This window comes from Candidatus Tisiphia endosymbiont of Melanophora roralis, assembly GCF_964026575.1.
Taxonomy (GTDB): Bacteria; Pseudomonadota; Alphaproteobacteria; order Rickettsiales; family Rickettsiaceae; genus Tisiphia.
On the sequence record NZ_OZ032161.1, the window covers coordinates 749,727 to 807,397 of the forward strand.

Annotated in this window: 52 protein-coding genes, 1 tRNA gene, 1 other RNA gene and 1 pseudogene (1 of these 55 only partly in view); 31 read left to right on the forward strand and 24 right to left on the reverse strand. The window is 33.9% G+C overall.

All coding sequences use genetic code 11. From position 1 onward, the window contains the following. Positions 1-11: 11 nt before the first annotated feature. From pth to AAGD53_RS03715, 5 genes are all read left to right on the forward strand, one after another. Positions 12-593, forward strand: a complete 582-nt coding sequence (gene pth, locus AAGD53_RS03695; protein WP_341763332.1) for an aminoacyl-tRNA hydrolase — start codon at positions 12-14, stop codon at positions 591-593. A 2-nt stretch (positions 594-595) separates the two neighbouring features. Further along, entirely contained in the window at positions 596-1,021 is a 426-nt protein-coding gene (locus AAGD53_RS03700) for a GNAT family N-acetyltransferase (RefSeq protein ID WP_341763333.1), read from the forward strand. Next, positions 1,018-2,115, forward strand: coding sequence for a redox-regulated ATPase YchF (gene ychF / locus AAGD53_RS03705; RefSeq protein ID WP_341763334.1), 1,098 nt, complete (start codon positions 1,018-1,020; stop codon positions 2,113-2,115). Before AAGD53_RS03700 ends, ychF begins: the two co-directional genes overlap by 4 nt. A gap of 9 nt (positions 2,116-2,124) precedes the next feature. After that, positions 2,125-2,793, forward strand: a complete 669-nt coding sequence (locus AAGD53_RS03710) for a glutathione S-transferase family protein (RefSeq protein WP_341763335.1) — start codon at positions 2,125-2,127, stop codon at positions 2,791-2,793. Between the two features lie 219 nt (positions 2,794-3,012). Further along, positions 3,013-3,654, forward strand: coding sequence for a hypothetical protein (locus AAGD53_RS03715; RefSeq protein WP_341763336.1), 642 nt, complete (start codon positions 3,013-3,015; stop codon positions 3,652-3,654). A gap of 274 nt (positions 3,655-3,928) precedes the next feature. Here AAGD53_RS03715 and AAGD53_RS03720 read toward each other — a convergent pair whose 3' ends face one another. Further along, complete coding sequence (locus AAGD53_RS03720) at positions 3,929-4,858, reverse strand: uracil-DNA glycosylase family protein (protein WP_341763337.1); 930 nt, start codon at positions 4,856-4,858, stop codon at positions 3,929-3,931. A 30-nt stretch (positions 4,859-4,888) separates the two neighbouring features. Here AAGD53_RS03720 and AAGD53_RS03725 point away from each other — a divergent pair, with 30 nt between their 5' ends. The 12 genes from AAGD53_RS03725 to fdxA all read left to right on the forward strand — a co-directional run bounded on the left by AAGD53_RS03725 (position 4,889) and on the right by fdxA (position 17,273). Continuing rightward, positions 4,889-5,863 carry an RluA family pseudouridine synthase gene (locus tag AAGD53_RS03725; protein ID WP_341763338.1) on the forward strand — a complete coding sequence of 325 codons (975 nt, stop codon included), beginning with the start codon at positions 4,889-4,891 and terminating at the stop codon, positions 5,861-5,863. Further along, on the forward strand, positions 5,829-6,686 hold the full coding sequence (gene prmC, locus AAGD53_RS03730) for a peptide chain release factor N(5)-glutamine methyltransferase (protein ID WP_341763339.1): 858 nt from the start codon (positions 5,829-5,831) through the stop codon (positions 6,684-6,686). Before AAGD53_RS03725 ends, prmC begins: the two co-directional genes overlap by 35 nt. A gap of 168 nt (positions 6,687-6,854) precedes the next feature. Then, complete coding sequence (locus tag AAGD53_RS03735) at positions 6,855-7,316, forward strand: DNA polymerase III subunit chi (protein WP_341763340.1); 462 nt, start codon at positions 6,855-6,857, stop codon at positions 7,314-7,316. 307 nt (positions 7,317-7,623) lie between these two features. Continuing rightward, the gene (locus AAGD53_RS03740) at positions 7,624-8,505 is read left to right on the forward strand and encodes a glycine--tRNA ligase subunit alpha (protein WP_341763341.1); all 882 of its coding nucleotides are present in this window, start codon (positions 7,624-7,626) and stop codon (positions 8,503-8,505) included. A 260-nt stretch (positions 8,506-8,765) separates the two neighbouring features. Continuing rightward, entirely contained in the window at positions 8,766-10,931 is a 2,166-nt protein-coding gene (glyS, locus tag AAGD53_RS03745; protein ID WP_341763342.1) for a glycine--tRNA ligase subunit beta, read from the forward strand. A gap of 210 nt (positions 10,932-11,141) precedes the next feature. Beyond that, entirely contained in the window at positions 11,142-12,092 is a 951-nt protein-coding gene (locus AAGD53_RS03750) for an L-threonylcarbamoyladenylate synthase (protein WP_341763343.1), read from the forward strand. Further along, entirely contained in the window at positions 12,089-13,000 is a 912-nt protein-coding gene (ftsY, locus tag AAGD53_RS03755; protein ID WP_341763344.1) for a signal recognition particle-docking protein FtsY, read from the forward strand. Before AAGD53_RS03750 ends, ftsY begins: the two co-directional genes overlap by 4 nt. Positions 13,001-13,221: 221 nt before the next feature. Then, complete coding sequence (locus AAGD53_RS03760) at positions 13,222-14,214, forward strand: Fic family protein (protein WP_341763345.1); 993 nt, start codon at positions 13,222-13,224, stop codon at positions 14,212-14,214. Between the two features lie 18 nt (positions 14,215-14,232). Further along, on the forward strand, positions 14,233-15,441 hold the full coding sequence (locus AAGD53_RS03765) for a CCA tRNA nucleotidyltransferase (protein WP_341763346.1): 1,209 nt from the start codon (positions 14,233-14,235) through the stop codon (positions 15,439-15,441). Then, positions 15,425-16,270 carry a metal ABC transporter substrate-binding protein gene (locus AAGD53_RS03770; RefSeq protein WP_341763347.1) on the forward strand — a complete coding sequence of 282 codons (846 nt, stop codon included), beginning with the start codon at positions 15,425-15,427 and terminating at the stop codon, positions 16,268-16,270. The genes AAGD53_RS03765 and AAGD53_RS03770 overlap by 17 nt, the downstream gene beginning before the upstream one ends. Beyond that, positions 16,255-16,956 (forward strand): heme ABC transporter permease, encoded by a 702-nt coding sequence (locus AAGD53_RS03775; RefSeq protein ID WP_341763348.1) that lies wholly within the window; start codon positions 16,255-16,257, stop codon positions 16,954-16,956. Before AAGD53_RS03770 ends, AAGD53_RS03775 begins: the two co-directional genes overlap by 16 nt. Then, positions 16,953-17,273 (forward strand): ferredoxin FdxA, encoded by a 321-nt coding sequence (gene fdxA, locus AAGD53_RS03780; protein ID WP_341763349.1) that lies wholly within the window; start codon positions 16,953-16,955, stop codon positions 17,271-17,273. Before AAGD53_RS03775 ends, fdxA begins: the two co-directional genes overlap by 4 nt. Positions 17,274-17,307: 34 nt before the next feature. Here fdxA and obgE read toward each other — a convergent pair whose 3' ends face one another. The 4 genes and pseudogenes from obgE to AAGD53_RS03800 form a co-directional block, all read right to left on the reverse strand. Then, complete coding sequence (obgE, locus tag AAGD53_RS03785; protein ID WP_341763350.1) at positions 17,308-18,315, reverse strand: GTPase ObgE; 1,008 nt, start codon at positions 18,313-18,315, stop codon at positions 17,308-17,310. A gap of 247 nt (positions 18,316-18,562) precedes the next feature. After that, positions 18,563-18,850 carry a hypothetical protein gene (locus AAGD53_RS03790; RefSeq protein WP_341763351.1) on the reverse strand — a complete coding sequence of 96 codons (288 nt, stop codon included), beginning with the start codon at positions 18,848-18,850 and terminating at the stop codon, positions 18,563-18,565. A 191-nt stretch (positions 18,851-19,041) separates the two neighbouring features. Beyond that, positions 19,042-19,257 (reverse strand): annotated as a pseudogene (locus AAGD53_RS07745) (transposase); the annotation flags it as partial. A gap of 182 nt (positions 19,258-19,439) precedes the next feature. Next, a tRNA-Pro gene (locus AAGD53_RS03800) sits at positions 19,440-19,516 on the reverse strand. Positions 19,517-19,634: 118 nt separating this feature from the next. On the opposite strand from AAGD53_RS03800, the gene trmD reads away from it, so the two are divergent. After that, complete coding sequence (gene trmD, locus AAGD53_RS03805) at positions 19,635-20,351, forward strand: tRNA (guanosine(37)-N1)-methyltransferase TrmD (protein ID WP_341763408.1); 717 nt, start codon at positions 19,635-19,637, stop codon at positions 20,349-20,351. Continuing rightward, entirely contained in the window at positions 20,351-20,776 is a 426-nt protein-coding gene (gene rplS / locus AAGD53_RS03810; protein WP_341747533.1) for a 50S ribosomal protein L19, read from the forward strand. Before trmD ends, rplS begins: the two co-directional genes overlap by 1 nt. An 11-nt stretch (positions 20,777-20,787) precedes the next feature. Here rplS and recN read toward each other — a convergent pair whose 3' ends face one another. From recN to rseP, 5 genes are all read right to left on the reverse strand, one after another. Continuing rightward, positions 20,788-22,482 (reverse strand): DNA repair protein RecN, encoded by a 1,695-nt coding sequence (recN, locus tag AAGD53_RS03815; protein WP_341763352.1) that lies wholly within the window; start codon positions 22,480-22,482, stop codon positions 20,788-20,790. 98 nt (positions 22,483-22,580) lie between these two features. Further along, positions 22,581-23,642: a hypothetical protein gene (locus AAGD53_RS03820; protein WP_341763353.1), complete on the reverse strand. Its 1,062-nt coding sequence runs from the start codon at positions 23,640-23,642 to the stop codon at positions 22,581-22,583. Between the two features lie 233 nt (positions 23,643-23,875). Continuing rightward, on the reverse strand, positions 23,876-24,655 hold the full coding sequence (locus AAGD53_RS03825) for an outer membrane protein assembly factor BamD (RefSeq protein ID WP_341763354.1): 780 nt from the start codon (positions 24,653-24,655) through the stop codon (positions 23,876-23,878). A 203-nt stretch (positions 24,656-24,858) separates the two neighbouring features. Further along, complete coding sequence (gene bamA / locus AAGD53_RS03830; RefSeq protein WP_410521119.1) at positions 24,859-27,174, reverse strand: outer membrane protein assembly factor BamA; 2,316 nt, start codon at positions 27,172-27,174, stop codon at positions 24,859-24,861. A gap of 41 nt (positions 27,175-27,215) precedes the next feature. Then, complete coding sequence (gene rseP / locus AAGD53_RS03835) at positions 27,216-28,283, reverse strand: RIP metalloprotease RseP (RefSeq protein ID WP_341763410.1); 1,068 nt, start codon at positions 28,281-28,283, stop codon at positions 27,216-27,218. Positions 28,284-28,562: 279 nt separating this feature from the next. On the opposite strand from rseP, the gene nusB reads away from it, so the two are divergent. Continuing rightward, the gene (gene nusB / locus AAGD53_RS03840) at positions 28,563-29,060 is read left to right on the forward strand and encodes a transcription antitermination factor NusB (RefSeq protein WP_341763355.1); all 498 of its coding nucleotides are present in this window, start codon (positions 28,563-28,565) and stop codon (positions 29,058-29,060) included. Further along, on the forward strand, positions 29,050-29,889 hold the full coding sequence (locus AAGD53_RS07750; RefSeq protein WP_410521120.1) for an SAM-dependent methyltransferase: 840 nt from the start codon (positions 29,050-29,052) through the stop codon (positions 29,887-29,889). The genes nusB and AAGD53_RS07750 overlap by 11 nt, the downstream gene beginning before the upstream one ends. 35 nt (positions 29,890-29,924) lie before the next feature. Here the strand turns inward: AAGD53_RS07750 and dnaJ are convergent, their stop codons facing one another. The 3 genes from dnaJ to AAGD53_RS03865 form a co-directional block, all read right to left on the reverse strand. After that, on the reverse strand, positions 29,925-31,052 hold the full coding sequence (gene dnaJ, locus AAGD53_RS03855; protein ID WP_341760983.1) for a molecular chaperone DnaJ: 1,128 nt from the start codon (positions 31,050-31,052) through the stop codon (positions 29,925-29,927). A 372-nt stretch (positions 31,053-31,424) separates the two neighbouring features. Further along, the gene (gene dnaK / locus AAGD53_RS03860) at positions 31,425-33,311 is read right to left on the reverse strand and encodes a molecular chaperone DnaK (protein WP_341763357.1); all 1,887 of its coding nucleotides are present in this window, start codon (positions 33,309-33,311) and stop codon (positions 31,425-31,427) included. A gap of 247 nt (positions 33,312-33,558) precedes the next feature. Next, positions 33,559-34,182, reverse strand: coding sequence for a hypothetical protein (locus AAGD53_RS03865; RefSeq protein ID WP_341763358.1), 624 nt, complete (start codon positions 34,180-34,182; stop codon positions 33,559-33,561). A gap of 119 nt (positions 34,183-34,301) precedes the next feature. Here AAGD53_RS03865 and rnpB point away from each other — a divergent pair. The 3 genes from rnpB (at position 34,302) to gyrA (ending at position 39,117) form a co-directional block, all read left to right on the forward strand. Further along, positions 34,302-34,703, forward strand: an RNA gene (rnpB, locus tag AAGD53_RS03870) — RNase P RNA component class A. A 132-nt stretch (positions 34,704-34,835) separates the two neighbouring features. Continuing rightward, positions 34,836-36,098, forward strand: coding sequence for a hypothetical protein (locus AAGD53_RS03875; protein WP_341763359.1), 1,263 nt, complete (start codon positions 34,836-34,838; stop codon positions 36,096-36,098). 379 nt (positions 36,099-36,477) lie between these two features. After that, positions 36,478-39,117: a DNA topoisomerase (ATP-hydrolyzing) subunit A gene (gene gyrA, locus AAGD53_RS03880; protein WP_410521126.1), complete on the forward strand. Its 2,640-nt coding sequence runs from the start codon at positions 36,478-36,480 to the stop codon at positions 39,115-39,117. A gap of 35 nt (positions 39,118-39,152) precedes the next feature. Here the strand turns inward: gyrA and AAGD53_RS03885 are convergent, their stop codons facing one another. Continuing rightward, positions 39,153-40,601 (reverse strand): autotransporter domain-containing protein, encoded by a 1,449-nt coding sequence (locus tag AAGD53_RS03885; RefSeq protein WP_341763361.1) that lies wholly within the window; start codon positions 40,599-40,601, stop codon positions 39,153-39,155. Beyond that, on the reverse strand, positions 40,588-41,007 hold the full coding sequence (locus AAGD53_RS03890) for a hypothetical protein (protein ID WP_341763362.1): 420 nt from the start codon (positions 41,005-41,007) through the stop codon (positions 40,588-40,590). The genes AAGD53_RS03885 and AAGD53_RS03890 overlap by 14 nt, the downstream gene beginning before the upstream one ends. Before the next feature lie 167 nt (positions 41,008-41,174). Here AAGD53_RS03890 and queA point away from each other — a divergent pair, with 167 nt between their 5' ends. Continuing rightward, positions 41,175-42,209 (forward strand): tRNA preQ1(34) S-adenosylmethionine ribosyltransferase-isomerase QueA, encoded by a 1,035-nt coding sequence (gene queA, locus AAGD53_RS03895; RefSeq protein ID WP_341763363.1) that lies wholly within the window; start codon positions 41,175-41,177, stop codon positions 42,207-42,209. A 55-nt stretch (positions 42,210-42,264) separates the two neighbouring features. Here queA and rsmD read toward each other — a convergent pair whose 3' ends face one another. The 5 genes from rsmD to AAGD53_RS03920 all read right to left on the reverse strand — a co-directional run bounded on the left by rsmD (position 42,265) and on the right by AAGD53_RS03920 (position 45,541). Further along, a complete protein-coding gene (gene rsmD, locus AAGD53_RS03900; protein WP_341763364.1) occupies positions 42,265-42,828 on the reverse strand; it encodes a 16S rRNA (guanine(966)-N(2))-methyltransferase RsmD in 564 nt (187 codons plus the stop codon). Continuing rightward, positions 42,825-43,523 (reverse strand): pseudouridine synthase, encoded by a 699-nt coding sequence (locus AAGD53_RS03905; RefSeq protein WP_341763411.1) that lies wholly within the window; start codon positions 43,521-43,523, stop codon positions 42,825-42,827. The genes rsmD and AAGD53_RS03905 overlap by 4 nt, the downstream gene beginning before the upstream one ends. 307 nt (positions 43,524-43,830) lie before the next feature. Then, positions 43,831-44,160 (reverse strand): type II toxin-antitoxin system PemK/MazF family toxin, encoded by a 330-nt coding sequence (locus AAGD53_RS03910; protein WP_341762260.1) that lies wholly within the window; start codon positions 44,158-44,160, stop codon positions 43,831-43,833. Beyond that, positions 44,154-44,390 (reverse strand): AbrB/MazE/SpoVT family DNA-binding domain-containing protein, encoded by a 237-nt coding sequence (locus tag AAGD53_RS03915; RefSeq protein WP_341762261.1) that lies wholly within the window; start codon positions 44,388-44,390, stop codon positions 44,154-44,156. The genes AAGD53_RS03910 and AAGD53_RS03915 overlap by 7 nt, the downstream gene beginning before the upstream one ends. Positions 44,391-44,680: 290 nt before the next feature. Further along, positions 44,681-45,541, reverse strand: a complete 861-nt coding sequence (locus AAGD53_RS03920; protein WP_341762262.1) for a DUF1189 family protein — start codon at positions 45,539-45,541, stop codon at positions 44,681-44,683. Positions 45,542-45,646: 105 nt separating this feature from the next. Between AAGD53_RS03920 and tkt the strand changes: the two genes are divergently transcribed. Beyond that, positions 45,647-47,683 carry a transketolase gene (gene tkt, locus AAGD53_RS03925; RefSeq protein ID WP_341762263.1) on the forward strand — a complete coding sequence of 679 codons (2,037 nt, stop codon included), beginning with the start codon at positions 45,647-45,649 and terminating at the stop codon, positions 47,681-47,683. 132 nt (positions 47,684-47,815) lie between these two features. Here the strand turns inward: tkt and glyA are convergent, their stop codons facing one another. Continuing rightward, positions 47,816-49,078, reverse strand: a complete 1,263-nt coding sequence (glyA, locus tag AAGD53_RS03930) for a serine hydroxymethyltransferase (RefSeq protein WP_341762264.1) — start codon at positions 49,076-49,078, stop codon at positions 47,816-47,818. A gap of 221 nt (positions 49,079-49,299) precedes the next feature. Next, positions 49,300-49,839, reverse strand: coding sequence for an invasion associated locus B family protein (locus AAGD53_RS03935; RefSeq protein ID WP_341762265.1), 540 nt, complete (start codon positions 49,837-49,839; stop codon positions 49,300-49,302). A gap of 584 nt (positions 49,840-50,423) precedes the next feature. Here AAGD53_RS03935 and clpB point away from each other — a divergent pair. The 5 genes from clpB to AAGD53_RS03960 all read left to right on the forward strand — a co-directional run bounded on the left by clpB (position 50,424) and on the right by AAGD53_RS03960 (position 56,213). Further along, on the forward strand, positions 50,424-52,997 hold the full coding sequence (gene clpB, locus AAGD53_RS03940; RefSeq protein WP_341762266.1) for an ATP-dependent chaperone ClpB: 2,574 nt from the start codon (positions 50,424-50,426) through the stop codon (positions 52,995-52,997). A gap of 32 nt (positions 52,998-53,029) precedes the next feature. Further along, positions 53,030-54,058, forward strand: a complete 1,029-nt coding sequence (locus tag AAGD53_RS03945; protein WP_341762267.1) for a mitochondrial fission ELM1 family protein — start codon at positions 53,030-53,032, stop codon at positions 54,056-54,058. Positions 54,059-54,069: 11 nt separating this feature from the next. Continuing rightward, positions 54,070-54,852 carry a TatD family hydrolase gene (locus AAGD53_RS03950; protein WP_341763412.1) on the forward strand — a complete coding sequence of 261 codons (783 nt, stop codon included), beginning with the start codon at positions 54,070-54,072 and terminating at the stop codon, positions 54,850-54,852. 123 nt (positions 54,853-54,975) lie between these two features. Continuing rightward, the gene (locus AAGD53_RS03955) at positions 54,976-55,527 is read left to right on the forward strand and encodes an FAD-dependent oxidoreductase (protein WP_341762268.1); all 552 of its coding nucleotides are present in this window, start codon (positions 54,976-54,978) and stop codon (positions 55,525-55,527) included. Next, a complete protein-coding gene (locus AAGD53_RS03960) occupies positions 55,524-56,213 on the forward strand; it encodes a hypothetical protein (protein WP_341762269.1) in 690 nt (229 codons plus the stop codon). The genes AAGD53_RS03955 and AAGD53_RS03960 overlap by 4 nt, the downstream gene beginning before the upstream one ends. 92 nt (positions 56,214-56,305) lie before the next feature. Here the strand turns inward: AAGD53_RS03960 and AAGD53_RS03965 are convergent, their stop codons facing one another. Then, the gene (locus tag AAGD53_RS03965) at positions 56,306-56,770 is read right to left on the reverse strand and encodes a helix-turn-helix domain-containing protein (protein WP_341761007.1); all 465 of its coding nucleotides are present in this window, start codon (positions 56,768-56,770) and stop codon (positions 56,306-56,308) included. Between the two features lie 60 nt (positions 56,771-56,830). Then, positions 56,831-57,671: the 3' portion of an apolipoprotein N-acyltransferase gene (gene lnt, locus AAGD53_RS03970; protein ID WP_341762270.1), read on the reverse strand. The gene runs 668 nt beyond the window's last position; the window shows 841 of its 1,509 coding nt (coding positions 669-1,509); its start codon lies off the right edge, out of view; the stop codon is at positions 56,831-56,833.

A 57,671-nucleotide genomic window follows, 5' to 3' on the forward strand; every position in this document is an offset into this window, starting at 1 on the left:
GATATTATAATATGCTTAAATCTGAAGACAAAGGGTATATAGTTGTTGTAGGTTTGGGCAATATAGGCAAAGAGTACCAAAATACTCGCCATAATGTTGGCTTTACAGCTGTGGAACGTTTATCAGAATACTGTAAATTTTCTTGGAATACCAAAGCTAAATTTCATGCAGAACTTGCACAAGGGATAATAGGCGGACATAAATTACTATTAGCAAAGCCTATGACTTATATGAATCTGTCTGGAAAAGCAGTACAAGCAATATGTTCTTACTATAATGTCAAATTACAAAATATTTTTGTAGTGCATGATGATATAGATTTAGAAACTGGTAGAATAAAATATAAATTGGCTGGTGGTAGTGGTGGGCATAATGGTTTAAAATCATTGGATCAGTGTATAGGAAATGATTATCATCGTATAAGAATAGGGGTAGGAAGACCAGCGGCGTATGATGATGTGTCGGATTACGTTTTAGCTTCTTTTTCTAAAGAGGAATATAAAATTATTGTTAATTCCATTGAGGTAATAATTAATAATTTCCGTTTATTGCTTTCAGGTGAAATGGAAGAGTTTAAAAGGAGCATCGTTTAAATATGAAACAACAATTAACTTGTGTTTATGCAGATGACATGGATGCACAATATTCGAAGATAATGCAGGATGGATTAGATGAACTTGCCAAAAATAAGAAGGGTCTTGAGGCTGTCCAATCATTTTCCTTCTCGTGTTTTGATAATGATAAAAACTTTGTTGCTGGTATAAAAGGTGTACTTATTTATGGTTGTTTATACGTTGATACGTTATGGGTTTCTGGAGATTTTCGAGGTCAGAATTACGGTACTTTACTAATGTCCAAGGCAGAAAATCTAGCACGAGAGCGTAATTGTAGATTTATGAGTTTGTGTACTACCGATTGGCAAGCTAGACCATTTTATGAAAAATTAGGGTTTAAATTAGAGTTTACAAGAAGGGGATATGATAAAGATTCAGAATTATATTTTTTAAAGAAAGATTTATGACATTAAAATGTGGTATTGTTGGCTTGCCAAATGTAGGAAAATCAACCCTATTTAATGCCTTAACTTCAAGTATTGTAGCAGAAGCGGCTAATTATCCTTTCTGCACTATAGAACCAAATTCTGCTATAGTATCAGTACCAGATGTTAGGCTAAATGAGCTATCCATTATTGCTGGTTCTAGTAAAATTATTCCTACTTACATAGAAGTTGTCGATATTGCAGGTTTGGTAAAAGGTGCTAGTAAAGGGGAGGGGCTGGGTAATAAATTCTTATCTCACATACGAGAAGTTGATGCTATTTTGCACGTACTACGTTGTTTTGAGGATATAGATGTTACTCACGTACATAATAAAATTGATCCAATATATGATGCTGAAATAATAGAGACAGAATTAATTTTAGCAGATATTGAGTCGGTGGAGAAACGCTTAATAAATGTTGAGAAACGTTTAAAAACAGGTGATAAAACTTTAAAAGACCAAATAGAGTTATTAAAAGAAATTCAAGCAACTCTAGCGGTAGGTAAACCGGTGCGTAGCATGATTGGAACTTATAGTAAAGAGGCTTTAGATCAATTACAATTATTAACTTCTAAGCCGGTTTTGTATGCTTGCAATGTACTGGAAGAAGATGCGGTTACTGGTAATAAATTTACGGAACTTGTAGCCAAAAAAGCTGGGGAAGAAGGTGCAAAACATGTTATTATTTCATCAAAAATTGAAGCGGATATTGCAATTTTAGAAAATGACGAAGAGAAATCTGAATTCTTAAATAGTATGGGTCTTGTGGAAACGGGTCTAAGTAAAATTATCAAAGAAATGTATAACTTATTAGACCTAAGAAGCTTTTTTACTGTAGGTCCAAAAGAAACACATGGCTGGACTTTTCGTAATGGTACGCTAGCCCCTCAAGCAGCCGGTATTATTCATACTGATTTTGAGAAAGGTTTTATCCGGGCTGAGGTTATTAGTTATGAGGATTATATAAATTTTAATGGTGAAGTGAAAGCTAAAGAAATGGGTAAAATGCGTTTAGAGGGCAAGGAGTATAAAATGCAGGATGGAGATGTAGTGCATTTTAGATTTAATGTTTAAATAAGGGATATGAGAAAATTATACCATTATCCTATTTGTCCGTTATCACGTCAAGTTCGGGTGTATTTAAAAGAGCTAGATGTGCAGTTTACTATGGTTAAGGAGGATTATTGGCTTCGGGATAAGGAATTTTTGTCTTTAAATCAGGCGGGGGCGACACCTGTCTTACAAGAGGCGTCCACTCTAATTATAGCAGGAATTTATCCCATCACTGAGTATTTACATGAAAAATATCCAAATTTTAATTTTATCGATGAAGATATTGATATTAGATGTGAAATTCGTAGGTTGCTCAGTTGGTTTAATGAAAAATTTTACCGCGAAGTAACAAAAATTATTATCGATGAAAAAATAGTAAGGTCCTTCTGCCAATTAGGTGGTCCTAGAACCGATTTTCTTAGGGCAGCAAAAAATAATCTATCACATCATTTAAGCTATATGTCAAATTTATTTGAAAAGCGTAGCTTTATTGCATCAAATTCTTTAAGTTGTGCAGATATAGCTGCTGCCTGTCATATATCAGTTCTAGATTATTTTGGCGAAATTAATTGGGACAAATGGCTGTCTATTCGTCATTGGTATGCAATCATAAAATCTAGACCTAGCTTCCGCTTCCTATTACACGACCAAATACCAGGTTTTACTCCACCCACCTGTTATGCTGATTTAGATTTTTAGTGGTTGCGATATAGTTATTTTTATGATAGCTTCTAGGTGAATAGTATACTCGATGAAAATCAAGAATTGCGTTGTTGTCTTCAGGGATCGTAGGTAGCCACGTACTAATATGTACGCCTAGCACCTCGACCTTTTGACTCCTGCTACTATCATGATTTTGATTCTATCGTCTATCAACTCTTCATTTACGAGCAGTATATAATTAAAATAGAGGATATTATGAGTAAAGATGACGATAATAATCCAAAAGTGGATTCTCTACCGTCTTATCAGGAAGCTGTAGCTCAAAAACCAAAAGAAGCCCAAGAACGTTTGTCTGCAGAAGAGCTAAAGAGTCATATAGGAGAAATGCCTAACACTTTTCTAGCTTTGCAACAACTAGAGGATGTACAAAAGAATCTTGAAAAAGCCCGTGGGCTTTTTGCTGGTACTACTAGTAAGGCTCTTTCTGGGGTAGAGAAATTAGAATTTGAAAAAGCTGGAGAGGTTTTTGAGAAATTTATGAGTTCATTTGAGAAACTTAGGACATTTGCTGATAGTGTAGATCATAAAAAACCCCTAGACAGCTTGGGAGATTCATTAACTTTTACCGGTCGCTTAAAAGATTTCGCCAAAGAGCAATTAAAGAAAGTTGAAAAAATATTTGAAAGACCAACTAATGCAGTTAAAAACAATCCAATTTTAAATGCGGTAGGGAATGTGATAAAATCTGCATGTCATGCGGTTGGTACTATAGCTAAAGGTACTTTAAACAATGCGATAGCTACTGGAGAACTTGCCAAAAGTGTTGTTAATCTAGGTGTAGCAATAAAAGATAGCATTGTAGGAAAAGGAGTGAAACAAGCAACTAGGAGCGTTTAGCACAACTGTTGAAAGTTAAAAAATCGTCTATTAGCGAAGTGCTGTTGTAAGGCTTAAACCGTCATTGTGATGAGCTTTGCAAGCCCTAAACCGTCATTGCGAGAAGCCGCTTATAGCGGCTTCGTGGCAATCTTGTGAAGGAGAGCTTGCCTCATGAGATCGCCACGGCGTCTGTCGACGCCTCGCGATGACGATTTTAACTTTCAACAGTTGTGCTATGGTCTCCTCGCTAATAGACGTTTGTGAATTGAGAGTAATGCTAGTTTGGTTAGCTCTATATCCCGATATTTGTATTGATATATTCATGGATTTTTAGTAAATCATACCAAGTGGTTTTTTTCTGCATTGGTTGTCTAAGCAAATAGGCAGGATGGAAGATAGAAGTGGTTTGAATTGGTTTGCTAAGATACTGATTTGTGTATAAATAATATTCTTGTCTGATTTTACTTATACCAGCATTTTTGCCAAGTAAGCTAGTTGCTGCAACATTTCCCACTAAAACAATTAGTTTTGGGTTTATTAAAGCAATATGTTTCTCAACAAAAGGTCTACAAATATCTATTTCTTCTTGCGTCGGTTGGCGGTTAGCTGGTGGCCGCCAAAATACAGTGTTAGTAATATAAGCGTTATGTTCTCTTGAAATATTGATAGAGGCTAATACATTATCGAGTAACTTACCACTTTCCCCGCAAAATGGTATCCCTTGTGCATCTTCGTTACTACCCGGTGCTTCCCCAATAAACATTATAGAACTTTGTGGATTCCCATCAGCAAATACGGTTTTATTGGCTAATTTCTTTAAACCACAACCGTTAAAATTCATTAGTAGTTTTTTTAGTTCTTCTAAGCTGTTAGCTGAGTCAGCCAAAGTTCTAGACAAGGAAATACTGTCATCCTGTTTCTGTGCAGGATATGGATTCCCGCCTGTGCGGGAATGACATGAAGGATTGCGGGAATGATTAGAAATGGATTGCTTCGTCGCCACTAAAGTGCCTTTTCGCAATGACGTGTGGGTAAAAGTACTGTCGTCATTGCGAGGAGGCGTAGCCGACGAAGCAATCCATATATGACATGAAGAATTGCGGGAATGACGAGGAGTGCAGGGTATTTCTTGCTGATTAATAGTTGATTGTGAAAAATAATAATCTATACCAATTGCTTGCAACCATTTTAGTTGGTTGATTTTTTTTGTAAAATGCGTCATTTTATTCATTTAAAAAATATTTTGTAGTAGATGGAAGAATATAACGTACCAAAAAATTTAGATGGGTTTAGACTTGATAAGGCTTTGGTAGGTCTTATCAGTAAAACATCTAGAAGCCAAATTCAGAAGCTCATAAATGGCTTGCAAGTACAAGTTAATGGTTTGATTATTTCTGATTCCGACTTTAAGGTCAAGGAGAATGATCTTATTTCAGTAGTTTTTAAAGATACTGAGCCTTTAACAATGCAGGAAGCTGATATTAAACTTGATATTTTCTATGAAGATGAAGATTTAATGGTGATCAATAAAGCAGCTGGTATGACAGTACATCCTGGTAGTGGAAACCATCATGATACTTTGGTAAATGCTTTGTTACACCATGCAAAATCCTTATCTAGCATAGGAGGGTTAGAAAGACCTGGTATAGTTCATCGTTTAGATAAAGATACATCAGGTCTGATGGTTGTTGCCAAAAATAATTTTGCCCATCAACATCTTGCCAGTCAGATAGAAAGTCGTAATCTTATACGCAAATATAAAGCATTAGTTTGGGGTATTATCAATCCACAAGAAGGAGTTATAAGAAATAATATTGGAAGAAGCCGTGTCTTACGGCAAAAGATGACTATTTTGAAATTTGGTGGTAAAGAGGCGATTACTCATTATAAAACAGAAGAAATATTTTTTAATGGTCTAATCAGTATGTTAGAATGTAAACTTACTACTGGTCGAACTCATCAAATCAGAGTGCAGCTGAGTCATTTAAAACATTCTGTGGTAGGAGACCAAACTTATGGTAAGAATAGCAGGAAAGTTAGCCATAATTATAGCATAGTACCACAAAAACTAGTAAATTTCAAGAGGCAAGCATTACATTCTTGGTATATAAGTTTTTCCCACCCAGTGAGTGGTAAATTGTTGGAATTTCAATCACCTTTGCCGCAGGATATTATGGAGATAATTATACAAGATGAATATAAAAGAATTATTAATTTATGCTACTAGCAAATTACAAACAGTAGGTATTAAATCAGCAAACCTAGAGTCACGCATATTGATGCAGCATATAACTGGTAAATCTATTGAATATTTATTAGCAAGATCAGAAGAAAGATTGACCGAGGCAAAACAAATTATTTTTAAAAATTTAGTTAATAGACGTATATTATTAGAACCAATAGCCTACATTATAGGGTATAAAGAGTTTTATGGTTACCAATTTATCATAGATAATAAAGTGCTTATTCCTAGGCAAGATACTGAGGTACTTGTAGATGCAATTTTAAGCGATATAAAAACAAATGCAGAGCTAGCAATATTGGAACTTGGCACAGGTAGTGGTTGTATAGCTTTGAGCTTGTTACTAGAAATGCCAAATAGCAATGTAACTGCGACTGATATAAGTAACGAAGCGATTGCTATAGCTCGTCAAAATGCTATAAAACATAAAGTTTCTGATAGATTTAAAATAATTAATAGTAACTGGTTTGAAAATTTGGAAAAGCAAAAATTTGATATTATCGTAAGTAATCCACCATATATTTCTTTTGATGATACTATTTATATGTCTCCTGAGACCCTGCAATATGAACCCCACTTAGCCTTATTTGCCGAAGATAATGGATTGGCCTCATATTACATAATCGCTAAAGAAGCCAAGGGATTTTTAAAACAAAATGGTAAATTATTCGTAGAGATTGGTTTTAATCAATTGGCAGCTGTTACAGAAATTTTTGTTAGTTATGGTTATACGGTTAAGCAAGTTTATAAGGATTTGGAAGGTAGAGATAGAGGGCTTCTAATACTCGATAATCAAGTTTTTTTCTAAGGCATACAATTCATGGTAGGTTATGTTATCCCCACGTAGGCAGGGGTCTAAAAAAGTCTAACAAACCCTCTTGGTTTATTTTTTTAGATTCCTGCCTACGCAGGAATGACATCGAGAGTAATTAAATCGAATTGAGATTAGATAAGTTTTAAATTTAAGAGAATTATCATGCAACAATTTAGTCTTTACCATACTGCTGAAGGATTACTTCATAAGACAACCTGCCTTTTAGTAGAAAAATCTTATCATAGTAATTTAAGGATTGTAGTTTTAACTCCGGATACTGAGGTACAAGAATCACTAAACAAGATGATATGGACATATTCTAGGAAACAATTTATTCCGCATGGCAGTAAACTTGATCCATTACCAGAAAAACAACCAGTTTATATTACTCATCAGTTAGAAAATCCTAACCAAGCTAGCATTCTAATAATCATTGCTCCCTTTGATATTGAAGAAATTCTTAATAACAAACAGTATGTTGCACATTTTCAAAGAATAATTATAATATACGATGGTTTGGATAATTTAAGTCTAATAGTTAAAGCAATAAATGAACTAACTATTGCGACACCGGTGATTGACTGTTATAAACAGAGTCCAGTAGGAACATGGAGTAAGATTTAGGTATACTCAGGTAGAATTTCAAGAATTGGTGTCGTCGTCTTCAGGACACAACCGTTGAAAGTTAAAAAATTGTCTATTAGCGAGGAGACCGTAGGTCGACGAAGCAATCTATATGACAAGTTTCATGGATTGCTACGCTCACGTACGTTCGCTCGCTAATAGACGGTTTAAGCCTTAAAACGGCACTTCACTAATAGACGATTTTTTAACTTTCAACAGTTGTGGAGTGACATCAAAGGTGTAGGAAGTTCTCTAATTGTAAAATAGGGAGTGTTCGTCTAAAAAATAAACAAGCAAATTTATAAATATGCAAAAATTATCATTTCAGCAAATTATATTAACCTTGCAGAATTATTGGGCATCATATGGTTGTGCGATTTTACAACCATATGATTCGCATGTTGGAGCTGGTACTTTTCATCCTGCCACTGTACTACGAAGTCTTGGCAAAAAGCCTTGGTTTGTAGCTTATGTTCAGCCATCTAGGCGACCTAATGATAGTAGATACGCTCAGCATCCCAATAGAATGCAGCATTATTATCAATTGCAAGTTATACTAAAACCATCTCCTGATGATATACAAGAGCTATATTTAAAGAGCCTTGAATGTCTTGGTATAGATTTAAAAAAACATGATATTAGGTTTGTTAAAGATGATTGGGAATCTCCTACTCTTGGGGCGACTGGACTTGGTTGGGAAGTATGGTGTGATGGTATGGAAGTATCGCAATTTACTTATATGCAACAAATTGGTGGTATCGAGTGTCGCCCGGTTGCTGGTGAAATTACCTATGGTTTAGAACGTCTAGCACTCTATATACAAGGGGTCGATGAGGTCAAAAATCTTGACTGGAATGGTCAAACTGGAGAGAAGGCTTTAACGTATGGTGAAGTAGATTTTGAAGCTGAAAAACAATTTTCAAAGTTTAATTTAGAATTGGCTGACATAGCAATATTATCTCAACATTTTATTGATAGTGAAAAACAATGTAATGATTTAATTGCTGCAGATTTGCCGTTGCCAGCTTATGATTATTGTATTCAAGCTAGCCATCTTTTTAACCTGTTAAATGCTCGGGGGGTAATTAGCGTAACAGAGAGAGCATCTTACATACTCAGGGTACGAAATTTGGCGAAGCTATGCTGTAATAAGTGGTTAGAATTAACCTCAATTAGGGATAAGAATTAGTTAATTCTTATCCCTAATTGGCTTTAATATAAGGAAAAATGCATTCTTAAAGCGGCTAACGCGAATGCATTTTAAACCTTTCTAAAGCTAAAAACATGATTTTAAAATATTAAAATCATGTTTTTAGCAAAATATTAATTTAACAATCAGATGCAGAGCCGTCTCAAATCTGATTGTTTCGATAATTTTACCGAATTTGGGATAAGAATTGACTAATTCTTATCCCGAGTGCGTGTAATTAGAAGAGAAGAAGAATTAATATGAGTGAGTTATTGTTAGAACTGTTTAGTGAAGAAATACCAGCTTTGATGCAGAAAAATGCAGCGGAAAGCTATAAAACCATATTTACTACAATCTTGCAAGATAGTAGGCTAGTAGGGGATGTTCAGGTATTTATTGGACCTAGGCGAATTGCCGTGTATATTACCAATTTACCGAAATCTATACCGCCAAAAGAAATTACCATAAGAGGACCAAAAGTTTCGAGTACATCACAGGTTATAGAAGGGTTTTGTCGCTCAAATAATATTGAACAAGAAAATTTGTCTACACTATTAGTGCAAGGGCAATCATATTATATAATAGTAAAAAATACTAAAGAAACCGATATACGAGTGCTATTGGAAGATATGATTCCTAAAGCAATTAGTAAGTATATTTGGTCAAAATCTATGTATTGGGGGAATTATGATATAAGTTGGATTAGACCTCTTAGGAATATTTTATGTATATTTGATGGAGAAATACTAGCAATTAAATATGGCCATTTGACGGCTAATAATATTACCTTTGGGCATAGATTTATCAGTCCTGAATCGATTACTATAGACAGTTTTTCTGAATACCAGGTTAAGCTGCGGGAAAGTAATGTCATTATTGACCAAGAAGAACGTAAGGAGATAATTAAAAGCCAATTATTAATAATAGCAAAGTCACTTAATTTAGTGATAAAAGAGGATGAAAAATTATTAGAAGAAGTAACAGGATTAGTAGAATTGCCAGTTGTTATGGTGGGTAAAATACCATCTCACTTTTTGAAGTTACCTAGTGAGGTGCTGGTTAGCTCAATGCGTAACCATCAAAGATATTTTAGTACTTTTGATGAGACTGGTAATTTTGCCCCTTATTTTCTTTTCGTCAGTAATATGCCTAATGATCAAAATATCATAGTAAGTGGCAACGAGAAAGTATTATCTGCTAGACTCTCTGATGCCTTGTATTTTTATCAGCAGGATTTATCTAATAGTTTACAATCAAAATTGCCAAAACTTGAAAGGATAACATTTCATACCAAGCTTGGTAGTGTAAAACAAAAAACTGAAAGGATTGCTGATATTTGTAATTATATCATATACTCAAATGATTTGGAGAATTGGAACGTAAAACAAGGGGTGAGCGAACGGAGCGTACATGAAGTACGTGAGTACGCGAATACCCCGCAGTTTTGCGAAACCAATTCTTCAAAGCAGAAGAGTATACCAGGAAATAAGGATTTGCAACTAGCAGCTAGACTTTGTAAAAGTGATCTCACTAGTGAAATGGTTGGAGAATTTCCTGAGTTGCAAGGAATTATGGGATATTATTATGCTAAAGAAGATCGGCTAGGGGAAGAAATCGCAGCAGCAATCAGGGATCATTATAAACCCCAAGGTCCATCGGATAGTTTACCAGTAGGAGATGCAGCAATATTGGCTATTGCTGATAAATTGGATAGTTTAGTAGGTTTGATATTAATAGGAGAAGAGCCAAGTGGTTCAAGAGACCCCTACTCACTCAGGCGGCAAGCATTAGGTATTATTAGGATAATTTTAGGTAATAAACTGAGTATAAATATTAAGCAATTAGTTGCTTATGTAGTTCACTTATATCAAACTATGTTTGAAGACGTAAAGGGAGGAGGGGATGATAGTGGGCTAAATAAAACTAGGCAGATAATTCTAGATTTTTTAGAAGAAAGAGCCAAATATTATTTTAAAAATCACTATGATCTATCGTTAATTAATGCTGTGCTTGATTTTGATATTGAAGAAGACCTAGTTGTTAGTGAAATAAAGCTTGCCTCCTTACAGGAGTTTCTGACTAAGGCTGATGGTGAGAATTTATTAACTATTTACAAAAGAGCAAACAATATACTAGAAGGTAGTAATATAGAAGGAGAGGTTAACCAAGATGCTTTTATTTCCAAATATGAACAAGAATTATTTTTATCATTAGGAGTTATTTCTAAGCAAATTGATAGTTATATTGTAGAAAAAGATTTTACTAAGACTCTTAGTCTATTACTAGAAATATTAAACCCTGTCAATGAGTTCTTTGATAATGTTATGGTCAAAGATCAAGATCATAACATTGCCAATAATCGTTTATTGTTGCTCAGAATGGTTACGCAATTATTTGATAAATTAGCAAAATTTAGTGCTTTATGATTAGTACAAATGAATTAGGTTGGTGTCCTAAACATCATTGTAAGGAGTCGTTTTTCGGTTCAACCGTCATTGCGAGGAGTCACTTCAGTGGCGACGAAGCAATCCAAAAAAGTGATCAGGAATGGATTGCTTCGTCGGCTTCACGCCTCCTCGCAATGACGTTTTGGATTTCTTTGATAATTTTTAAATTGTCATGGGGGTATGCGTAAGGTGAGCGATACATTAAAGCAGGCTGCCAAATTCATACAACTTGGTAATGTAGTAGCTTTTCCAACAGAAACAGTATATGGACTTGGTGCAGATGCTAGTAACGAACAAGCTTGTCAAAAGATTTTTAAGATAAAAAAGCGTCCAAGTATAAATCCTCTGATTGTCCACGTGGCAACTATGAGGCAAGCTAAAACTATAGGGGAATTTAATGCGGATGCTCTTAAGTTAAGTAATATCTTTTGGCCAGGACCTTTATCTATTGTTGTACCATTAAAAAGCGGTGCAAATATAACGAGGTCAGTATTAGCTGGACTGACCTCGGTTGCACTCCGTATACCATCACATAATATTGCTTTGGAGCTAATAAGAAAATCTGGTACGGCTATAGCAGCACCTAGTGCTAACCCATCAGGTTATATTAGTAGCACGGCTTTAGAACATGTAAAAGAACATTTTTCAGATGAGAAAGATGTTTTTATTTTAGGCGATAATTTGAATGATTGTAAGTGTCAGTATGGTATAGAGTCCACCATAGTGGACACTACTACTAATAACTTAACTATTTTGCGAGATGGCTTTATAACGAAGGAAGCATTAGAGGAAGTTCTAGGTAAGAAATTAGATAAAACACCTAGCTTGATGCAAATTAAAGCTCCAGGTATGATGAATAAACACTACTCTCCAAAAGTTAGAGTAAGGTTGAATGCAGAGAGTTTAGAAGCTAATGAGGTAGGGCTGAATTTTGCTAATAGTAAGCTTGAGGGCAAATTTTCGCTTAACTTAAGTTTAACTGGTGATTTAATTGAAGCAGCTAGTAACCTATTTGCCAACCTTAGAATATTGGACAATTATGCGGAATTAAATGGATTAGCAATTGCCGTTGCCTCCATCCCAGAAATTGGTATCGGCGTTGCAATTAATGATAGGCTTAAAAGGGCGGCTATAAAATGACTTCTATATTTACTAAATTAAAACAGGCATTAATCAATAGCTCGGATAAAATATCTTCGGGCATTGATCAAATATTTTATAAACAAAAGCTAGATGAGCAAACTTTAAATGAGCTAGAAGAGTTGTTAATATCTTCAGATATAACTCCATCTGTTGCGATAGAACTTGTCAGTAAACTAAGATCTATCAAATTTGACAAAGAAGTGAGTAGTTTGGTAATCAAAGAACAACTTGCCAATATTATCGGACAATTATTGATAAAAACTAGCAAGCCTTTTGAATTGTACGATAAAAAGCTTAATGTAATCCTAGTTTGTGGGGTTAATGGTTCAGGTAAAACTACTACGATAGGAAAGCTTGCCGCCATTTATAGTGGGCAAGGTAAAAAAGTGGCTATTGCAGCTTGTGATACATTTAGAGCTGGTGCTGTTAGCCAATTATCTAGTTGGGCTGATAGAAGTGGTTCTATGTTTATTACAGGAAAAGAATCAGCTGATCCTGCTAGTGTTGCTTACACTTCTATGCAGTACTCAATAAACAACGATGTGGATATATTATTTATTGATACAGCTGGCAGATTACATAACCAAAAAAATCTGATGGAAGAGCTTGGAAAAATTGTTCGAGTGATCAAGAAGATTGATGATACAGCACCTCACCATAGTATATTGGTAATTGATGCTACCACTGGGCAAAATGTATATAACCAAGTCGAACAATTTTCGGCTGTTGCTAACATAAAAGGTCTTATAGTTACTAAATTAGACGGTACAGCAAAAGCTGGCGTAATAGTTGGTGTTGTACAGCAATTCACCTTACCGGTATATTTTATAGGGATAGGAGAAAAAATAGATGATTTAAAATCGTTTAATCCGGTTTTATTTGCCAGTAGTTTAGTAGGAAATTAACTAGGGGAAGTGTCATTGCGAGGAGACCATAGGTCGACGAAGCAATTATATGACAAGATTCATGGATTGCCACGCTCACGTACGTTCGCTAATAGACGGTTTTTTGTGAGTGTTCACAGTTTTTTAACTTTCAACAGTTGTGGCATCTAAAGAGCCTTGCAATGACGATTATAGAAAAATAATTGTTGAAAAGCATTAAGTGATACTTTATATTTTGCTATATGAAATATGACCTACTAAACAACAAAAAAAAACAACTGGATAGAATCAGACCATTAACTCCAGAATTGGTTAAAAACTTGGAGCAGTGGTTTAAGGTAGAGTTGACTTATACCAGTAATGCTATTGAGGGGAATACTCTCTCGCGTTTGGAAACTGCTGTGGTAATTGAAAAAGGCTTAACAGTTGGTGGAAAATCGTTAGTAGAACATCTTGAGGCAAAAAATCATGCACAAGCTTTGGACTTAATCCATGAAATACAGCAAAAGAAAACTTGTGAAATTACTGAAAACGATATTTTATCAATTCATGCTCTTATCCTAAAGGGTATCGATGATTATAATGCTGGATGTTATAGACGAGTAGCAGTACGTATTTCAGGTTCAAGGGTAATAATGCCAAATCCAGTAAAAGTACCAAACTTGATGGCAGATTTTATTGCATGGCTAAACTCATCTAAAGATATGCATCCTGTACAGTTTGCAGGAGAAGCACATTATCGACTAGTAACTATTCATCCTTTCTCAGACGGGAATGGTCGAACTGCACGATTATTGATGAATTTAATTCTAATAATGGCAGGTTATCCACCGGCTATTATTAGACTACAAGAGAGGTTACCTTATATAACATCTCTAGAAACTGCACAACTTGGTGGTTCAAAAGAAGCCTATGAAAAGATTATCTTTAATGCAGTCAATCGTTCTCTTGATATTTATCTTAAAGCAGCAAACTCTGTAAACTCTTCAGATGTAGTATTATCAGAAAAATTATTAAGAATTGGTAAGCTTGCAAAAGCTGTCAATGAGACTGTGTCAACAATTCGTTTTTGGACTAAGGAAGGTTTGCTTGAAATTGCTGATGTTACTAAATCACGCTATCAGCTTTACTCACCTGAAATGATTGAACAATGTATAGAAATTCAACGATTAAAGACACAAAAGCTAACACTGAATGAAATCAAGGATATGCTTGTAAATAATGACACAAAATAAAAATAAGGTGTTTCTATAATGCACGTTGTAACAAAAGAATTATCTATCCAATCACGCTATTACAAAGAATCTTACAAAGAGATTCTGTCAATACTAAAACTAAATGGAGGAGTGGCTAGAATTGTTGGGGGAGCTGTTCGGGATGCTATTCTTGGTGTAGTTAACTATGACGTTGATATAGCAACAAATTTATTACCAAAACAAGTAACAGATATTTTATCAAAAGCCAACATTAAGGTCATACCAACTGGCATAAAACATGGTACAGTTACAGCTTTATTCAAGAATGAAAAACTTGAGATTACTACACTTAGAAAAGATATAAAATGTGATGGTAGGAGGGCAGAAGTTATCTTTACTGATGATTTTATGGAGGATGCTGCTAGAAGAGATTTTACTATTAATGCCCTTAGTTATTGCCCATTTGAACATAAAATTTATGATTATTTTGGTGGAATAGATGATTTGCGACAATCGAAAGTAATATTTATAGGACAGGCATTTGAACGAATCCAAGAAGATTTTTTGCGTATTTTACGGTTTTTTCGGTTTTCCTGCTATTATGCTGCACAGCTGGATCTAGATGGGCTAAATGCTTGTATTAAATTGAAGGAAAATCTAAAATTACTATCAAAAGAACGGATAAAATGGGAAATGGACAAATTGATTATCTCAGATAATAGTCCTGATATTTTGCAGCAAATGTTTGATAATGGCATATTGCAAATAATATTGCCAGTTAGCCAGTTTGATAAAAGATTTTTGTCAGAAGCAATTAATTTTGGTTCTTTAGAGCCTTACACTAGGTATTCACTCTTATTTTATCACATAAAGAACTTATCACTAAGTGATTTACTAAATTTAAAATTTTCCCGACAAATCGCCGTAAAAATCACTACGATACTTAAAGTTATTAATAGAGAAATAAACGAATTTGTATTAAGAGAAATTTGGTGGAAAAATGATGATTATTTACAGTATATAAGTGTTCTAGTATCATTAGGCAAACTAGATAGAACGGTAGCCAAAAAATTTCTAGATAGATACAGCTCTAAACCCCGTCCAATATTTCCTATAAAGGGTCATGACTTGCAGAAATTAAATATTCATGGTAAAGCTATTGGCATATTGCTAGACAAATTAGAAAAAGCTTGGATAGAAAGTGATTTTACACTTAATAAGAATCAATTACTTAAATTATTGGAAAATAATGAAAATTACTATTAGTGCTAGCATTTTTATTGCTATGATTATAACATTATTTAATTATGCAGCTTTTGCCAGTGGTAAAGTGAAAATTGTTACTAGTATAACTCCGCTAGCAGCTATTATAGCTATGCTAGTTAAAGATCAAGCAGAGATTGTAGCTATTGCCAATAATGATGATTGCCCGAACCATTATAATTTAAAACCTAGTGACCTTAAAAAAGTCAAAGATGCAGATATTGTATTTTATATAGATGAGCAATTTGATGGTTTTGTTGGGAAGTTAATGAATGGTCATAGTAAAAATGTTATTAAAATTAGTAATTTTACGGGGCTAAAAATTATTAGTAATGACTCATATAGTAATTGGCATATTTGGCTTGATTTAGATAATGTAAAAGTAGTATTAGAACAATTATCTAAGATATTAGTGGGACGATTTCCTGATATTAGTTCAGATATTTACCAAAATCTTGATAAGGCAAAAAAACAAATAGAGAGACTTACGAAAATCAAAAATGAAAAATTAGGACCTTTGACAGATGTTATTTTACTTAGTGATAGTCTAGAATATTTTTTTGATAATAGCCGAAAAAGCGTTGCAAAATTATATAATTCTGATCAAAAAAGCCTTAAATATATTAGTAATCTTGAGCATTTATTAGCTATGTCCAACAGTAAATGTTTATTATTAAGTCTCGATCAAGATGTTCGAATTTATAAAAATTTTAAAGCAGAGATAGTAGAAGTTGAAAGCGAGAATTGGAGAATAACTGACATTAACGATGATTTATACTATAATCAATATTTAAAAATAATTAACCAAGTAGCTAAATGTTTAAATTACTAAACCCTTATTTTTTTAGTAAGTTAATACAAACCATTATACCATTATTGCTAGTTTCCATGTTGATACTAATGGGACTGGGATTATACCAAGCTTTGATAGTCTCACCACAAGATTACCAGCAGGGTGAGATGGTCAGGATTATGTATGTTCATGTGCCAGCTTCTTGGATGGCACTAGGGATTTATACATTTATGGCTATTTGTAGCTTGTGTAATCTAGTGTGGAAGACTAAAATGTCCTTTTTAATGGCAGTGGCCAGTAGCCCTATTGGTGCAGTTTTTTGCCTGATTAGCATGGTTACAGGTTCGTTATGGGGAAAGCCTATTTGGGGAACTTGGTGGGTTTGGGATGCTAGACTTACCTCAATGTTAGTATTATTCTTACTATATTTAAGTTATATAGTAGTTGTTAATAGTGGTGATAATATAAGGCGTGCTGAAAAACCAGCTTCGGTGATTGCATTGATTGGTTTTATCAATATCCCCATAGTAAAATTTTCGGTAAATATTTGGTATAGTTTACACCAGCCAGCAAGTGTTTTACGGCTAGGTAGTCCGACAATTCATAATTCTATGTTATTGCCCTTAGTGCTAATGTTTATAACTAGTATACTATATTTTCTATTAGTTTTAGGTTTGAGATCTTGTATTTTAATAGCCAAATTCAAGGAATATGATAATTCATGACTTATGTTGTTACCGATGAGTGCATAAAATGTAAATATACCGATTGTGTAGAAGTATGTCCTGTTGATTGTTTCTATGAAGGGGAGTTAATGTTGGTGATTAATCCCGATGAATGTATTGATTGTGGAGTGTGCGAGCTTGAGTGTCCGGTTAAAGCTATTAAGCCAGAGTCAGAACAGCTGATTGATTGGATAGAGAGAGCTAAATTTTTCTCAAGCATGTGGCCTAATATTACTATTAAAAAACCAGCTCTAGCGGATGCAGATAAATATCAAGACGAGGAAAATAAGTTTGAAAAATATATGGGAGGGATTTAATTTACCTCAATTTGGGATAAGAATTAGTTAATTCTTATCCTAAATTGGGGTGATTTGTGTTTTTTACGTTTTCAAGAGCTTTTTTAATTACCCTATTTAATCCAGTTCTTGTATAGCTAGACACTACAAAAATTTCCTCTCTAGTAATTTTTTGCAATTCTGTAATTTTGTCTTTAATTTCTTCTTCTAACAAAACATCGCACTTATTCAAACAAATTATTTCAAACTTATTTTTTAATAAGTTCGAATATGATTCAAGCTCGTTCCTAATAGTTCTATAATCAGCAATCAAATTATCACTTGTTGCTGATATCAAATGAATCAATAAATTACATCTCTCAATATGTTTTAGGAACTTATCACCTAGTCCATGTCCTAAGTGAGCCCCTTCTATTAAACCTGGGATATCAGCTATCACAAATTCTTCATCATCTACATAAACCACACCAAGATTAGGGCTTAGTGTGGTAAATGGATAATCAGCAATTTTAGGTTTTGCTGATGTCGTGGCTGCAAGGAAAGTTGATTTCCCTGCATTAGGTAGACCTATAAGACCAACATCTGAAAGTAGTTTGAGTTGTAAATTTACCCACATCTCTTCTCCAACAACACCTTCAGTCCTACGTCGCGGAGCTTGATTGGTAGATGACTTAAAATGGCTATTACCAAGCCCGCCTTTGCCTCCCTTAAGAATTTCAAAAGTTTGTTCATCGGAAGTGAAATCATATAGTAGAACATCGCCATGTTCTGAGAATATTTGTGTTCCTACTGGTATTTCTAAGAGTAAAGCAGGTTTAGACTTCCCACTACGGTTTGAGCCTTTACCATTCTCACCATTTTCTGCTTTAAAATGCAGTTTATGCCTAAAATTTACTAAAGTATTAAGATGAGAATTGCACTTAAAAATAATGCTACCACCACGACCACCATCGCCACCATCAGGTCCACCCATATCAATATATTTTTCTCGATGAAAACTAATTGCCCCATCACCACCATTACCGGCTTTTAAGTATATTTTAGCTTCATCGATAAAATTCATAATATATTATTGTAAGTTATAAACTTGATATTTATAGTCAATTGATGAAAATTTGGTGACTAATACCATTTCTCAAAACTAAATTGCTACTCGGAGTACGAGTGTCGGCTACCTTCGCGTACAACTAGTACGTGAGGAGCGGAGATCATGAAGTACGACGACGTGATGATTAGTTTTCGGAAATGGTATTAGTACACTTTGGCATCAGTATACCATAATATTGTTATCATGTAAAACACTCCTTTGTCTATATCCAATCAGGGCAGTTTAAAAATTCCAACTTTAAGTTATGTCTATAATTGTTAAAGTTTTCTCTAGTTTCAGTAATTTTGTTTGAAAATAGAGCTATTATAGAAAGAGTTATTGTCCTCAATAATGACATTATTAACGGAGCTTCTCCAGTGCTAATAGTTGACTTGTTTTCTTCAAAAACCTTATCTTTTATCCAGTTTAAATTATTTTCGCATGACCAATGACTTCTATTAAATTTTAACAATTCTTCTATACTAAACTTTTTCTCTAAACTAGTAATCATTAATACATTCTCTGTCTCACAGCTATTAGCCTTGTGCTTCTTTTCTCTTTTTCGGGTAATTTTGCATATTTAATTGATATGCCATTTAAATATCCAAATGGCATATCAATTATCTCGATTTTTCTTCTTTCTATTCTCCCATGCTGTAAATCTATATTCTCTGCAAAACTCTTAATTTCCTGACCTTCTGCCTATATTTTATCAAATGTTTGTGTACTATGGTAATGTGAATTAGTAAATATCCTACGAAGAAGTAATCGACTCATAGCCAAAAAAATTATATTTTCACTAGAATCAGTAAGAAAATCATATTCCTTGGAGAGCCTTCTATTTCTATTTATCCAGGCAAAGCTTCTCTCAACAACCCATCGCCTTGGCTGTACTTTAAACCCAACTTCTCTTGTTGGCAATAGTTCTAATGGTGTACTTTCTGGTATCCAAAATCTGCACGCTGGTCGTTTAACAATTTCTAAATCTATGTTATACTTTTCCTAATGAGACCCTTTAAATCTTTAGACTGATACCCCATATCAGCCCACATTTGTTTAATAGTAAAGGAGGTATTAAATGTTAAATACAATGAAATTTGTGGTCGGAGCAGAGAGATTTGAACTCCCGACCCTCTGGTCCCAAACCAGATGCGCTACCAGGCTGCGCCATGCTCCGAAAAATAAATGATGAAGATTAACAATAAAGTGTTAGTGGATTCATATTGCCTAATTATATAAACTATAATATAAGTCAAATCAATTTTTTTATTTTAAAATTTCATCATATTTATTACATGTCTTCATTACATGCATCAATATTAACCATATTTCCAGAAATGTTCCCTGGATTTTTGCAATATTCCCTTGCAGGGCAAGCCTTAGAAAAGGGTATTTGGTCTTATAATGTGGTTAATATAAAAGATTTTGGATTAACTAGGCATAAAAATGTTGATGATGAGCCTTATGGTGGTGGTAACGGACTGATAATGCGTCCAGATGTGGTGGGTAGTTGTATAGATCATGTTTTGTCTTCAAATCCTAATGCCAAAATATATTATCCCTCACCAAGAGGAAAGCTATTTAACCAAAATATTGCTCGTGAAATTATACAAGAAAAGCAAATAATAATTTTATGTGGTCGCTTTGAAGGGGTTGACGAACGTATAATTGAAGAGTATAATGTAACGGAAATTAGTATAGGGGATTATATTTTATCTGGTGGTGAGGTGGCAGCTCTTGCTATTCTTGATTGCTTGATTAGATTACTTCCGAATGTATTACTGAATCAAGACACATTGCAATCAGAATCTTTTGAGGAAAATGGAGAGTTTGCTGGATTGCTTGAATGTCCTCTGTATACGAGACCGGCAAAATGGAAAAGTAGAGAAGTTCCGAGTATTTTGTTGTCTGGTAATCATCAATTAATTAAAGATTGGAAAAGCAAGCAATCTTTAGAGATTACTAAAAAACGTAGGCCGGATTTATTAAATATTTATAGGAGTTTAAGGTAATGAATATTATTGAAGAGTTTGAACAACAGCAAATTCTGAAACTAACGGAAAATAAAAAGATTCCTGACTTTAAAGCAGGAGATACTGTAAAGGTTACTGTAAAGATAATTGACCGAACAGTTGAGAAAGATGGTAAGGAAAAATTACTAGAAAGATTTCAAATGTATGAAGGCGTAGTAATTGCTAGAAGGAATAGTGGTGTTGCATCTTCTTTTGTAGTTCGTAAGGTCAGTCATGGTGAAGGTGTGGAAAGACGATTTATGATTTTCTCACCAATTGTACATTCGATTGAAGTTGTTAAATATGGTGTAGTACGTCGTGCTAAACTATATTACTTAAGAAATCTAAGTGGTAAAGCAGCTAGAATTAAAGAAAAACTTCAAGTAAATCCTAATAAAGTAATTAAGAAAAAGGTGGTTGCTTAAGGGGAAGGGGGCTAAGGATGTAGAAGCTCTTTAGCTGCCTTCAAGCTCGCATCGGTAATAGATTTGCCTGAGATCATGCGAGCAAGTTCAGCTTGCCTCTCTTGAAGATTTAGATTTTTTACAGTAATTTTAGTGCTTTCATTCAATTGTAGCTTGTTAACGACAATATGCTGATCTGCCTTACCTGCCACTTGCGGTTGGTGAGTAATTGTGATAACTTGGGCAATAGAGCTAAGCTTTTTTAGTTTTTCTCCTACTTTATCGGCTACGATACCACCAATTCCTGTATCTATTTCATCAAAAATAATAGTTTCCTTAAGTAGTTTATCAAAAAGACAAATTTTTAGTGCTAACATAAATCTTGATAATTCACCACCAGAAGCAATTTTATCAATAGGAGCAAGTTGCATACCAGGGTTAGTTGAGGCAACGAAACGCACATTATCGATACCATTATCTGATACCTTAGATAACATTACTTGAGAAGTATCCCTGTCTTCCAAAAAATGTTTATTGTCAGTTTGGCTTGCAATATTATCCTTAGAGACTATTTCTACTTTAAAAATTGCCTTTTCCATTTTAAGTTGTTCAAGCTCTTTTTGCATAGCTAACTCTAGGTTTTTGGCTATTTTAGAACGCTGATGCGATAAATTTTCAGCTAGTTCAAAATATTTTTTATGACCAGCTAGCTTGTTCATATCTAGGATTTTAACGTTATTAATTTTATCCTTCAGAGCATTTAATTGTTGGTTAGAATTGTCAACAAATTCAGGTATTTTATCGCAAGAGATATTATATTTTCGTGCTATGTCACGGATTTTAAACAGTCTTTCTTCCACTTCATCTAAGTTAAATTCATTTGTATCAAAGTTATTAATAATGTTTTGTAATTTTATACGTGCTTCTTCTAGACTATTATAACAATCGTCCAAATTTAATGAAATAGAGGCAAATTCTTCATTTCCCTGTAAGTTACGGGCTATTAAACGTTGAACATTAGCAATGGACTTATTAATTTCAGGAGTTTCAAGATGTGATAATATATCTTGAGTTGCTTGTATTTCTTTATCACGATTTTGTAAACTGTGTCTTATAGTGGTAAGTTTTTCTTCTTCTCCCACTTGATAGTCAAGAGTTTTTAATTCCTTGGTTACAAAATTTAAATAATCTATCTCTCGTTCTATAGTATCTTTATCTTTTGTGACTTTATTGATTTCTTTAGTAGTTGCTTGTAAAATATTGAAATGCTTGGATAATTCAGCTCTTAAACCTAGAAGGTTTCCATAATCGTCTAGAATATTAATATGGGAGGAGGGGGTAAGAAGGGTAGTAGGGCTATTTTGTCCATGAAGTTCAAATAAATAATCTGCTACTTGTTGCAAGGTATTTACTGTCACCGCTTGATCATTTATAAGAAATTTTTTGCGGTTACCAGATTTTTGGATACGTTTTATCAGTAATTCTTGGTCACACTCAATATTAAATTGTTCCAAAAGCTTTTTTAAATCATTATTGAGAGTAAATGTTGTAGCAACCGTACAATAATCGCATCCATGTTTTATTACATTATCAGAGAATTTGTTACCTAAAGAGAACAAAATTGCATCTAGCAAAATAGACTTACCAGCTCCAGTTTCACCGGTAATCACACATAGTCCTTTCTCAAACTCTATCTCCAGTTCGTCTATCAAAATAAAATTCTTCACCGAAAGACTTTATAACATTAGAACCTCTTGCATAACTCTAGTTCTGTTGGTGCTTTAGGCATCTAGGCTAGATTCAATGCCGTCTAATAAATTTAATCCTATGAATTAGGAAGGTTAATTCCATAACCATTTTTACACCAATTTTGCACTTCTTTAAATTTTTTTGAAAAATCTCCATCTAATTGAGATAATTTTTTATATTGGTTGTTATCAAGAATTAAAGGATCAATACCTCTGAATTTTGGTTTTATATTTATTTGACCCTTACCATATTTAGCTAGTCTAAAAGATTTTGCATCTTCTTTGCATTTATTTAATAAATTTTTTATAATTTTATCATTACTATTTTCTATTTTTTGCATTACATTTTGATCTACGCTAAAATGTAACTCATCTTTAGAAACTAGTTTTATTTTTATAGCACGTTTTAAGATTTTATGAAAATAATCATAAACTACAGCATTAAATGGGGCTCCCCATAATTCTTTAATTAAATATAAAGGAATCATTGCAAATTTCTTGGCAGTATTTTTATTAGTAAAAAACCAAACTCCATTATGGAATTTCAGATCATCTACTATTTCCTTTGCTTCTAATTTAGATATTTTATTAAGTATTACTGCTGTATGAATATTATATTGTATTCTATCAGCACAAAGATCAGGTAGTGGTCTTTCAAGAGCCGTATATTTTGGATCATCTGGATCAAGATCTTTTATCGTAATATTATATCTACTTATAATTTCATCTATTTTCATAGAACGTAAAAACCATAAATGAATAGTATCTTGATAGGACTTTTCTTGCTGCTCATGATAAAATAAATTGTCTCCTAAATGAGAAAAAACAGTGTGGGAAGTATCATGTAATAGCCCAGCTATTTGCTCAATTTTTGATACTTGTGCTTTTTGAAGTAATACAAACACCCCTATACTATGATCATATCTACTAAAATATGGAAGTAACCCTATATAAGGTGCGGGTCCAGATTGATCAATTAATTTTAATCTTTGCATTGCTTTACTGTCAATTAGTTCCTCTATCAGTGGATCGTCAACTACTACAGTATCCTGCCATATAGTATATAATTCTTTCTTAGCATAAGCAGAGAAACAAAATGAAATATAGAAAAAAAATAAAAAGTAAGCTTTTTTCTTCATAAAAATACCTAGATTGTTAAATAATAAATGATAAAGGCTTTATTCTATATAATGAAACTGTTGCAACAATCCCATAAGATATATAGAGCCTAAATAAGGTACTTATGCTAGAGAATTTGTAGAAGAGGCAAGAAAAGCAAAAAACCGTAAGTGGCATGAAATATGCATTACGGACTTGAGTCCAAGAGCGACGTAAAATTTACCAGCAAAAGTAGAATTGTAAAAAAATTCTATTATTGAGATGGCGTTTTATTTGGTCCCTTTGGAAAGTTGTTAATAAACGGTTGACAATATTTATACCAGTTACTGTTTGGGTAGTTGTGACCAAGTACTGCAGCATATTTCTTCGCTTCAACGCTAAGTCCCAGCATTAAATAACTTTCCACTAAACGATAAAGTGCTTCTGGTATATGTGATGTAGTTTGGTAATTATCCACAATAAGCTGAAATCTATTGATAGCAGCTATCGGGTTATTTCTACTGAGATAATAACGACCTACGTCCATTTCCTTACCGGCTAAATGATCATTTACTAAATCAATTTTTAAAGATGCATCAATTGAATATTTTGTTTTAGGGAAAAGTTTTATAACATCTTCAAAACTTTCTTTAGCTAAAAAGGTTCTTGATTGATCAAGCTGTACATTTGAGATTTGCATATAATACGATAATGCCTTTAGGTAATACGCATATGCAATATCTTCATGCATTGGATGAAGCTTAATAAAAGTATCAAGTACATCTACCGTTTCCTCATACTGACATGCTAAAAATAAAGAATAGGCTTGCATTAACTCAGCTTGAGGAGTCATTTTATTACCAGGGTCTTGATAAAAAATTCTAGAAAATTCCTCGGCAGCTTTCAAATATTTTTGTTTTTCCAATAACACAAGACCATCATTGTATAATTCAGGAGCTGGAACAATTAAATCTTCATCTATCTTCTTAGTTTTACAGCCAGATAAAGCTAAGCAGGTAGTGATGGTATAAAATAATAATTTTGCTAATTTCATATAGAGCTTACAAATTTTTAGAACTTATTTTAAAACTTAATTTATACACGAAACACCGAGGATTATACAAGATTATTTTGAAAATTATTGTTTTTGACCTTGTGTTGTTGTCGTATAAAATTTTTTGCAATTCTTACTAATGTCTAGGTTGCTGTGAACATTTCAACTTCTTTTTCATTAATTTTAGAACTCAGGTTATAATATTAAAAATGGGTAGAAAACTTTAGATGAAAAATTTGCTTTTCATCATAAGGTCTCTTTTTAATTGGCCAAGCCCAATCCATTCTGATAGGGGCAAAGCGAGTGACCCATATAAAACCTACCCCAACAGAAGCACGAAGTGACTTATCATTATAAAAACTATCAGATTTATAAATACTTTTAGAATTTAATCCTACACCCCAAAGACTACCAGCATCCATAAAAACAGCTCCAGTTAAATTAAAATCTTCTGGCAAACCAGTCGGAAAGTTGAGTTCTGTTGAAAATGTATAATATTTTTCTCCGCCAAGACCTTCATTTGTTGTTTTTTCTCTAGGACCTATTCCACTAGCAGCAAATCCTCTAAGGCTATAATCACCCAAATTAAACCGATCAGAAATTCTTACAGTTTTACCTCCTACACCCATAATACCACCGACACTACTTGAAAGTTTTAAAGTGAATTTATTATTGATAAAAGATTTAAAATATTTACCGTCTAGTTCATGTTTTAAATATTTATTATTACCCCCAACACCAGCAAATTCCTGAGTGCCACTAATAACATAACCATTTTTAGGAATAATCCTACTATCAAGCTGATCATAAGTGATAGTATGTCCGATGGCTGATGTGATGAATTTTCCCATCTGTTCAGTTAAGAATATAGAACTTGAATTGCCTAGAGAGCTTAATACATCTCTCTTAAGAGTATAGTCAATTTCATGACTTAAGTCTTCCGCAATATCATAACCAAGAGAAGGTTTGAGTCCTATAGATTTTAACGTATAATTTTGATCTCCTTGTGAAAGAAATGAAGTTCCACGACCGCTATAATTATTGAAAACATTAAAACCTAGCGATACATCTTTATCAAGAAAATGAGGTTCGGTTATGCCACCATAGTAACTAATACTCTTTTTTCCTACTTGTACTCCAGCATTTAACACTTTTCCAGTACCAATTAAATTACGTTCCAAAAATGATATACGTCCAAATGGTCCTCCTGCTGTGTTATAGCCAGCATCAAAACTAATTGAAGATGTTGATTTTTCCTCAACGTCAATATTAATATCATATTTGTCTTTTCGTGTTGTTGGTGTAACGCTAATAAGTACTTTTTCAAAATAATCCAAATTGCGTAGATTCTGATGACCTTTTTCTATATAAGAACGGTTAAATATATCTCCTTCAGAAATTTTAAATTCTCGTCTAATAACTTTATCTTCAGTTTTTAGATTATTCGTAATATTAATTTGATTAATAAATACTTTTTCTGCCTTATCTATCACGAATTTAATATCGAAAGTATGATCAGGGTTTTTACTACTTATATCAGGGTAAACATTAATTCCTGGATAACCTTTACTTGCAAAATGTGAAGAGATTTTATTTGCTATTTTATTCAAACTATTAATATTAAATGTATCACCTGACTTAACATTAATATATTTTTTAATTTCATTTATATCAATATTAGGTAATTTATTGTCAATAGTAATGTTGCCAAAATTATATTTTGCCCCTTCTTCAATAGAGTAAGTGATGGTAAAATATTCTTTGGTTGGATTGAGTTCTGCTGTAACAGAAATAACACGAAAATCGGCAAATCCTACTGACTGATAGAATTCCTTTAACAATTCTTTATCATACTCTAAGCGGTCTGGATCGTAAGTATCATTTGTTTCTAAAAAGTTAAACCATCTTGACTGTTTTGTTAGGATAACAGATTGTAGTTCTGTACTACGGTAATTATTATTTCCACTGAAATAGATTTTTTTAACAGTTGTTTTAGGTCCTTCTGCAATATCAAAAGTAACTTTTACTCTGTCATTCTCAAGCCTTTCAATTTTTGGCGTTACGGTTGTAGAGAAACGACCTGAACGTTTGTATATCTCTTTAATTTTTTCCACATCTAGTTGGATTTTAGCTGGACTCATTGATTCACCAGACATAGTAAGCAATTCTTTCGATAATGAAGATGTTTTGATTTTAGAATTACCTGTAAACACTACTTTAGTAATAAACGGAGTTTCTGATACAGTAACTATCAAATTGCCACCATTGACTAGTGTAATACTTATATTTTCAAATAGAGACGTTGAGTAAAGGTTTTTAATTGCTTCATCTCCTTTAGATGAAGTATACTCTTCTCCTACTTGAAGCTTTAAGTAATTTTCAATAGTCGAGTTTTCGATTATTTTATTACCTTGAATAGTTATTTTTTTTATATACTCAGCCGATAAAGCTGATGTATTATATAAAACAGTTGTTGCCAAAATAGCTAGTTTAATAGTTGATTTGACGTTTGTTTTCACAAGAACCTTCTTTTGTTTGGTTTTATAAGTCATACTAAAATTTAAAATACTAAGTTTTTTATATCATTTGACAAGGAAATTACAATAAGAAAAATAATTATCCCCATACCTAGTCTTAGTATAACATTTTTTATAGATGCACTAAGTGGTTTGCCAAATATTATTTGATATATTATAAATAATAAATGTCCACCATCAAGAACTGGAATCGGTAGCAAATTAAGTAAACCTAGATTAATTGATATCATGGCTACAAATAGTGCGAAATTTGCTACCCCTTGTTCTAAAGATTTCCCTGACTCCTTAGCAATGGCAATTGGTCCCCCAATCTCATTTAAAGATCTTGTACCCATTAGCATTTGTCCAAAGTTTCTTAAAATTAAGTTGGAAATATAAATAACATCTTTCGATCCTTGATAGATACTTTGAAAAATATTCATTTTTATAAAAATAGGTTCATTCTTAGCAATAACTCCTATATAAGGTCTTTTTATCTCAGGTTGATCATCCAGTTTTTGACTAATCTCCTTTGGAGTTATAACAATATTAATAATCTCATCATGTCTTTCAACTAAAAGATTGATGGGTTTAGTCCCGCTCATGAATATATTTTTCTGTAAATCGACAAAACTATCAATTTTATTAGTGCCAATCATAATAACTTTATCATTTTCCATAAGGCCAGCTAGTTCAGCGGGGGAATTAGCCACCACTTCACCAATTACAGGAGCTATCTCTACTTGACCATGGGAAAAATAAATAGTTGTGAATATGAGAATGGCTAACAAGTAATTAGCTATAGGTCCAGCAGCTATAATTAAGAATTGAACCCATAGAGGCTTGCTAAGAAAAGCTAGAGGTCTATGACCCTGTGCATCTTCAAGTGTTGCAGGGTCAAATCCATAAATTTTAACGTAACCACCGAAGGGTAGGGTGCAAATTTTCCATTTTACGCCATCTTTGTCTATTTTAGAGAATAGTTCCTTACCAAAACCTATCGAGAATTCCTCAACCTTTACTCCAAATATTTTAGCTATGTAATAATGACCAAACTCATGAATAAAGACTAATAAGCTGATTGTTAGAATAAATCCGAATATTGATAACATACCACTCATTATTTTTTAAATTAGGTTTACTAAATTATGCTTTTTTGCTATAGCTAATATACTCGATAATTAAGTTTTTCCTTAACCGTCATCGCGAGGCATCTTTAGATGCCGTGGCGATCCAGGTAAACAGCGAAGCTGTTTTTTTAGAGTAACGCTTCGCGTATCCTAGATTGCCGCGTCGCCGCTTCTCGCTAATAGACGTATTTTTTAATAATTTTAAAAAACTTGATTATCGAGTAATAGATTAAATATGTTACCAATACATCAAAAATTTTTATGACCTCAACCAAGATTAGTACCAAAACAATAGCACGTATTGCTGCAGTACAAGCAATTTATCAGTATAAACCGGAGAATCCTGATCAAAACATAGACCGGATCATGCAACAAATTGTCCAATTCTATCAAGATGAACGAGTAGCTAATGATTTAACAACCAATTTCAATAAACCAATAAAAGTAAAGCTAAGTATAAGCTATTTTGAATTGTTAGTAAAGTCTGTAGTTCTAAATTTACCTCAAATTGATAAGACGATATCAAGGCATTTGACATCGGAATGGCAAATTACCAGCTTACCTGTTTTGCTTCTTGCTCTCTTGCGTGTGGCAATTTGTGAATTACAATTTCTTCCAAATGTTCCAAGTAAAGTGGTAATTAATGAATTCACCGACATTACAAGTGATATGTTGAATGAAAACGAGGTTGGTTTTGTTAATTCTGTATTGGATAGAATTGCTAAAAAATCTAGTGAGATCATGTGTCATGACATCTAATATATTAGGGTTTAGAGGTAAATTTGTTGCCGTTAAAACTGCAAAAAAGCGTAAAAATTCGTCAAAAAAGTGGCTCACACGCCAATTAAATGATCCATATGTTTCTAAAGCAAAGCTTGATGGTTATAGGTCTAGGTCAGCTTATAAGTTGCTGGAAATCCATGAAAAATTTAATCTGTTAAAACCAGGGATGAAATTAGTCGATTTAGGTGCTGCACCAGGTGGGTGGAGTCAAGTAGCTAGCAAAATTATTAGACTTCCTGCAGAATTCGCTTTTGCTGAGGAATTTGTAGGAGACACGGAACCTCGACCCGCAGCGTACTCAAATGTACGTGAGGAGCAGAGTACCGGTATCACGCACAAATTACCAGCAAAAGTAGAATTCTGCAGGAAGTCTATTAAATCTGATGAATCTAGTGGTAATAATAGCACGATAATTGCAGTTGATTTGCTTGACATTGAGCCAATTATTGGTGTACATTGCTTACAAAAAGACTTTTATGCTGAAGATACCAAAGAGATTATTATAAAGATGCTCTATGGTAGTGCTGATGTGGTAGTGAGTGATATGGCTGCTAATACGACGGGGCATGCAACAACTGACCATATTCGGACTCTTGACTTATGTGAACACGCCCTTGACTTTGCCTTAAAAATTCTAAGACCTGGGGGGCATTTTATTGCCAAAATTTTTCGAGGTGGTACGGAGAATAATGTGCTAAACAGAGTTAAACTTAATTTTCATAAGGTCAAGCATTTTAAACCATCTTCTAGTCGTAAAGAGTCAGTAGAGGTTTATTTAATTGCTTTAAATAGGAAATCTGAATGACAGTTAAGGAAAAACTTGATTATCTGGATAAAATTTCATGACCATAAGTTTTTCATTTTATTAAAAAAACTAGCGTCATCCTCATCTTTGTCGCTTGTAAATTCTTTATCCAGCAATTCTAGTAATTCTTTTTGTTTTTTAGTAAGATTCTTTGGTATCTCAATATGTATGTGGGCAAACATATAACCTCTAATGCTTGATCTAACCTTAGACATACCTTTGCCTTTTAACCTAAGTTGTTCGCCATTTTGTGTACCAGCGGGTATTTGTAATTTTACCTTACCACCTTCTATATCTGGAACTTCTACTTCTCCACCTAAAATAGCTTTAATAAAGCTAATTGGTAGTCTGCAATGCAAATTAATTCCATCAACTTTATAGAGGTCATGCGGTTTAATAGTAATAAAAATATACAAATCCCCGTTATTTCCTCCTCGCACTCCGGCATCTCCTTCACCCATAAGCCTTATTCTAGTACCTTCTTCAATACCAGCTGGAATATTTACTAATAAATTTCTATGTTGTGAGTAACGCCCCTGACCATAACATTTTTTGCATGGATTTTTAATGATTTGTCCTGCACCTTGGCATTTTGCACAAGTTTGTTTAAATGTCAAGAAGCCTTCTTGTCTTCTGGTAACCCCTTGTCCTGCACAAGCGTCGCATTCGGTCATTCCGGCATTACTTTCTGATCCGCTGCCATTACATGTTTGGCATTTTACTTCACTGGTAAAACTAATATTTTTGTCGATACCACGAAATGCTTCTTGCAAAGTAACTGTGATATCATATTTTAGATCTGAGCCTCTAATGGTAGTTGATGGTCGTTGTCTTCTTGCCCCGCCACCCATAAAATCATTAAAAAACTCACCAAATATATCATTTATATCAGGTCCACTATTGTTATGTCTTCCAGCTGACGATGCTGCACCTGAATTCTGAAAGGCATCATGTCCAAAACGATCATAGGCAGCTCTTTTTTGTTCATCTTTTAAGATATCATAAGCACTGCTTATTTCCTTGAACTTTTTTTCTGCTTGTTTATCCTGTGTATTACGGTCAGGATGATATTGCATCGCCAATTTATGATAAGCTTTTTTTAGCTCTTCCTGGGTAGCAGTTTTACTAACCCCAAGTATTTGGTAATAATCTTTTGTCGACATAATAAGAATATATGATTTTTAATTTAGTTTAAATTATCCTTTTTAGCAGCCTCACCATGAGGGGTGATGTCCACAACTGTTGAAAGTTAAAAGATCGTCATCGCGATGAGCTTTGTAAGCCCTAAACCGTCTATTAGCGAGGAGTCGCTGTAAGCGACGACGTGGCAATCTTGTGAAGAAGAGCTTACTTCATGAGATCGCCACGGCGTCTATCGACGCTTCGCGATGACGGTTTTTTAACTTTCAACAGTTGTGGGATTGCCACGCTCACGTACGTTCGCTCGCTAATAGACGGTTTAAGCCTTACAACAGCACTTTGCTAATAGACGATTTTTTAACTTTCAACAGTTATGGGGTGACATCCAAAAATTCCTACTTGTTACTGACATCTTCGTAGTTAGCATCAACTACTTTGTCATCATTCGTTTCAGGTTTTTCCTCACTATGATCATCTGGCTGAGATTTATACATAGCTTCTCCTATTTTCATACTACTAGCCATAAGAGCATCAGTTTTTGCTTTAATTTGCTCAAGATTATCAGACTCTAAAGCTGCTTTTAACTCTGTTATGCTATTTTCTACTTCTTGTTTATCACTAGCTGATATTTTACTATCATGTTCTTTTAGAGTTTTTTCTGTTGAATAAATTAAGCTATCAGCACTATTTTTAGCCTCAATTAATTCACGACGCTTTTTATCATCCTCAGCATTTTTTTCTGCATCTTTTACCATTTGTTCAATTTCCGTATCGCTAAGACCTCCAGAAGCTTGAATAGTTACTTTTTGTTCCTTACCACTAGCTTTATCCTTGGCAGAAACATGCACTATACCATTAACGTCTATATCAAAAGTTACTTCAATTTGCGGTAATCCTCGTGGTGCAGGCGGAATGCCATCAAGATTAAATTGGCCAAGTATCTTATTATCAGATGCCATTTCCCGTTCACCTTGGAATACCCTAATCGTTACAGCATGCTGGTTATCATCAGCAGTAGAGAATACCTGACTCTTTTTAGTCGGAATAGTAGTATTACGATCAATCAGCCTAGTAAATACCCCACCAAGAGTTTCAATACCTAAAGATAAAGGGGTGACGTCTAGCAATAATATATCAGTAACTTCTTTATTTAACACTCCTCCCTGAATAGCAGCACCTAGAGCCACGACTTCATCAGGGTTAACTCCTCTATGTGGTTCACGACCAAAGAATTCCTTTACTTTCTCAATAACTTTTGGCATTCTAGTCATACCGCCAACAAGTACTACTTCTTGAATATCCGAAGCTTTTAGCCCAGCATCTTTTAAAGCTTTCTTACATGGTTCTATTGTATCATCAATTAATGTTGCCACTAAGGATTCTAATTTCGCCCTAGTAAATTTTATATTTAAATGCTTAGGACCTGAGCTATCAGCCGTAATATATGGCAAATTAACATCAGTTTGAGGTACAGATGATAATTCTTTTTTAGCTTTTTCAGCAGCTTCTTTCAGACGTTGCAAAGCTAAAGGATCTTTGCGTAAATCTATACCACTTTCTTTCTTAAATTCATCAATTAAATAATCTAGAATTCTAGAATCAAAATCTTCACCACCAAGGAAAGTATTACCGTTGGTAGATTTAACTTCAAATACACCGTTACCTATCTCTAAAATTGATACATCGAACGTACCACCACCAAGATCATAAACTGCAATTATTTTGCTCTCAGCTTTATCGAAACCATATGCTAAAGCGGCTGCTGTTGGTTCATTGATTATCCTTAATACTTCCAAACCAGCAATTTTGCCAGCATCTTTGGTTGCTTGGCGCTGTGCGTCGTTAAAATATGCTGGTACAGTAATGACTGCTTGTGTTACCTTCTCACCAAGATAATTCTCAGCTGTTTCTTTCATTTTTTGTAAAATGAAAGCACTAATTTGGCTTGGAGAATATTTTTCGCCCTTAACTTCAACCCAAGCATCGTTATTAGCAGCTTTTACTATCTTGTATGGTACAAGATCTTGGTCTTTTTTTACCATAGGATCAGAGAAACCTCTACCTATCAATCTTTTAATACCGTATAAAGTATTTTGTGGATTGGTTACAGCTTGACGTTTTGCTGAATCTCCAATTAATTTTTCACCGTCATTACCAAATCCTACCATTGAAGGAGTAGTCCTAACTCCTTCAGCATTTGCTATGACTCTTGGCTCTTTTCCTTCCATTACTGCGACGCAAGAATTTGTTGTTCCTAAATCTATACCTATGATCTTCGCCATATACACTCCTAATCCCAATTTAATAAATCAATTTGATAAGTTTTGATATAGTGTCTCCTCGTTTATTTTACAAGAGGTAGCTGTGAAAAAAAGTTATATACTCGGTGAACTTCAAGAATTGGCGTCGTCGTGTCTAAAGATCTCCGCTGCTCACGTACTAATGTACGCTCCGCTGCTCGACTTTGACACTCCTAGCTCTTCTTGAAGTTGACCTTCGTCTACCAACTATTCATTTACGAGCAGTATATCATGTCCTTATCACTGGAGCAGAACATTTGGACGAGTCACCTATTTCACTTTGTACATTTCTACGATTTTGAATACCCCTAATTCTCTCTTTATTAGAATTTTCTTTTACCTCGATTAATCCTTGTGTAAGATATTTTAATCTAGAACTTTCAGTATAAAGAACCATATATTTAAAAAACTTGGTATATTTACCTACTAGCTTATTACCACCATTCCAATACATATCCTCAATCATCAGCATCTCGTTAGGTTTTAACTTATCCCAAGACTTGCCATAAATATTTTTTAGCTCTAGGCGATTAACAGCACTCTTACAATCATATATCATTCGAGATTGTTGTATTGTAATAGCTTTATCGCCATTATAAACTTTGTCAAATGATAAAGAACCTTGGAATATTGTCTGCCACACAATTTTTGCTCTTGGATTATCCATGTTAAAGCCTATCCCTATAGTGTTGTACCCCTTAATATCTTTATATACTTGTAATATTTCATTTTCATTACCTTTAATAAAAGTAAATACCATTTCTTGGTAAAATTGTAGATATTTTGGGTCAGAAAGATTTAATCCATATAATTTATCCCGTAATTCAGCGGCAAATTTTATACTCACTACCATAAATTTAACTTATTATCTTGAAAATATCAATAATAACAGGTTTTTAACTAGCACTAAGCATCCTAGAAGAATAATTTTAAATAATCATTGACGGAAAGATTATTTCAGAACATAATCACTTCGATGGTCGTGCAGTTGCGTAAATATCTATACTAGAATTTACGAGGAAAGTCCGGACTCTACAGAGATATGGTGCTGGTTAACGTCCAGCGGAAGAGTAATCTTTTAGGGAAAGTGCCGCAGAAAATATACCGCCAAACTTTGTTATCAAATTTTGGTAAGGGTGAAATGGTGTGGTAAGAGCATACCGGTAGGTTGGTAACAAGCTACGCATGGTAAACCCCACCAAGAGCAAGATCAAATAGGCATTACAGAACTTACGTGTTCCTAGGCATCTCTGACTAGAAGTAATGTGGGTGGATCGCTTGAGATAAATGGTAATATTTATCCTAGATAAATAACTGCAGTAGATAATAGAAATATTATTTATACAAAATCCGGCTTATAGACCATCATATTTGAAACCTCAGTTTTGGATTAAAATTTTTAATTTTAATCCAAAACTGGCTGGAATATCAGAATAAATTGTGAACATGAATTGCTGTACAGAGTTTTTGCGTAAATATTACCCTGTCATTTTGTGTTTATTTTTAATGTCTTTACATTTTGCCTCTGCCTATCCTGGTGGTATGTCATATGACAGTTTCGATCAATATGGGCAGAGTATTAATAAAAACTATTTCTCTCATCACCCACCGTTAATGTCAATGGTGTGGTCTTTACTTCACTATATTTACCAAGGTCCGCAGACGATGCTACTATTAAATTTAGCATTATTGTGGGGTGGAATATTATTACTTCTTTACGCTGATCAACAAAATAAATACAGATGGCTTTACTTATTAATACCATTTCTACCTAATATATTATCCCAATCTGGAACAATTTGGAAAGATGTAGCTTTTGCCTTTGGTAGTTTCTTTGTAGTAGCTACTTGTATTTTTTATACTTATCGCCGAAAACCTGCTTCTTTGTTGGTAGTTATTGGATTATTGTTAATTGTTTTTTATATTGTTGGTGTTAAATTTCAAGCACAATTTATAGCTCCAATTTTGATTTTGTTTGTATTGTCAATTTATCTTAAAACTAGCTTGTTAATAAGAATAATACTAACCTGCATCATTTCGCTATTAATAATATATGGTAATGCTAAACTTACTAAGCATTTTTCCACTGAAAGTCATTCAGAGCAATTACGTCAATTATTTGATATTGCTGGAGTAAGTGTTGCTATCAATAATGATGATTTAGTGCCAAAATATGTTAAAGAAGACCAAGATTTATATAGTTTTGAGAAGCTTAAAGTTCATTACACTCCTAGACGGGTTGATCCATTAATTTTTGATGATACTAGGATTTATGCCTTTACAGCAGATCCTGTAAAGTTACAAGAAATGGAATCTGCTTATAAACAAGCCATCACTTACTATCCACTAGATTTTCTTAAACATCGTACAATGAATTTTGTTATGTTAATGAAAAACTGGGGATTCCATCATTACGCCTTTATTGAACTTAACGAAGCTCAAAAACATGGTATGGATATTAAAAAGAATTACTTAAAAAATTGGACAATTAAATATTTAAAATTATATCCAAAGATTTTAACAATAAATCTTATTAGTTTTATATTAATATTTGTATATTTATCTATTCTAACAAATAAACAATCGAATAGTCCAGAGAAAGTTATTTTGGCATATATCGTAGCAATATCTATTGTTTTTTCAATAGTACTATTTTTTGCTACCATGGCATGTGATTACCGTTATTACTATGTTATAAGAATTTTAACATTATTTAGCCTGCCGATTTATTTGAAATTCAGGCAATCTAAAAAAAGATGTTATGTATAGCTAACCATAGTAAAATGGCGTCATTGCGAGGAGGCATGAGCCGACGAAGCAATCCATAAAAGTGATTAAAAATGGATATCATACTTTTAACTTACAATTGCTTCGTCGCTGCATCGCAGCTCCTCGCAATGACGTCTCGAGCTTTTAAACTTGTCCCTATCTATTTAATTCCTTTTTTTTCCTCAACTGGGGAATCTGTTCTTCGGGTTATAGCTACACTTGGAAAAAAATAGCTTTTCCAGCTAGTCTACGCTCATTCAGCAATAGATTTTTTTCCGAATATGTAATATACTTAAACTATTCTAATTAATAAATGTAGGTTCTAACTGTGACTAATTTAGATCGTCAAAACTCAATATCTGTTAACATTGAAGATGAAATGAAGGGATCGTACTTAGATTACGCGATGAGTGTAATCGTCAGTAGAGCCATTCCAGATGTACGTGATGGTCTAAAGCCAGTGCATCGCAGAATCCTTTATGCAATGTATGAAGCATCTAATTACTTTAACAAACCTTATCGTAAGTCAGCAAGAACTGTCGGTGATGTGATGGGTAAATACCATCCGCATAGTGATGCTGCAATTTATGACTCATTAGTGAGGCTGGCACAGGACTTTTCTTTAAGAGTACTGCTCGTTGATGGGCAGGGTAATTTTGGTTCAAGAGATGGTGATGCTGCCGCTGCTATGAGGTATACAGAGTCAAGACTTGCTAAAGTTGCTCATACATTGCTCGAAGATATTGATAAAGAAACCATTGATTTTACGCCAAATTATGATGGTTCTGAAAAAGAACCATTGGTACTACCATCAATGTTTCCCAATCTCTTGGTAAACGGAACTAATGGTATTGCTGTTGGCATGGCTACCAATATTCCTCCTCATAATCTTGGAGAAATAATTGATGCTTGCTGCCTATATGTTGATAATAACGATGTAGAAATATTAGAACTTATGACCGTAGTTAAAGGCCCTGACTTTCCTACTGCTGGTATAGTACTTGGTACAAGCGGTATTAGGTCGGCTTATTTAACGGGTAGGGGGAGTATTTTAACTAGAGGACGCAGCGAAATTGAAGAGATATCTAATAATAGACAGGCTATTATTATTACAGAAATACCATATATGGTTAATAAAGCTAAATTGGTTGAAAAAATTGCCGAACTAGTCAAGGAAAAACGTATTGAAGGTATCAGTGATCTTAGAGATGAATCAAATAAGGATGGTATTCGAGTAGTAATTGAAATAAAGAAAGATGCTGTAACAGAAGTGGTGCTGAATCAAATATATTCCTATACCCAGCTACAAACTAGTTTTGGTGTGATTATGTTAGCTCTAAGAGATGGGCTACCAGAAGTTATGAACTTAAAAGAAGTGATAGCTGCTTTTGTCAATTTTAGAGAAATAGTAATAACTCGCAGGACGATATATTTGTTAAATAAGGCTCGTGATAAGGCGCATATTTTATTGGGACTAATGATTGCTGTTAGTAATATTGATGAGGTTATTAGAATAATTAAATCTTCAAATGATCCGGCAAGTGCTAAAGAGCAACTAATGCAAAGAACTTGGGATGCGTCATCTATAATAGATCTAGTAAAACTTGTTGATGATAGAGCAATGATAGCAGATGATGGTAAATGTTATTTTACTGAAACACAAACAAAAGCAATTCTTGAAATGCGATTGCAACGTTTAACTGCTATGGAGAAAAATAAATTAGAAAATGATCTTGCAGAACTAGCTACGGAGATTAGCGGTTATACTGACATTCTAGCATCACGTGAGAAACTTCTAGATATCCTAAAAAATGAGTTAATTAGAATCAAAGATGAGTTCGCTACCCCCCGCCTTACTAGCATTGAATTAGGTGACTTTGATCAAGATATTGAGGATCTTATCCAAAGAGAAGAAATGGTTGTAACCGTGACATTGGGCGGTTATATTAAACGTGTACCTCTTGCTACCTATAGAGCACAGAAACGAGGAGGAAAGGGGAGGTCAGGGCTGTCAATGAGGGACGAAGATATTACCACTCAAATATTTGTTGGCAGTACTCACACACCGATGTTGTTTTTCTCAAATACCGGGCAGGTATACAGCTTAAAATTATATAAACTACCACTTGGTAATCCTCAGAGTAAAGGAAGACCAATAGTCAACATTTTACCTTTAAAAGAAGGAGAACGTATAAATAATATTATGCCCTTGCCTGAAAATCAGGATGAGTGGGATAGTTTGAATATTATTTTTGCTACAAGCCAAGGTAACATTAGAAGGAATGATTTATCAGACTTTAAACGTATTCAATCAAATGGCAAAATTGCTATTAGACTTGATGATAATGACCATTTAATAGATGTTAAAGTTTGTAAGGATGAAGACCATGTTTTATTGGCAACCAAAGCTGGTAAAGCTGTAAGATTCCCAGCTAGTTCAGTTAGGGTATTTAAAAGCCGTACTTCTGATGGTGTAAGAGGTATGAGGATTGCTGCTAGTGACTACGTTATTTCTATGACAATATTAAAAGGCATAGCATGTACAATGGAAGAAAGAGAAGCCTATCTATCAATTCCTATAGAGAATAGGTTGTTAATAGCAGGTGGCAAGGAATTTACCCCGGAAGAATTTGGTGTACATTTAAGTAAAGAGCAGATTTTAGAAATGGCTATTTCAGAAGAATTTATTCTTACTGTTAGTGAAAATGGTTTCGGAAAAAGAAGTTCCGCATACGAATATAGGATTACTAACCGTGGTGGTAGCGGTATTGTTAATATGGATGTGTCTGACAAAACTGGATTAGTTGTTGGAGTAATGCCGGTTGATATGTCTGATGAGTTGATGTTAATTACTAATAATGGCAAACTAATTAGGTGTAAACTTGAATCTGTACGTATAACTGGTCGTAATACTAGTGGTGTAATATTATTCAAAACCGAACAAGGAGAAAAAGTAGTTTCTACCGCATTGATTGCTGATAGCCCTGAGGAAGAGGTGGATGTGGATATACTCGAATGATAATATATAATCTGAGTTTGGTTTAATAGTTGAGGCTAGAACGATAATTTTAATTTAAGTGAACCTTGATGGCTTGAATATTTATTATTAGATGCTAAATAGTTATATACTGCCATGATTTCTGTTGCTCCACGTTTTATAGTGATAGTTCCACCAATTTTGTAGTTGTATTTAGTAGGTTTTTCAAGCAGCAATATTTCCTCTCTGCTGCTAGATGGATATGACATGACCTGCATATGAAGCTTCTGCTGCTTATTATGCAAAAACTTTTCGACTTCCATATGCAATCTAGGAATCACTTGGGTAGTATCACTAATCTTCATTGGCATAATTACTTCAAATCCTATAAGCCCCGAAGATCTTCGGCTGTTAGTAGCAGCTACCGATAGACTTTGTTTTTCAAAGCTTGCCTCATATCCAGCAATATCCTGCCCCCCATATTTAAGCCCAATATGGGGGATAATTAAAGCTTTACCAACCTTTGATTTGTAAGCAACTACTAGCTTGCTACTATATGAGCTATTAGCAAATTTAGCTTTAGCTAGCTGGTTTTGTACTGGTAATTTTGCAGAAACATTACCCGAAGCAAGGGAAAGGAATCCTTGTAATATTAGTTTCTCAGACAAGTTAGTTTGACCATACATAAATATTACGTGGGTGTGGGCAGTAAATTTCTCAGTACGATTCTTGTATTTAAAGTTAGAGAGAACATAATTATAAGCTCCTCCAATAATGCTGCCATTAGGTAACTCTAAATCGCCTCCAATAGTTGTGGCACTAGTTCTGCCAGTATAGCTACTTAACAAGCATTTCCCATTATATTTGGTTATACCTATCGTACCACTACCCCACACATTTTTAGGAACAATATCATCTTCATCATCAGCAGCGGGTGGAGAAAGATTGTTTAGATGTTTTAAATCGCTTAATCTTAAATCAATAGATGAGTTTGCGAATTCATGAGACAAGATAATTATTTCATTCAGTGCTAAGGCAATATTTCTCACTGTTTCTTTTTGTTTTTGTAATAATTCTTCCGCTAATGCCACTGTTACCCTTGCTATCTGTGCAACTTTTTCTTGTGGCACTATAGCTTCTGCTGGCGATGTAGGTCCTGCTGGTGGTACTTCTCCTCCTGCTGGTGGTGCTACTTCTCTTCCTGCTGGTGGTGCTACTTCTCTTCCTGCTGGTGGTGCTACTTCTCTTCCTGCTGGCGGTGCTGCTTCTCCTCCTGCTGGCGGTGCTGCTTCTCCTCCTGCTGGCGGTACTACAACAGCTCCATCTCTCCTTGCTGGCGGTGCATGTTCTTCTATATCTACTTGCAAATGATCTTGTGGTACATATACGTGTATTGGTGGTCTTCTAACTTCGTCTCCATCTTCTCTTTGTTGTTGTACATTATTAGGCAATAGAAGTGGGGCAGGATTATGTCCTGCTCCAACTCCTTCTAATCCTGCTTGTTGTGGTATATTAGCTACTGGCACTATTGGTTGTTGTCCATCGGTTGTATCCTCCTGATTTTTTTTTTGTTTTTTCTATATCCACATAAGGTTCATCAGGGGCTATATCATCATAAAATTCAGAGGAAATAAATTCAACATTCAGCTCTTCTAGTGGGAATTCATTTTGCCCTTGTGTTTTTTTACGGTTAAAAAAATTAGCCACCTTAGTTAGGTAAGAGTTGGGTCGGTTAACACCCAACTGTTTTTTAAACTGTTCAAATGTTCGTTTTTCATTAATAACCAATGGAGTATTAAAAAGTTCTACAGCCTTATGCCTAGATGAATCACCAGTTCCATATACCGTAATTGGTGGAATAATTACAGTTCCCAATGCAGATATTACAAATAGCACCTTTGCTATAAGTATTTTAACCTTAGATAAGCACATAGAACCTGTTTTAATAGGTTAAAATACAATAATTGGTATAGAATAGTAGAAAAGAAACCTATAATTGTCTAGCTAATATTACAGTAACACAAGGGATTTGTGAAATAATCATTGACGAGCAGATTATATTAAAACATAATCGCCCCAAAATTTATATGAGAGGTACAATGAAATTATCTGATTTTGATTTTACCTTACCGACTGAATTAATAGCTCAGAAACCAGAAAAAAAACGAGATGAGTCTAATTTGTTGATAGCTGCACCAAATAATCACTTAGTGCAGAGCAAGTTTTATGATATAATTGACTATCTATGCCCTGGTGATTTAATGGTGTTTAATGATAGTAAAGTTATTAAAGCCAAATTGCTATTGAATAAAGATGGGAAAAAGATCGATTTATACCTAAATAAGCCAATAAATAATAATTGTTGGCATGGTTTTGCCAAGCCTTCAAAAAGACTTAATGAAGGAGATCAATTTGATTTTGGTTGCAATAAGATTATCATAAGTAAAAAACTTGTAATGGGGCAGGTTGAGGTCGAATTTTTTCTAGATAATCTCTCAGTTTTTGAATTTTTAGAAAAATACGGTGAAATCCCGCTACCTCCTTATATAAAGAGGCAGGAAAATTTACTAGAAGATAATAATAGATATCAAACAGTCTATAGTAAAAAACTTGGAGCAGTAGCCTCTCCAACTGCAGGGCTACATTTTTCTGATGAATTACTTGCATTAATTAAAGCAAAAAATATTGAAACTGCTTTTATTACTTTGCATGTTGGGGCAGGGACGTTCCTACCAGTTAAAACTGAGGATATTGATCAACATAAAATGCATTCAGAATATTATCATATAGATAAAAAAACTGCAGATATCATTAATAAGGCAAAAAAAGAAAGCCGACGGATAATAGCCGTGGGAACGACGTCCTTACGGGCGTTAGAAAGCAGTAGCATTGATGGACATGGACAAATACAAGACGGAGAATTTGAAACAACCATTTTTATTAGACCGGGATTTAAATTTCAAATTGTTGATATGTTAGTTACCAATTTCCATTTGCCAAAGTCTACATTATTCATGTTAGTTTGTGCATTCGCGGGTTATCAGGAAATAACTGATATCTACAAATATGCTATAGATAAGAGAATGCGGTTTTTTAGTTATGGTGATGCAATGCTTCTTTATAAAAAGTTATAAGAAAGATAAGAATTAATTCAGATTAAACCTAAAGTTTTATTTTCCATAATATATATTATAGAACAGTTTGAAGAATAAGCAATTTACTATCACCGTATATTTTTTCTTTAATTAGCTGTAAAGAATCATCGCTAAAATCATCGCTTTTAGCAAGTTCGACTACAATAATGCTACCATCTTTTAACCATTGACCTTTTTTTAAAGCATTAACTGCCTTCGGTACAAGATTATGATAATATGGAGGGTCAATAAAAATTAAGTCAAAGCTGTGATAAGCCGAAGGTAGAGCTACTGCATTGATATTTAGGAAAGTCATTTTATCCAGCTCACCTATTTTACTAGCAAACTCCTTTGCTACCTGTAAATAATTAGCGTTTATATCAACTAATGTAATTGCTCCAGCTCCTCTAGAACAGCTCTCAAAAGCTAAGCTACCAGTGCCGGCAAATAAATCGAGAACTTTAGACTCCTTGGTAAATAATCTGCCATTACTAAATTCTCCTGAAGTTAGTATACTAAAGATGGCCTCTCGGATTTTCCCTGTGGAAGGACGATAGTTAGAGTTTTTTAAGGTAGGTATGATCCGATTTTTATGTTTGCCTGCTATAATTCTAATCATAAAAATTTCTTAAATTTTTCGAATGGCTGTTCTTTATACTGATTTGGTTGCAAATTACCTAATAAAAAATCTCCATAGCTAATTCTAATTAACCGGTTAACAGTCAAGCCAAAATATTCAAATATCTTTCTAATTTCACGATTTTTACCTTCAGTCAAGACTACTTCAAACCAACAATTTGTTCTGCCTGATTTTATTAATTTAATTGATTTAGGATCATAACGTATTTGATAAATTTCTATATTTTTATAATTTTTTAGCAAAAGATTTGGGTTACCATATGCTCTGACTTTATATACACGTTCTATTTTACTTGATGGTAGCTCAAACTTTCTTGCTAAATCACCATTATTGGTTAGTAATAATAGCCCTTCACTATTGATATCCAGTCGCCCTATTGAGATTACTCTAGGCAGATTCATCTTTGCAAGACTAGCAAATACCGTTTCTCTACCACTTGTATCTTTATGCGAAGTAATGAGTCCAACAGGTTTGTAATATACCCATAAACGCGGAATATGTTGTTGATTTATTAGTTTTCCCGACACCTCAATAACACTAGTTTCATCAACATTGGTTGCTGGTGAATCAATAATAACACCATTTACTTTTACTTGATTATTTTTAATAAGCAGTTCTGCATCACGTCTTGAACATATCCCTGCGTTACTAATCGCTTTTGCTAGTCTTTGTATACTATCCTGTCTCAAATAAACATCCTATATTTTTTACTTACTAGATACGTCATATATGGACGAAGTCCATTGATGGGTTTGGACGGAGTCCATGCCATCATTGCACATAGGCGTCAACTTAAGGAGTCATAAATTGGCTACAACCGTCATCACGAGGCGTCGCAGACGCCGTGGTGATCCAGGTAAACAGCGAAGCTGTTTTTTTAGAGTAACGCTTCGCGTATCCTAGATTGCCGCGTCGGCGATTCCATCGCCTCCTCGCAATGACGAACAACAGCCATTTTATTTGTTTCATAGCAATGTATAACTACAATAATAGTCTTAATTTTGATAATATAACATTTATGAGTATTTTGTCTAATGTAAGAATTTTAGTTGCTGTGCGGGCTTTCCAATCCATAGATCGTACTTGATCGCATAATACTGCTCCCTTTATTTGTTTAAAGTTTATTATCACTTCAAAAGGATAGCCCTTAATTTGACTAGTGATAGGTACAAATAGAGCAAGACCACTCTTAAGGTTATATTTATAAGGAGTAAGAATTACCACTGGTCGTGTTTTTTGAATCTCTTTGCCTTTTTGAGGTTCAAAATTAAGCCAAACTACATCCCCTCTTTCAGGTATGAATGTTACCACGATTCATTACCTACAGCAATGTCATCATTTAATATTTCATGATGACAGTTAGAATCTGTAATATTATCCAATAATATATCTAATTCTGATGTTTCTGTATTGATAATCAAATAGTTATCAGCTGTTTCTAAATTAACAAATGTACCTTGTTGAAAATGTAACTTATCAGCTAGATGTTTAGGAATTCTAATTCCCAAGCTATTTCCCCATTTTTGGATTTGAGTTTGCATAATATCATTAATATTGTTACTGTATAAACAAGTATATACAATAAACCTACATTCTGCAAGTTAAAAATTCTTTTTCGTCATATATGGACGAAGTCCATTGATGGGTTTGGACGGAGTCCATGCCATCATTGCAAGGCACAACTGTCAAAAGTTCAACAAACGTCATTGCGAGAAGCCACTTTAGTGGCGACGTGGCAATCCAAATTACTTATTATATTTTTTGTGGATTGCTTCGTCGGCTCATGCCTCCTCGCAATGACGTTGAAGAATTTTGTGTGCATCACCTAGCCCTATTTACTTCGTATTTGCAACATCCCCAAAAAGAGTAAAAAATAGGCAAACATTTGTATAAAAAATACCATGCCGCTCAATTTTGGTAAAAATATAACGATAATAGGTTGTAATAAAATAGTCACTCCACTTGAAAATAATACTATCCTAGTGCATGTTTGCCAAGAGGATTTAGGCCCAAAATAATTAGTTAACAGATATACTAATATGATAATAAAGCTTTTTTCGAATAAAATTGTTACAAAACGAAAGACTATCATTATTGGCATTAAAATGTAAATAAATACCTTCGGTGCTTGTGTAAGTATCTCGGAGAAATGCTTTTTAATGACTTCTTCAGTTAGAATTTTTCGATCAGAAGTAAATAATTTAGAATATCCAATACTAAATGCACTCTTTTTTTTATCAGTTATTTCAATCGTAGTAAGGGTTATATTATTGCTACTAAAGAGGAGAGGAACTTTAATTTTCTCGCTATAAGGTAGTTGATTCTTTGAGTCTATAACAGCAATTTTATTACCATTTTCATCGAGTAAATATATAGGTTCATCTTGATCAACTGAAATTTTACTACCATCATAATAGATTCTTGGTAACTGTTTTAATATATATTCAATAGTTGTGGTGCTTTTTGTAGAGCGGTTTTCAGTAAAATAATCCGTCAAAGCCAACAAATAATTAAATATAAAAAGACAAAAAATCAATGATGATATAAAAGATACAGTAAATATGTACTTAATTCCATACCCTGTATATGATCTATAAACATCTTGGTAAAAATTTATTGAACTGATTGATAACCGTAATTGATGAAATAAAGTAGTAAACCACGAGAAAACGGATAATAGTTTTGTTGTCATAATATCTATTTTGATGTAGATTCATAAAAAATTTTTATCAATATATTCCAATTCTTGAAACTAGAAAAGTATATATCTTTTAACATAAAAGCGATATTTATCATAATGAAGTTTAATAAAATACCAAAATATTCAGAAGAATATTGCAAATTAAGTGACTGTATTAGAGTTTTAGCAAGTGATAGCATAGAGCATGCCAAGTCAGGGCATCCGGGTATGGTACTTGGCATGGCAGATGTGATGACAGTTTTAGTGTTTGATTTTCTTAAATTCAATCCTAATGATCCAACTTGGTTTGACCGTGATCGCCTAGTTCTATCAGCTGGCCATGGTTCTATGTTACTTTATAGTTTTTATTATTTAACAAATTATAAAAATTTTCACTTAGAAGATTTAAAACAATTCCGAAAATTACATTCAAAAACTCCTGGACATCCAGAATATGGGGCATATGAAGCTATTGAGGCTACTACAGGTCCTTTAGGTCAGGGATTTGCTACTTCAGTGGGTATGGCTATTGGTCAAAAAAAATATCAACAAAAATTGGGCAAAGATCTTAGTGATCATAAGATTTACTGTATAATTGGAGATGGATGCCTAATGGAAGGTATAAGCTACGAGGCTGCTTCTTTAGCTGGGCATTTATGCCTTAATAACCTAATAGTTTTATTTGATGATAATAAAATTTCCATCGATGGCTCTACCAACCTTACCGTATCTGAGGACCATTTGCTTAAATTTACTGCCATGGGTTGGATTACCGAATCTATTGATGGACATGATTTTGAGCAAATTAATGCCAGCTTAACTAGGGCAAAAAATTCTGATAAACCCTACTTCATTGCCTGTCGTACTTTAATTGCCAAAGGTTCTATTAACAAGGTAAATTCAAATGCAGCCCATGGTTCGCCCCTTGGCAAAGACGAAGTTAAATTGCTAAAAGAAAATTTAGGTTTTAAGGATGAAGAGTTTGGTCTGCCAAAAGAATTAAAAGACCTATGGGGCATCGCTTGGCTAAGAAATCAAGTGAGTTATAATAATTGGCAGGAAAACTTTGTTGATATAAGTCAAGAACAAAAAGCGTATTTTAAAGCGTATTTTGCTAGACCTAATATTGATTGTTCTTTTCTTGATAATATCCCTATCCCGATAAAAGATGAAGCAACCCGTAGTTCATCCGGTAGAATTGTAGAAGAATTAAGCAAACTATCTGATAAAATTATTTTTGGATCAGCTGATTTATCATTATCCAATAATATCAAAAATAATCATAGTAAAGTAATCAGTAAAGATGATTTTAGTGGTAACTACATCCATTATGGTGTTCGTGAGAATGCTATGGGTTCTATCATGAACGGACTGTCATTATCAGGATTTCTGCCTGTAGGTGCGACTTTTCTAGCCTTTTCTGATTATATGAAGCCAAGTATGCGACTTTCTGCTATTATGCAGCAACAAGTAATCTATATAATGACTCATGATTCAATCGGTGTAGGAGAAGACGGACCTACTCACCAACCAGTTGAACATCTAGCAGGCCTCCGAAGCTTACCAAATATGATGGTACTACGTCCTGCAGACTATATAGAAACAGCCGAGTCTTGGCGAATTGCACTATCTAATAAACAAGGACCTTCTGTTCTTGCTTTAACAAGACAAGCTGTCCCTCAAGTTACTAAAGTTCAACATAGGGAAAATCAAATAGTTAGCCCCATCAGTTTACAAAATTTATGCTCTAAAGGTGGGTATATATTGTTAGGGAATAATCAAGAAAAAGTAGATGTTGCTATCTTTGCCACAGGTTCTGAATTATCAATTGCTCTAAAAGTACAAGAGCTGCTAACTAACCATGGTTTTAAAGCTGAGGTCATATCAATATTATGTTTTGAGCTATTTTTTAAACAAAAACCTAGCTATATCCAAAATATTTTATCTAGGGGTAACTTAAAAGTGGCTATAGAAGCTGCAAGTAGCTTCGGCTGGCATCGAATCATCGGAGAAAACGGACTGTTTTTTGGAGTCGACCAATTTGGTCTATCTAGTTGTTCTGAAGAGCTATACTCATATTTTGGCCTTACTCCTTCAAATATCCTAGAAAAGATTATTGCAAAAATTAAGGAAATGAAAGGGAGTTATAGCTAACCTAACCTGAGTTTGATGTAAGGCATCGGTTTAATAGTTTAGGGTGTCATCCCACAACTGTTGAAAGTTTACAAATACCTATACCACAGCGTCATTGCGAGCGTAAGCGAAGCAATCTAGGAAACAATATGTTTAAACATAAATCGGGAAATTATCTACTAATTTTTTAACTTGCTTGCGAGTTTCTTGCTCACAATCACTATTATCTTGCGTAGCTTTCAACCCATCTAATACGTTGCAAATCATCTCGCCAACTTCTATAAACTCCTTTTCTTTGAAACCTCTAGTGGTGCATGCTGGAGTACCAAGCCTAATACCAGAAGTAATGAACGGTGAAGTTGTATCAAATGGTATAGCATTTTTATTACAGGTTATGCCGGCTCTTTCAAGTGAATCTGCGGCCATCTTACCAGTTATACCATATTTTCGTAGGTCCACTAATACTATATGATTATCAGTGCCATTAGTTAAAATATCATAGCCTCTTGCCATTAAACTGTTAGCAAGAGCTTTTGCATTACTCATAACCTGTTTTATATAAAGATGATAATCTGGTTGTAAGTTTTCCAAAAACGCTACTGCTTTTGCTGCAACAATATGCATTAACGGTCCACCTTGCATGCCAGGAAATAAAGCAGAATTTATCTTTTTGCCCAATTCCTCATCGTTTGAAAGAATAATACCACCACGTGGACCACGCAGAGTTTTATGAGTAGTAGAGGTAACAGCATGAGCATAAGGTAAGGGGCTTGGATGTTCCTCTGTAGCAACAAGTCCGGCAATATGAGCAATGTCTGCTAGCAAATATGCCCCTACTCTATCAGCAATTTCCCTAAATTTGCTAAAATCTAATTGACGTGAGTAAGCAGAATAGCCGGCTATAATCAATTTAGGCTTATGCTGCACGGCCATTTGCTCTATTTGTGAATAATCAATTAAGAAAGTTTCTTTATTCACCGAATAAGATACAGAGTTAAACCATTTGCCAGACAAGTTAGGGGAAGCACCATGAGTCAAATGTCCCCCTGTATCTAGCGACATACCAAGTATGGTGTCATGTGGTTTTAATAGGGCTAAAAATACTGCCTGATTAGCCTGAGAGCCGGAATGAGGCTGAACGTTAGCATAGTTACAATTAAATAGTTTTTTTACTCGTTCTATCGCCAAAATCTCAGCTTTATCAACCTCGTCACAACCATTATAATAGCGTTTTCCAAAATATCCTTCAGCATATTTATTGGTAAGAACTGACCCTTGTGCTTCTAATACTGCCGGGCTTACAAAATTTTCAGAAGCAATCAATTCGATAAAATCATGCTGACGCTTTTCTTCAGCATTAATAATTTGGTATATTTCATTATCTGTTTCAGATAATTTATTAGGACAAATACTCATTGGGATAACCTATAAGAAGTAACTAATTTTTATCCCGAATTGGCTTTAATATAAGAAAAAATGCATTTTAAACTAATAGACATATATGTCTATTAGCGAGCGAACGTATGTGAGCGTGGCAATCCATGAAGCTTGTCATATGGATTGCTTCGTCGACCTACGGTCTACTCGCTAATAGACGGTTTTAGGCTAAAATTTTTTCGGTTTAGCTATAACTTAATTTACTTCAACGCTTTCAAGCCTTCTTCAAGACCTTTCGTAGAGAGTGGAAGATTTACTTGTTGACCAGCTGAATTCATTATCCCCACGATAGGATTAGCATCTTTTGATAAAATATCTTTAAGATCTTTATCTGATATTTCAACAACAGCCTGACAAGAATCTTTTGTACAAGTAACGTACTTACCTGGAGCAACTAATTTTTGGGAACTAATAATTGACGTACCTGGAGCAACAGAAACATCAGTAGGAACTATTTGTATCATTTTTAAACTTTTTGCCTTACCACTACCCAAATAACCTATTTGATACACAGCTAACACTTGTTGTTTACCATCTTTATTAGTAGAGTTAATTGCTTGACTTAAAAAACAGACCTGTTTTTTTTCAGCATCTGTGGTGCAGTTAACTACCCAATCTGAAAATTTTTGTCCCTCTTTAACCGCAGCATCAACTCTACTAGGATTACCCAAAAATAGTCCCAAACCCATTACAGCAAGACCAGCTGTAACAAATAATGATTTTTTAATACAGTTTGTCATAATTCCACTTATTTAATTATTTATATTATTAGCGGGCAATGACAGATTCGAGCTGCCGCCCTTTCGTAAAAGCAAGGATGTCGTAATTTTGACGCCTAATCTCTCTTTTTCAGTCCTTAAAACCTAGTCCTTAAGATTTCTTCGCTTACTCGAATTTAAGGACTAGAGGATATCTGAATTTAATATATTTGTCAATCTGTTAAAATAAGTGCTAGTTTAGCATCGTTTTCATGACTCAAACCATGATTCAAACATTTTCGGGTTAGTTATAGCCCCACAACTATTGAAAGTTTACAAATATCTATACCACAGCGTCTATTAGCGAGCGTAAGCGAAGCAATCTAGGAAACAATCTAATAGATAAATGATGTTACTGGATTGCTTCGTCGGCCTTACGGCCTTCTCGCTAATAGACGTATAAGGAAGCTGTATTTACTAACTTTCAACAGTTATGGTTATAGCCCCTTGTATTATTATTAATCATTAATTATATAAAATATTAATATAAAATACTTAGTGGGGTCAAATAGTATGATATATTCTAGTAAAGTTTGACCTAATTTACAATTTATAAGGTTATTGAAATGGACATGGATAAATTTACTACACATACAAAATCTGTCATCTCTAATGCCCAAAGCTTAGCAGCAAAAAATGATCATCAGCAACTATTGCCATTACATATACTGGCGAGTTTGTTAAATGATGATAGCGGCATTATTACTAATCTCATTAATATTTTGGGTAGTAGCTTAGACGATTTAAATAAAGCTGTAACTATAGAATTAAACAAAATCCCAAAAGTACAAATTGAGGGAGGAGGACAGCTTTATTTATCATCGGAAAGCTTAAAATTACTTAATAAAGCCCTAGATATTGCTAAGGATAATGCTGATAGTTTTATCACTATTGAGCGAGTTTTTGAAGCATTATCGTATGACCAAACACCTGCTGGTAAAATCTTATTGGATAATTCAATAACTAGTAAAAAAATAAACGCCGCAATTCTGCAGTTAAGAAAAGGTAAGAAAGCAGATAGCGAATCTTCTGAAAGTACTTACGATGCCCTAAAGAAATATGGTAGAGATGTTACTGAGCTGGCAGAACTTGGTAAACTTGATCCAATAATTGGCAGAGATGAGGAAATTAGAAGAACCGTACAAGTTTTATCAAGAAGAATGAAGAGTAATCCAGTGCTGATAGGAGAGCCAGGAGTTGGTAAAACAGCCATAATAGAGGGGTTAGCTCAAAGAATCTTTAGCCAAGACATTCCGGAAACGCTAGCAAATTGCCGTATCATTGAACTTGATATGGGAGCTTTAATTGCTGGAGCTAAATATCGCGGAGAATTTGAAGAACGACTAAAAGCGGTATTAAACGAGATTAAAGAATCTAGTGGGGAAATCATTTTATTTATTGACGAACTACATCTTTTAGTAGGAACTGGCAAAACAGATGGAGCTATGGATGCATCAAATTTACTAAAACCCATGCTTGCTAGAGGGGAACTCTATTGTATTGGTGCTACCACCCTAGATGAGTACCGTGAATATATCGAGAGAAATCAAGCGATTGCTAGAAGGTTTTTGCCAATTTACGTTAGCCAGCCAACAGTAGAAGATACTATATCAATTTTACGTGGTATTAAAGACAAATACGAATTACATCATGGTGTAAGAATTGCTGATAGTGCTATAGTTGCTGCCAGCACTTTATCTAATAGATATATTACTGATCGTTACTTACCAGATAAAGCCATTGACCTGATTGATGAAGCATGTAGTCGGTTAAAAATAGAATTATCTACTAAACCGGAAGAATTGGATGAACTTGATCGCCGTATTATTCAAATAAAGATTGAACTAGCAGCTCTAAAAAAAGAAAATGATGAACATTCAAAAAAGAAAATTATCCTCTTAACAGATGAATTAGAAAAACTTGAATCTCTTTCTTATGATATGAGTGCTAGCTGGCAAGCTGAAAAATCCAAAATACATATTGAGCAAAAATTAAAAGAGGAACTAGAAAAAGCTAAAGCAGAACTTGAACGAGCAGAAAGAAGTAGCGATCTTGCACGGGCTAGTGAGCTAAAATATGGTATTATTCCTGATTTGACTAAGAAACTACAACAAGCAATAGAAGGAGGAGATAACAAACTATCAAAAGAAGTCGTATCGGAAAACGATATAGCTATAATCATATCTAGAATTACTGGTATACCGATTGATACAATGCTATCAAGCGAACGTGAAAAACTACTAGCTATGGAAGATAAACTTCGCAAGTCAGTGATCGGTCAAGATGAAGCTATAAGAGGAATCAGCGATGCCGTACGTCGATCTCGTGCTGGTTTGCAAGATATTAATAGACCACTTGGGTCATTTTTATTCTTAGGCCCAACTGGTGTTGGGAAAACTGAACTAACCAAAGCTTTAGCACTTTTTTTATTTAATGATCGTAACGCTATTCTCAGAGTTGATATGTCTGAATATATGGAAAAGCATTCGATATCACGTTTGATTGGAGCCCCTCCAGGATATGTTGGTTATGAACAGGGAGGAACTTTAACAGAAGCAGTGCGTAGGAGACCTTATCAAGTTATTTTATTTGATGAAGTAGAAAAGGCTCATTCAGATATTTTTAACATCATGCTGCAGATTTTAGATGAAGGACGACTGACCGATAGTCAAGGGATAACCGTTGATTTTAAAAATACCATTATTGTTCTTACTTCTAACCTTGGAGCTGAAATACTTATTAATCAACGAGAAGAAGATGATCAACATAAAATCAAAGAACAAGTAATGGAATATGTACGAGCCGTATTTAAACCTGAATTCTTAAATAGGCTAGATGAGATTATTCTATTCCATAAACTAAATCGTGCCAACATACATGATATTGTTAAAATACAACTGGATAATCTGAAAGAAATTCTTTTGCAACAAAATATTATATTGCAATTTGATGAATCAGCTATAAATTACCTTGCTGATAAGGGCTATGACTCAATGTTTGGTGCTAGACCATTAAAGAGAGTTATTCAACGAGAACTACAGAATCATTTTGCCAAAATGATTCTTTCGAGTAGTATCATGAGCGGTGATACGATAAACATAAAATCAACTGATGGTCAACTGGCTATTAATAAGGCTTGAGCTAGGAATAATAATATAGATAGAAAAAAAATATGATAGATACTACTAAACCTAAAATTTGGGTACTGGCTGACAGCTGCGTAGGTAACGTTAATCAAGCCATAGCTCTAGCAGAAAATATCAAGCTTGGTTATGAATTAAAACCTATTGAATATAATTTTTGGGGTAATTTACCAAATTTCTTACTCCGATTCAGACCTATCCATGTAAAAAAGGAACTATTACAATCGTGGGAAACTATTACAGACAGGCAAGGATTCCCAGACTTAATAATTTCTGCCGGGAGAAGAACTGCTTCTTTAGCAAGTTATTTAAAACATAAGTCTAATGGTAGAATAAAAATTGTTCAAATTATGCACCCTAACCTACCGCTCAAGCAATTTGATCTAATTATTTTACCACACCATGATAAAGTTAGTAAGGAAGAACTAAATATGTACTCAAGTGATTTGAGTATATTGAGAATTACTGGGGCTCTGAACAATGTCCAAGCAAAAATACAGGATGGTGGCATTGAATTACGTAAAAATTATCCAAAACTTGGGAAATTTATCTCAGTAATTATCGGTGGTAATAGTAAAAATTATACTTTTACCGATGATAATGCTTGTCAAATTGTAACAATATTATCTAATCTTATACAAAAAAGCACAGAATATAGCTTGTTTATTAGTTTTAGTAGACGCACCCCCAATTCAGCAAAAGAAATTATTAAAAACAATGTATCTTCCTCTGCTATTATTTATGATCCAACAGAGGAAAACACTAAACCTAACCCTTATTTTGGTATGTTATCACAGGCAGATTACATAATTTCCACTGCTGATTCGATTTCAATGTGTAGTGAGGCAGCCTCCACTGGCAAGCCTCTTTACATATTTTGCCCTAATAATTTTAAATTACCTAAACATCTATCGTTTATACAAAAATTGGTAGAATTAGCAATAGCGAGAATATTAGACGAATCTGTAACTCAGCTTGAACAGTATAATTATGTCCCACTTAATGAAGTAGAAAAAATTGCTAATATAATTGCTAATAGAATAGTCTCAAAAAATTAGATACGCTCATGATATTAATTGATTCTCATTGCCATTTAAACATGTTGAAAGAAGATTTATCAACAATAATAGCTCGGGCTAAGGATAATGGTGTTCAGTACATGCAGACTATCTGTACTACCCTTGAGGAATTACCGGCTATTTTAGAAATAACCGTAAAATACGGCAATATATTTGCCTCATGCGGTGTTCATCCCAATGAAGTCAAGGAAATTGTCTCGTACGAAACTATTATGGAATATTGTAATCACCCCAAAATTATTGGTATTGGTGAAACTGGTCTTGATTATTATTACCAAACATCCGACAAAAATAAACAGATTGGTTCTTTTGAACAGCATATACAAGCATCTCAAAGTACCGGGTTACCAATTATAGTACATACAAGAGAAGCAGAAGAAGACACCATTGATATTTTAAGCAGTGAAATGCAAAATGCACCATTTACCGGTCTTATTCATTGCTTTACCTCCTCAAAACATTTGGCAAAAAAAATGCTTGACCTTGGTATGTATATATCGGTTGCTGGAATTGTAACTTTTAAAAATGCAGCTAGTTTACAGGATATAGTACGTTATATTCCACTAGATAGATTATTAATTGAAACAGATTCTCCTTACCTAGCTCCTGTTCCAATGCGTGGAAAACAAAATGAGCCAGCCTTTGTTAAATATGTAGCAGAAAAAATAGCTGAAATAAAGGAAACAAACCTAGAAATAGTAGCAAGTGCCACTTCCAAAAATTTTATGTCTTTATTTACTAAAACACATCTTATATATTCAACTACTGTTTGAAAGGAAATTATCACATATTGCTAATAAAAATAATATATCTTTAGATCAGATTTATTTACATAATAGACTAATGCGTATGATGTTGCTAATAGTTAATAATCAACTTTAATTAATGAGTTAAATATGTTTACCACCTTATTGAAGTTACTACCTCCTACTCTATATCAATATTGGAACATATTGGTTAATTCTGTTAAATCTTTTGCTATGGTTCTAATATTTATGTTACCAACGGTGTACGCTCAACCACAAGCTCAACCTGAAATACGAAAAATTGTCCCACTAAAACTAGAAGCTGTTAATCTTGGTCAAAGAATTATATGTTATCGCCCTACAAGGCATGGTATACCAAATATGACTGTTACTAAGCTAGGTGATAAAGTTATTGCCCATAATTATGGTCATAGTGGTAGCGGTTGGACATTAGCACCAGGAGCTATTGCTTATGTTAATGAATTATTGCAAAAATCAGAATATGCTACTGATTTAAAACCTGATACTCCCATTACTATTATCGGAGCTGGTGTTATGGGGTTATGGAGTGCTTATGATCTGATTGAAAAGGGGTATAGTAACATCACTATTATTGCTGACCAATTTGATGGACTGGCTTCTAATAATGCTGGTGGATTGCTTAAGCCTTCTTTCATGGATTATCCACCAAATGCCCCATGATGAATAAAATAGCTGTTAATGCTTATAAAGTTTATTCTGCTATTGCTAAAAAACAACAGAGTAATTTTATAGATGGAGCTGTTATAATGCCAGCTTACTTTCCAACTAGGGAAGAATCAGATCTAGAACCTTATGTAACTGCCGGGGTAATGCAACCAGCCAAAGATGTAGTACTTGATTTTGGTAATGGTACAACAAGAGTTATGGTAGCTTACGATGACGGAATTCTGATCAATGTACCAAAAATGATGATAAGTTTGACAACTTATTTAAAAAATAAGAAAGTACCTTTTATTAAAAATAAAATTCAAAATTTTGCAGAAATTAAAACTAAATATATAGTAGATTGTACCGGTCTTGGTGCTAAAGAGCTTGATAATGATAATGCAATGACTCCTGGCCAAGGACATTTAATTATGTTAAAAAACCAAGATCCTGAAGATGTGAAATATTTAATTTCAGTTAATTTAGGTAATGGTAAAACTAGTTCTGGGCAAGCAGTAAATTGGTATTTTTACATGCATCCAAAGCATTTACCTAGCAGTAGTGCTGATGATGTAGGGGTTATTGGTGGAACATTTATTGAAGGAGCTACACCACAAACTCCCAATGAAGAACAGTTTGATCTGATAGTTGAAAGAGCAAGGAGTTTTTATGATATTGATGCTAGTAAAGCAAAAAAATAACCCTAGCTACGCGAATTCGGGATAAGAATTAGTCAATTCTTATCCCAAATTCGATAGTTGACCAACTTGTAAAGCTAGTTAATTACTACGGTTTATATTTGATTACCTTGAGATGCTACTATTGACTTAATCAGTTCAACTATTTTCTGCCTAATATGTGGATTTTGAATCTCGGTAAATCCTTCCACAAGATAAGATACTTCTTTTTCTGTATCGTATTTTAAAGGTACTAAATACTCTGCTTTATCTTCAGCAATAATATTATTTACAAGACTATTGTTGTCTTGTGTACCAAATAGGTAATCCTCTGATACCTCAGTAGTTTTAGTCATATCAAGAAAATATTCAATAGATACATTTAATATTTTTGCAAAAAAATACAATATACTGCCAGCTATGGGGGTAGTAGCATTTTCATATTTTTGTATCTGTTTTACACTAAGATTAATAGCTTCACTCAATTCTTGTTGGCTCATGCCGAGCATTATACGACGCTTTTTTAAACGCATACCTACAATTATATTTATTCTTTCTTTTGATTCATTATATTTATTCATTGTTATAATAATTTAATATTTCTCTACCTATTGCAACTAATGATAGTATAATATTCTAGCTTAATCAAGTAATTTTTTATTGATATTAATAATATTTTTTATTAAAATGTAACTAATAAGGGTAGTTATTATTGCTAACAAGGCACATATATCTCCAAATTGTGAATATAAAGTTTCAAATTTTAGCTTGTTAGGAAGTAAGTTATCTATATAACCTACTTCATTGATGTGACGTTGTTGAATAATTCTGCCTACGGGATCTATTACAGCCGATATACCATTATTAGCCGTTCTAAGCATAGGAAGACCGTTTTCTACACTACGCATACGACTAATCTGTAAATGTTGGTATGGACCAGTGGAGTTTCCATACCATGCATCATTAGTGACATTAATGATCACATCTGAGAGTTTATTACTCGTTCGGACAAAATTTGGGAAAATTGATTCATAGCAAATAAGTGGTTTTATGGTTATATTAGGTTTATCAAGACTAACGAGCTGTCTATCTCCTGCGGTATAATCTAACAACCCAGCGGTTAATTTCTTAAATGGTAATAGCCATTTGAGAGGCATATACTCACCAAATGGTACTAAATGAGATTTATGATACTCAAATAATTTATTTCCCACTTCTGTTAAAGCGTATAAACTCGTATAAATTTCAAAATCCTCCCCGTTCTTACCATTATTTGTTATACCACCAGTAATTAAAATTGCCTTTTTAATTTTTAGCATCTTTAATATTTTTATTTTGATTGGTTGGTAATCATGCGGTGCTACCATAGCAGCTTCCGACCATATAATTAGGTCTACGTTGCCCGGCTCTTTAGACAATGCGATATGAAGATTAAAATTTTTCCAAAATTCTTCAACGTCCCACTTAGCAATTTGTGGAATA

Excerpts from the sequence above, each read along its gene's own strand:
- prmC (WP_341763339.1), top strand. The coding sequence starts at position 5,829 with ATGAATATAAAAGAATTATTAATTTATGCTACTAGCAAATTACAAACA.
- AAGD53_RS03715 (WP_341763336.1), top strand. The coding sequence starts at position 3,013 with ATGAGTAAAGATGACGATAATAATCCAAAAGTGGATTCTCTACCGTCT.
- AAGD53_RS03935 (WP_341762265.1), bottom strand. The coding sequence starts at position 49,839 with ATGACAAACTGTATTAAAAAATCATTATTTGTTACAGCTGGTCTTGCT.
- AAGD53_RS03735 (WP_341763340.1), top strand. The coding sequence starts at position 6,855 with ATGCAACAATTTAGTCTTTACCATACTGCTGAAGGATTACTTCATAAG.
- AAGD53_RS03700 (WP_341763333.1), top strand. The coding sequence starts at position 596 with ATGAAACAACAATTAACTTGTGTTTATGCAGATGACATGGATGCACAA.
- dnaJ (WP_341760983.1), bottom strand. The coding sequence starts at position 31,052 with ATGTCGACAAAAGATTATTACCAAATACTTGGGGTTAGTAAAACTGCT.
- rsmD (WP_341763364.1), bottom strand. The coding sequence starts at position 42,828 with ATGATTAGAATTATAGCAGGCAAACATAAAAATCGGATCATACCTACC.
- dnaK (WP_341763357.1), bottom strand. The coding sequence starts at position 33,311 with ATGGCGAAGATCATAGGTATAGATTTAGGAACAACAAATTCTTGCGTC.
- AAGD53_RS03820 (WP_341763353.1), bottom strand. The coding sequence starts at position 23,642 with ATGAAGAAAAAAGCTTACTTTTTATTTTTTTTCTATATTTCATTTTGT.
- ychF (WP_341763334.1), top strand. The coding sequence starts at position 1,018 with ATGACATTAAAATGTGGTATTGTTGGCTTGCCAAATGTAGGAAAATCA.
- rseP (WP_341763410.1), bottom strand. The coding sequence starts at position 28,283 with ATGTTATCAATATTCGGATTTATTCTAACAATCAGCTTATTAGTCTTT.
- AAGD53_RS03865 (WP_341763358.1), bottom strand. The coding sequence starts at position 34,182 with ATGGTAGTGAGTATAAAATTTGCCGCTGAATTACGGGATAAATTATAT.
- AAGD53_RS03765 (WP_341763346.1), top strand. The coding sequence starts at position 14,233 with ATGCACGTTGTAACAAAAGAATTATCTATCCAATCACGCTATTACAAA.
- AAGD53_RS03915 (WP_341762261.1), bottom strand. The coding sequence starts at position 44,390 with ATGCAAACTCAAATCCAAAAATGGGGAAATAGCTTGGGAATTAGAATT.
- AAGD53_RS03720 (WP_341763337.1), bottom strand. The coding sequence starts at position 4,858 with ATGACGCATTTTACAAAAAAAATCAACCAACTAAAATGGTTGCAAGCA.
- glyS (WP_341763342.1), top strand. The coding sequence starts at position 8,766 with ATGAGTGAGTTATTGTTAGAACTGTTTAGTGAAGAAATACCAGCTTTG.
- clpB (WP_341762266.1), top strand. The coding sequence starts at position 50,424 with ATGGACATGGATAAATTTACTACACATACAAAATCTGTCATCTCTAAT.
- AAGD53_RS03740 (WP_341763341.1), top strand. The coding sequence starts at position 7,624 with ATGCAAAAATTATCATTTCAGCAAATTATATTAACCTTGCAGAATTAT.
- AAGD53_RS03760 (WP_341763345.1), top strand. The coding sequence starts at position 13,222 with ATGAAATATGACCTACTAAACAACAAAAAAAAACAACTGGATAGAATC.
- pth (WP_341763332.1), top strand. The coding sequence starts at position 12 with ATGCTTAAATCTGAAGACAAAGGGTATATAGTTGTTGTAGGTTTGGGC.
- AAGD53_RS03790 (WP_341763351.1), bottom strand. The coding sequence starts at position 18,850 with ATGATTACTAGTTTAGAGAAAAAGTTTAGTATAGAAGAATTGTTAAAA.
- ftsY (WP_341763344.1), top strand. The coding sequence starts at position 12,089 with ATGACTTCTATATTTACTAAATTAAAACAGGCATTAATCAATAGCTCG.
- AAGD53_RS03960 (WP_341762269.1), top strand. The coding sequence starts at position 55,524 with ATGATGAATAAAATAGCTGTTAATGCTTATAAAGTTTATTCTGCTATT.
- AAGD53_RS03890 (WP_341763362.1), bottom strand. The coding sequence starts at position 41,007 with ATGTGCTTATCTAAGGTTAAAATACTTATAGCAAAGGTGCTATTTGTA.
- trmD (WP_341763408.1), top strand. The coding sequence starts at position 19,635 with ATGTCTTCATTACATGCATCAATATTAACCATATTTCCAGAAATGTTC.
- AAGD53_RS03775 (WP_341763348.1), top strand. The coding sequence starts at position 16,255 with ATGTTTAAATTACTAAACCCTTATTTTTTTAGTAAGTTAATACAAACC.
- AAGD53_RS03875 (WP_341763359.1), top strand. The coding sequence starts at position 34,836 with ATGTCTTTACATTTTGCCTCTGCCTATCCTGGTGGTATGTCATATGAC.
- glyA (WP_341762264.1), bottom strand. The coding sequence starts at position 49,078 with ATGAGTATTTGTCCTAATAAATTATCTGAAACAGATAATGAAATATAC.
- gyrA (WP_410521126.1), top strand. The coding sequence starts at position 36,478 with ATGAAGGGATCGTACTTAGATTACGCGATGAGTGTAATCGTCAGTAGA.
- AAGD53_RS03725 (WP_341763338.1), top strand. The coding sequence starts at position 4,889 with ATGGAAGAATATAACGTACCAAAAAATTTAGATGGGTTTAGACTTGAT.
- AAGD53_RS03955 (WP_341762268.1), top strand. The coding sequence starts at position 54,976 with ATGTTTACCACCTTATTGAAGTTACTACCTCCTACTCTATATCAATAT.
- queA (WP_341763363.1), top strand. The coding sequence starts at position 41,175 with ATGAAATTATCTGATTTTGATTTTACCTTACCGACTGAATTAATAGCT.
- nusB (WP_341763355.1), top strand. The coding sequence starts at position 28,563 with ATGACCTCAACCAAGATTAGTACCAAAACAATAGCACGTATTGCTGCA.
- AAGD53_RS03825 (WP_341763354.1), bottom strand. The coding sequence starts at position 24,655 with ATGAAATTAGCAAAATTATTATTTTATACCATCACTACCTGCTTAGCT.
- AAGD53_RS03920 (WP_341762262.1), bottom strand. The coding sequence starts at position 45,541 with ATGACAACAAAACTATTATCCGTTTTCTCGTGGTTTACTACTTTATTT.
- AAGD53_RS07750 (WP_410521120.1), top strand. The coding sequence starts at position 29,050 with ATGACATCTAATATATTAGGGTTTAGAGGTAAATTTGTTGCCGTTAAA.
- AAGD53_RS03965 (WP_341761007.1), bottom strand. The coding sequence starts at position 56,770 with ATGAATAAATATAATGAATCAAAAGAAAGAATAAATATAATTGTAGGT.
- AAGD53_RS03770 (WP_341763347.1), top strand. The coding sequence starts at position 15,425 with ATGAAAATTACTATTAGTGCTAGCATTTTTATTGCTATGATTATAACA.
- AAGD53_RS03945 (WP_341762267.1), top strand. The coding sequence starts at position 53,030 with ATGATAGATACTACTAAACCTAAAATTTGGGTACTGGCTGACAGCTGC.
- fdxA (WP_341763349.1), top strand. The coding sequence starts at position 16,953 with ATGACTTATGTTGTTACCGATGAGTGCATAAAATGTAAATATACCGAT.
- obgE (WP_341763350.1), bottom strand. The coding sequence starts at position 18,315 with ATGAATTTTATCGATGAAGCTAAAATATACTTAAAAGCCGGTAATGGT.
- tkt (WP_341762263.1), top strand. The coding sequence starts at position 45,647 with ATGAAGTTTAATAAAATACCAAAATATTCAGAAGAATATTGCAAATTA.
- rplS (WP_341747533.1), top strand. The coding sequence starts at position 20,351 with ATGAATATTATTGAAGAGTTTGAACAACAGCAAATTCTGAAACTAACG.
- AAGD53_RS03710 (WP_341763335.1), top strand. The coding sequence starts at position 2,125 with ATGAGAAAATTATACCATTATCCTATTTGTCCGTTATCACGTCAAGTT.